The sequence below is a fragment of the Rhodanobacter sp. UC4437_H4 genome, assembly GCF_052978425.1.
In genome coordinates this window covers 2,029,070-2,084,994 of record NZ_CM129673.1, presented here as the reverse complement: position 1 = coordinate 2,084,994, position 55,925 = coordinate 2,029,070, and the positions used below count along the sequence as shown (strand labels likewise).

Here is a 55,925-nt window from a genome sequence, read left to right as displayed (position 1 = left end):
ATTCAGGCCATCGGGCTCACGCCGATCAGCCACAGGTGCAGCCACAGCACGAAGGCGAGCCAGAGCGCGCCGCCGATCACCACGGTGAGCACGTCGCCCTGCACCGTGCCGGCAGCGTAGACGGTGGCTTCGCGGCGATCGCGCCGGCGCGAGACGGCGAACAGCACGACCGCCCACAGCAGGAACGCGCCGAACAGCACCATGTCGTGCAGCATGCCGGTGGCCAGCAGGTGGCCGAATGCCCACACCTTCACCGCCAGCACCTGCGGGTGATGCAGCTTCGCCTTGAAATGGTTGCGCGGCACCCGCGCCGCGATGAACAACACGAAGGCCACCAGGGTGAACAGCGCATTGAGATGGCGCAGCCACAGCGGCGGCACATACAGCAACACCGGTTGCTGGCGCGCCAGTCCGAAGCCCCAGCAGAGCAGTACGAAACCGGCGATCGCCACCGCGGCATACAGCACCTTCCAGCGCATCAGGCCCATCCGCGCGATCTGCCGCCCCCGCCAGTCGTCGGCGAAGATGCGCAGCGAGTGGATGCCGAGGAACAGCACGAGGCCGAGAATCAACACGAGCATGGCGGGATGACTCCGATGGCGGCGACGAAGGTCGAGGATAGGCCAGCGCGGCGCCGCGGCCCAGTGACATCCGTCAGGCGACGGGTTCGACGTGCACGACCAGCGCCACCGCATTTGGGTGCAAGGTCATCGATGCCGCGCCCGACGAAGGTCGCCAGGCATCGCCTGCTTGCAGCGTACCGTCGACGCAGTCGATGGCGCCGCGGGCGCAGTACACCAGCACGGTGGCGGCGCCCGTCGCGTGCGCTCCGGTATCCCGCCACACTTCGATGCCGCCGCGCGCGCGGCCGCGGCGCAGCATCAGGTTGAAGTCGCGGGTGGGGCCGCCGGCCAGTGCCACCTCGACCTTCGCCTCGCCGGGAAACGCGAACGGCACAAACGGAGCGGTCAGCGCGTGGCTGCGGCCGTCATCCAGCGTCATGGTGAAGCCGGCCCCGTCGAGAAGCGCGATCTGCCGGTCGATGCCGGGAAACGCGGAGAACGGCGCGGCGCTGTCGACCTCGGCGAGGCTGACGCGCCACAGGAAATCGTCCATGCCGGCGGCGGATGGCTGGACGGCTATTTCGCGGGTGCGGCCCAGGCCGTTCTTCCACGGCCGCAGCGGGCAGTCGGACAGGCGGACGATCATGCGGTTCTCTCGATGACGCGCTCGAACGGCGGCAATGCGCGCAGCATGCCGCTGCCGTAGCGCTTGGTGACCACGCGGCGGTCCAGCAACACGATGCGGCCGTGGTCGGTTTCGCTGCGGATCAGGCGGCCGCAGTACTGGGTGAGCAGGCGGGTAGCCTCGGGCACGCTGACCTCGATGAACGGGTTGCGGCCGCGCGATTCCAGCCACTCGGCGTAGGTCGCGCCGACCGGGTCGGTGGGCACGGCGAACGGCAACTGGGTGATCACCACCGTCTCGCACAGCTTGCCGGGCAGATCGAGGCCTTCGCCGAACGAGGCGAGGCCGAACAGCGTGCTGCCCTTGCCGGCCTCGATGTCGGCGCAGTGCTCGGCGACCAGTTGCGACTTGCCCAGCGACCCTTGCGCGCGGACCTTGCGCACGTGCGCGATCGGCAATTTCTGCAGCACGCGGTCGAGTTTCGCGCGCGAGGTGAACAGCACCAGGTTGCCGGCGTCCCAGTCGAGGTGGTCCGCCAGCCAGGCGCTGATTTCCTCGGCGTGTGCCTCGCGCGCGTCGGGAAGCGTGTGCATCGCGGGCACTTCCAGGCGTGCCTGCGCGGCGAGGTCGAACGGCGAGGGCAGGCTCAGCGTCACCGCATCGTCGGGCAGGCCCACGGCATCGGCGAAGCCGCGGAAGTTGCCGCCGGCACTGAGCGTGGCCGAGGTCATCACCACGCCGCTGGCGTTGTTCCACAGCACGTTGCGCAGCAGGCCCGCGGCGGAGACGGCCGAGGCATGGCAGACCAGTTGCTGGTCCGCGCCCAGGGTGACCCAGCGCGCCAGCGGCGGGGCGTTGTCCGGATCGTCGCTGGACCACGCGCGCCAGCAGGCGGCCTGCCGGCCGATGCGCTCCAGCGCGATGCCGAGCTCGCGCGACAAGGCCTCCTGGGTCGGTCCGCCGTCGGTCATCTCCACCACGGCGCGCCGCACCGCGGTGAGCCAGCGCTGCACCTCGCCGGTGAGCAGGTCGAGCGCGCGCGCATGCTCCACCCACGGCTCCGGCAGCTGGCCCAGCGAGCCGCGGTACATCGGTTCGGTCTCGGCCGGGTCGGGCAGCCAGGCGAGGCGGATTTCCTTCTCCAGCTCCTCCAGCGTGTTGCTCAGCTCCTGCAGCTTCTCGTCGCCCTGGCCCAGCGCGAGCTTGCCCAGGCGTTCCTTGTCGGTCAGCGAATAGGCCGCATGCACCTGCCGGCCGAGCCGGCTCAACTGGCGCACGGTGGCGGTCATGAAGACTTCGGCCGCGCCGCGTTCGATCGCCTTGCCGGGCACGTGGTGGCCTTCGTCGAAGATGTACAGCGTCTCGTCCGGGCGCGGCAGGATCACGCCGCCCCAGCTGTCGTCCTCGCCCGGCATGGTGAGATCGGCCAGCACCAGATCCTGGTTGGCCACGATGATGTCGGCGTCGTCGACCGCGCGGCGCGCGGCGAAGAACGGGCAGTTCATGAACTGCCCGCACTTGCGCCCGGTGCAGCCGCCGGCGCTGGTGGTGATCATCGGCCGCAGCAGGTCGCTGACCGGCTCCGGCGCGCTGTCCATGTCGCCGTTCCATTCGCCGCGGTCGAACGCGTCGCGCAGCTTGGCCAGCGACTGCTTGTCGCGCGGTTGCGGCGGCTTGTTCCACAGCAGCAGGTCGGCCTCGAAACCGGCCAGGCCAAGCTGCGCGTCGTGGATGCTGTTGGCCGCCATCAGCAGGTTGCGCGGGCACAGGTAGCGGCCGCGGCCCTTGGCCAGCGCCACCTTCGCTTCGATGTCGTTGAGTTTCAGGTACAGCGGAATGTCGCGCTGCACGAGCTGTTCCTGCAGCGCCACGGTGGCGGTGGCGATCAGCAGCTTCTTCTTCTGGAAGCGCGCCACTTCATGGCCGGCGACCAGGTAGGCCATCGACTTGCCGGTGCCGGTGGGCGCCTCGATCACCGCCACGCCGCCGGCGCTGGCCAGCGCCTTGGCGACCTCGGCGATCATGCGCCCCTGCGAGGCGCGCGCGCGAAAGCCCGGCAGGCCCTCCTTGATGCGGGCGTAGGCGGCACGAATGGCGTCCTTGGTGGAGTCGGCGAGCATGCGGGGTGACAGGTCCGTGACACGGTGCGGGGCCGGGGCGCGCCGCGCGTGTGCGCTGCCCTGCCGGCGGGCTGCCCAGTCTATCGGACATGTCAACGCGGCCGCGGCTTGCCGATGCCCCGCGGAATGTCGCACAGTGGCAGGCGCGTATGCTGGGTCGGGCCGCGGCTCGAACCTGATCCGGCGACATCCCGGCGACATCCCGGCGACAGAAAAGGGGGCACGATGGAGTCGATGTCCATCGACGACTCGCTGCAATTGAATTGGCTGACCCATCTGGTCGGCGCCCGCTCGCCAGCGGAAGTGGCTGCGGCAATCGCCGCGCTGGCGCGAGACCGGCCCGGCTGCGAAGCCGCCAGCGTGTTGTGGCGGCTGCACGATCGGGCCGGCGTCTGCAGCATGCCGCCCATGCCGGTCGACGATGCCGATTGGCCGTGGATCGAACTGGCTGCCGGCACCGCCGGGGCACAGTGGCATGCGGACGGTCAACGCGTGGCACTGCGCCTGTGCGAGCTGCCGCAGCCGGCCGTGCTGGTGCTGCGCCTGCAGCCTGCATCGGCGGGTCCCCGCTTTCTCGACGAGATGGCTGCGCTGCTGCGGCCGGCCCGCCTGCATCTGCAACGTGCGCTGGAATGGCTCGAACTGCAGCACTCGCACGAGCAACTGGAGCGCTCGGAGAACCTGCAGCGCGCCTTGTTCGCGATCTCCGACCTCGCCGGTTCCGAGCGCGACATGCCCACCGTGCTGCGCGGCATCCATGCCATCGTCAGCGGGCTGATGTACGCGGACAACTTCTTCATCGTGCTGCACGACGCCGCGCGCGACACGGTCCGTTTCCTGTACTACGTCGACGTGGAAGATCCCGTGGCGCCAGGCGGCGGCCTCGACATGCCGATCAGCGCGATCGAGCACACGCTGACCTGGTATGTGCTGAGCGACGGCAAGGCGCGCATGGGCGACGCCGAGGAGCTGCGCATCCAGGCGCAGGGCCCGGTGAAGGTGATCGGCACCGACAGCCGCGACTGGCTCGGCGTGCCGATGATGCGCGACGGCCGCCCAGGCGGGGCGCTGGTGGTGCAGAGCTACCGGCCCGAGATCGGCTACACCCCGGGCGACCTGGCGCTGCTGGAGTTCGTCGCCAGCCACATCCTGATCGCGCTGGAGCGCAAGCAGGGCAAGGAGGATCTGGAACAGCGCGTGCAGTTGCGTACCGCGCAACTGGCCGAAGCCAATCGCGGCCTGCAGCAGGAGATCGTCGAGCGGCAGCGCGCCGAGCACCTGCAGACCGCGCTGTTCCGCATCGCCGAACTGGCCACCGCGCACATCGACCATGGCGAGTTCTACCGCCGCGTGCACGGCGTGGTGGGCGAATTGCTCAACGCGCAGAACTTCTACATCGCGCTGCTCTCCGACGACCGCCAGCAGTTGCTGTTCCCCTACGCCGTCGACGCCAAGCTGCGTCCGCCGCCGAGCCGCCCGCTCGGCCGCGGGCTGAGCGAATACGTGCTGCGCCGGGGCACCGCATTGCGCGCCGACAACGCCGACATCGAGGAGCTGGAACGCAGCGGCGAGATCGTGGCCGGCCGTTCCGGCTCGCCTTCCACCTGCTGGCTCGGCGTGCCGTTGATCGTCGGCGACGAGGTCATCGGGCTGGTGACGGTGCAGAGCTACGACGCCGACGTCTCCTACGGCCCGTCCGAGCAGGAATTGCTGAGTTTCGTGGCCACCCAGGTCGCCAACAGCCTCACCCGCCGCCGTGCCGCCGAGGCCCTGCATCGCGCCTACGAGCAGCTGGAACACCGGGTGGAAGAGCGCACGCTGGCGCTGCGCAAGGAGATCATCGAGCGCGAACGCGTGCAGGATCAGCTCAAGCACCAGGTGATGCACGATCCGCTGACCGGCCTGCCCAATCGCAGCTATCTGCGCGACCGCATCGACCGCGTGCTGTCGACGCCGGCGTCAGGCACACGCCCGCGCTGCGCGCTGCTGTACATGGACGTGGACCGCTTCAAGATCATCAACGACAGCCTCGGCCACCTGGCCGGCGACGAGGTGCTGAGAGAGGTCGCCACGCGGTTGTCCGGCTGCGTGCGTCATCCGGACCTGGTGGCGCGGCTGTCGGGCGACGAGTTCGCCATCCTGCTGGAATCGGTGGAGCAGCCGGCCGACGCCAACGTCGTGGCGCAAAGGGTGATGGATGCGCTGGCCGAACCGATGCCCGCCGGCGGCAAGGAGTTGCAAGTGGCGGTCAGCGTCGGCATCGCCATCGGCGACGGCCGCTACCTGACCGCCGACGAGGTGCTGCGCGATGCCGACATCGCGCTGTATCGCGCCAAGGAACTCGGCCGCAAGCGCTACCAGCTGTTCGACGAGACGCTGGCGCGCAGCGTGGTCGACGTGCTGACGCTGGAAGGCGAGCTGCGCCAGGCACTGAAGCACGGCCAGTTCGAGCCGCATTTCCAGGCCATTTGCCGCCTGGAGGATCGCGCGGTGGTCGGCTACGAGGCGCTGATCCGCTGGAACCATCCGCAACGCGGCCTGCTGCTGCCGGGCGATTTCCTCAAGATCGCCGAGGACAGCGGGCTGATCGAGGCGATCGACTGGCACATGTTCGAGATCAGCTGCCAGCGCCTGCGCCGGCAGGAGCGCACCGACACCTTCATGACGCTCAACGTGTCGGCGATGCACCTGCGCCACGACAATTTCGACTCACGCCTGATCGAGCTGCTCGAACGCACCGGCCTGCCGCCCACGCGGGTGGTGGTGGAAGTCACCGAGGGCGCCCTGCTCGACGATCCGGAGCGCGTGCGCACCACGCTGGAGCGCCTGCGCGCCGCCGGCGTCGGCGCGGCACTGGACGATTTCGGTACCGGCTATTCGTCGCTGAGCTATCTGCACTCGCTGCCGCTGCGCATCCTGAAGATCGACCGCGCGTTCGTGAACGAGCTGGACAAGGGCGCCAACACCAGCAGTACCACCGTGGTCGCAGCGGTGCTTGCGCTGGCCCGCGCGCTGGACATCGACGTGGTCGCCGAAGGCATCGAGACCGAGATCCAGTACGCCGCGCTGCGCGCGATGGGCTGCGCCATGGGGCAGGGCTACTGGATCGGGCGGCCCGCGCCGTTCGAGTCCTGAATCGCGCGCCCTATCGCGCGGCGGCGATCTGCCGCAACGCCTGCTCGAACGCCTCCGGCGGCTGACCGCCGGAGATCAGGTGCTGGCCGTTGACGATGGTGGCCGGCACCGAGTGGATGCCGCGCGACATGAAAAACTGCTCCTGCGCGCGCACCTCGTCGGCAAATTCGTCGCTTTCGAGCAACTGCCGCGCCCGTTCGCCATCCAGCCCCGCTTCGACAGCCAGCCGCGCCAGCGTGTCGTGCGAACTCACGTCCTCTCCGTCGGTGAAATACGCGCGCAGCAGGATCTGCTTCAGCACCAGCTGCCGCCCTTCCAGCTCGGCCCAGTGCAGCAGCCGGTGCGCGTCGAAGGTGTTGTAGACGCGGCTGCGCCGGTCCATGTTGAAGGTGAAACCGAGTGCCGCGCCGCGCGCACGGATCGCCTCGCGATTGGCGTCGATCTGCTCGGCCGAACTGCCGTACTTGCGCCGCAGGTGCTCGGTGGAATCCTCGCCTTCCGCCGCCATCTGCGGATTCAGCTCGAACGGCTGGAAGTGGATTTCCGCGGACACCTCGCCATCGAGCTTCGCCAGCGCATGCTGCAATGACGCCAGGCCCACGGCGCACCAGGGACAGGACACGTCGGAGACGAAATCGATGCGCAGCGGAACGGGAATCGCTGACGTGGACATGGGATATCTCGCAAATCCGGGGGGAGGCAGCGGCGCTGCGGACCCGACTCAAGATGCGGCCGGGGCGCGGCACAATCAATCGTCTGCGCGAACCCGGCTTTTCGCCATGTCCAGTGCCAGCGCCTCGGCCACCTTGATGCCGTCCACAGCGGCGGAAAGGATGCCGCCGGCGTAGCCGGCGCCTTCGCCGGCGGGATACAGGCCGCGGACGTTGAGGCTCTGCAGGCTGTCGTCGCGCGTGATGCGGACGGGCGAGGAGGTGCGCGTTTCCACGCCGGTGAGGATCGCGTCGTGCATCGCGTAGCCGCGGATCTGGCGCTCGAACGCGGGCAGCGCTTCGCGGATCGCGGCGATGGCGTAGTCGGGCAGCGCGCTGTCGAGGCTGCCCAGGGTGACGCCGGGCTTGTAGGAGGGCTGCACGTCGCCCCATTCGCGTGATGCGCGACCGGCGAGGAAGTCGCCGACCAGCTGCGCGGGCGCGTTGTAGTTCTCGCCGCCGAGGGTGAAGGCGTGGCTTTCCAGTGCACGCTGCAGCGCGATGCCGGCGAGCGGGCCTTCACCGTACGGCGCGAAGTCGGACGGCTCGATGCCGACCACCACCGCCGCGTTCGCGTTGCGCTCGTTGCGCGAGTACTGGCTCATGCCGTTGGTGACCACGCGGCCCGGCTCGCTGGTGGCGGCCACCACGGTGCCGCCGGGGCACATGCAGAAGCTGTACACCGAGCGGCCGCGTCCACCCTGATTTCCCTTGCCGTGATGCACCAGCTTGTAGTCGGCCGCGCCGAGGATCGGATGGCCGGCCTGCGGCCCGAAGCGGGCGCGGTCGATCACCGACTGCGGGTGCTCGATGCGGAAGCCGATCGAGAACGGCTTGGCCTCCACGTATACGCCGCGCGCATGCAGCATCTCGAACGTATCGCGCGCGCTGTGGCCGAGTGCCAGCACCACGTGATCGGCGCGGATCTGTTCGCCGCTGGCCAGGGTGACGCCGCGGATCTGCTGCCGGCCGTCCGCGCGCGGTTCGAACAGCAGATCGTCCACGCGCTGGCTGAAGCGGATCTCGCCGCCCAGCGACTCGATCGTCGCGCGCATGTGCTCCACCATCGACACCAGCCGGAACGTGCCGATGTGCGGCTTGCTGACGTAGAGGATCTCCTCCGGCGCGCCGGCCTTGACGAACTCGGTGAGCACCTTGCGGCCGTGGTGTTGCGGGTCGCGGATCTGGCTGTACAGCTTGCCGTCGGAAAAGGTGCCGGCGCCGCCCTCGCCGAACTGCACGTTCGACTCCGGATGCAGGTTGCGCTTGCGCCACAGGTCCCAGGTGTCCTTCGTGCGCTCGCGCACTTCCTTGCCGCGGTCGAGGATGACCGGGCGGAAACCCATCTGCGCCAGGATCAGGCCGGCGAACAGGCCGCAGGGGCCGAAGCCGATCACCAGCGGGCGGTGTTCGAACCGCGGCGGTGCCTCGGCCACGAAGTGGTAGCGGGTGTCCGGCGTGGGCTGCACGTGCGCGTCGTCGGCGAAGCGTTGCAGCAGTTCGGCTTCGCGCGGGGTGTCGATGTCCAACGCGTAGATCAGCGTGATCGCGCCACGCTTGCGCGCGTCGTAGCCGCGGCGGGCGATGGTGTAGCCGGTCAGCTCGCCGGGTTCGAGCTCAAGCCGCCTGGCGATGGCAGCGGCAAGCGCGGCCTCGCCGTGGTCGAGCGGCAGCTTGAGGTCGGTGAGTCGCAGCATGCGTGGGGTCCGGTGCGCCGATGGCGCGCGCGATTCCCGGCGCCTTCGATGGGCCGGCCATTGTCGACGCCTTGCGTGCGGCCGACAAGGCGGCCGGCGAGCGGAAACTGACGCTGCGGGTCACTCAGGCCGCCAGCAGGGTCAGGAACTGCTCACCGGTTGCCCGCGGGTGCAGCAGGATGAAGCGCGTGTGCGCCGGGTCCGTGTGCTTGCGTGCCGCGGCGACGCAAACCTCGCCATCCTCCGCGATGATGGCGGGGGGCGTGGCACGCTGCTCATCCCAGGGCGCGCGGCACAGTTGGCCGTGTTGCGGGCCGCCGGCGATGATGCATTCAAAAATCCTGTTCATGGAAAGTCACTCGAAGGGGAAGAACCGTGGGGACGAGTGACAGCAAGCAGGGGACGCGCCAGCAGCGGGCAGGCAAAGGTGGTGTGCGTCACAGTTTGGGACATGCGCCGCCAGTCGCGGCTGATCGCCGTGGTTTCAACGAGTGGAGCGGCTGGGGCGACTGCTTGCGGTGGCGAGTCCGGCCTCCGCCCGGACTCGCTTCCGCAGGACGGAGTTCGCCCGCTCAGGCTTCGCCGATGAAGTCTTTCTTGCCGATGTCGGTGCCCGCTTCGCGCAGGATGTTGTAGGCGGTGGTGCAGTGGAAGAACAGGTTGGGGATGGTGAAGCCGAACAGGTACGCCTGACCCTCGAGCGTGACTTCGCCGGCGCGTGTCTTCATCACGACGGTGCGGGTCTCGCTGCCGTCGATCTGTTCGGCGCTGAAGCTCTTGACGTAATCGATCGCCCGCGCGATGCGGTCGTAGGCCTGGGGCAGGGTGGTCTCGTTGTCCTCGAAGGACTTCGGTTCGACGCCGGCGAGGCGCGCCGCGCCGCGCGTGGCCATGTCGCAGGCGATCTGGATCTGCTTGATCAGCGGCAGCATGTCGGGGATCAGGCGCACCTGCAGCAGCACTTCGCCGCTGACGTTCTTCGAAATCGCATGTTGCTCGCCCTTCTGCAGCACATGGGTGAGGTTGCTCAGCGCGCGGACGAAGACGGGGACGGAGGCCTGGTACATGGAAAGTGTCATGGTTTTTCTTCCTGTGGGTGGACCGCCTGCGGCGGATGGGTGGGTGTTGCCGGATGGATGGCGGACAGTGCCGGCGCGTCGCCGGGCAGCGGTTCGGCCGTGACGTGGGCGGCGGGTTGCGGCAGGCGCCGGGTGGCCCGCGCGGCGATCACCAGGCCCGCCAGCATCAGGCCCGCCGACAGCACGAAGGCGGCGCCGGGCAGGTGCAGCGGCGAGCCCGGCGCAATCGACAGCGCAAACACCTGGGCGAACAGGTACGGCCCGAAGATGCCCGCGAAACTGCCCAGGCTGCCGATCGCGCCCTGCAGTCGACCCTGCTCGGAGGGATCGACCTGCTGCGTCATCAGGGACTGGATTGGCGGCATCGCCAGGCCCCACAGGGCCAGCAGGGGGATGCCGAACAGGAAGGCCCAGCCGACATCGGCCACGCCCATCACCAGGAACGCGCCCACGCCGAACAGCATGCCGGCCAGCAGCACGCGGCGTTCGCCGAAGCGCGGCGCCAGCTTGCCGGTGAGCACCGCCTGCACGAAGCCGTCGCAGGCGCCGACCAGCATCAGCACGTAGCCCACCGCCTGCGGGCCCCAGTGGTAGCGGTAATCCGCGTACAGCACGAACACCGTCTGCAGCACGTAGTGGGCGAGGTAGACCAGGAACAGCACGATGGCCAGGTGGAACACCTGCCGCTGGCGGCGCAGCAGCTTCAGCGAGCCGAACGGATGCGCGCTGTGCAGCTCGATGCGCGCGGTGCGGCGTTCGGCCGGCAGCGACTCGGGCAGGATGAAGCAGCCGTACAGGAAGTTGCACAGCGCCAGCCCGGCCGCCACCCAGAACGGCAGCCGCAGCGCGATGCCGCCCAGGAAACCGCCCAGCCCCGGGCCGATGATGAATCCCAGTCCGAACGCGCTGCCGAGGATGCCGAACGCGGCGGCGCGCTTCTCCTTCGGCACGATGTCCGCGATGTACGCGTTGGCGGTGCTGAAGCTGGCCGCCGTCATGCCCAGCAGCACGCGCGCGGCGAACAGCAGCCACAGCGTGGGCGCCAGCGCCAGGATCACGAAATCCACGGCCAGGCCGAGGTTGGAAACCAGGATCACCGGCCGCCGCCCGAAACGGTCCGACAGCGCGCCCTGCACCGGCGAGAACACGAACTGCACGATCGCGAACACCGTGCTGAAGATGCCCACCCACCACGCCGCCCGGGCGATGCCGCCGCCGGCCAGCTGCTCGATCAGGTGCGGCAGCACCGGGATGATGATGCCGAACGCCAGCATGTCGAGCAGCACGGTAACGTAGATGAAGGCCAGCGCGGCGCGATGGCGCGGAGCGACAGGCATCGACGGCTGGTCCATGGACGTGGCGAAGCGAGGGGAAGGCGACGATAACCCACGCCTGCCGCGGCCGCATGTGCAACCGGTCAGGTATCCCCGTGCCGCCGGAGCGATACCATGCAACATTCTCTCGCCAGGACACGATCATGCTGCGACGCCTGCTTCCCGCCTGCCTGCTGCTCGCGCTGTCCGCCTGCTCCTCCCATCCCGACGCCGCGCAGCCGGTGTCGAAGGAAGAGCTGGCGCCCGCGCCGACGACCTCCGTGGTCGCGCCCGCTGCCATCGAGACGGCGGCACAGGTGCAGCGGCATCTGTCCGACTACGCCACGGTGAAACTCACGGCGGACCTGTCGGCGTTCGATGCCGGGCAGAAGCAGATGATCGCCCTGCTGGTGGAGGCCGCCGACAGCATGAACGCGCTGTACTGGAAGCAGAGCTGGGGCGACCGTGACGCGCTGCTGGCGAAGATCGGCGACCCGGCGGTGCGCGAATTCGCCGAGATCAACTACGGCCCGTGGGACCGGCTGGACAACGACAAGCCCTTCGTCGACGGCATCGGCCCGCGCCCGGCCGGCGCGCAGTTCTACCCGGCCGACATGACGAAGGAGCAGTTCGAGCAGTCGCCGCTCAAGGACAAGACCGCGCTGTACACCCTGCTGCGCCGCGACGCGCAGGGCCAGCTGGTCACCGTGCCCTACCACGAGGCGTACAAGGCCGAACTGGAAAAGACTGCCGGCCTGCTGCGCGAAGCCGCGAAACTGGCAAAGGACGCCGGCTTCCGCAAGTACCTGACGATGCGCGCCGACGCGCTGCTGAGCGACGACTACCAGCCCAGCGACTTCGCCTGGATGGACATGAAGAGCAACCCGGTCGACATCGTGATCGGTCCGATCGAGACCTACGAGGACCAGCTCTACGGCTACAAGGCCAGCTACGAATCCTACGTGCTGATCAAGGACCAGGCGTGGAGCGCGAAGCTCGCGCGCTTCGCCAAATACCTGCCCGAACTGCAGCGCGGCTTGCCGGTGGCCGACAAGTACAAGGCCGAGAAGCCCGGCTCCGACGCCGACCTCAACGCCTACTTCGCGATCTACTACGGCGGCGACGCCAACGTCGGCGCCAAGACCATCGCGATCAACCTGCCCAACGACGAGCAGGTGCAGCTGAAGAAGGGCACGCGCCGGCTGCAGCTGGAAAACGTGATGCAGGCGAAGTTCGACAAGATCATGCTGCCGATCGCGCATGAACTGATCGCCGAAGACCAGCAGAAGAACCTCACCTTCGACGCATTCTTCCAGAACACCATGTTCCACGAAGTGGCGCACGGCCTGGGCATCAAGAACACGCTGGACGGCAAAGGCACCGTGCGCAAGGCGCTGAAAGACCAGGCCTCCAGCTTCGAGGAAGGCAAGGCCGACATCCTCGGCCTGTACATGGTCAGCAAGCTGGCCGACAAGGGCGAGCTGGACAAGTCGAAGCTGATGGACAACTACGTCACCTTCCTCGCCGGCATCCTGCGCTCGGTGCGCTTCGGCGCCAGCGACGCGCATGCCAAGGCGAACATGGTGCGCTTCAACTTCTTCAAGCAGCAGGGCGCGTTCAGCCGTGACGAGAACACTGGCCGCTACCGCGTCGACTTCGACAAGATGACCGCGGCGATGAACGCGCTGTCGGCCAAGCTGCTGACCATCCAGGGCGACGGCGACTACGAAGCGGCCAAGCGGCTCACCGACCAGATGGGCGCCGTCGACGCCGAGCTGGCCGGCGACCTGAAACGGCTCGACCAGGCGCATATCCCGGTCGACATCCGCTTCGAGCAGGGTCTGGACGTGCTGGGCCTGAAGAAGCTCTGACGAGTCTCGGACGCGGTAGGGCGGGCACTGCCCGCCGGCTTCTGCTCCTGCCTTGTGTCGTCATGCAGTGCGGCGGGCATTGCCCGCCCTACGGCAGCGGTGACGAGTTTTTGATCCAGTCGGTGACGGCTTGCGGGTGTTCGAGGTGCAGGTGGTGGCCGCCGTCCATGTGACTGACTGCGATGTGCGCCACGCAAGCGGCGCGGGTCTGCATCATCGCGTCGGGCAGGTAAGGCGTCGTCGGCTGCGCCAGCAACAGCGCGGTGGGTGCGGTGATGCCGCGCAGCAGCGCGTGCACTTGCGCCTCAGCCATCCGCACGGCGCTGGAACGGGTCAGCCGCGGGTCGCTGCGCCAGCACCAGCCGCCGTCGGTTTCGAGCAGGCCGCGCTCGACGATCGACCGTGCCTGTTCGGCGGGCAGGCCACTGGCGATGCTGCGTGCGCTGATCGCCTGGGCGACGTCGCGGAACACCCGCAGCGGCTTGCCGTTGCTCTCGCGTGGCGCCAGCGCGTCACGGAAGCGCTGCAGCGTGTGCGAACCGTCGTCGCCGAGCGGGCCGAGGCCTTCGATCAGCAGCAGGCGCTCGATCCGCTCGGGCCGCGCCGCAGCGACCAGGCTGGCGATGCCGGCACCCAACGAGTGGCCGAGCAACGCGTAGCGATCCAGCTGCAGCGCGTCGACGGCTGACAGCACCGCCTGCACGTGGTCGACGTAGTGGTAGCTGGCGCCGGCGGGGAGATGGCCGGAATGGCCATGGCCCGGCAGGTCCAGCGCGATCACCTGCCAGCGCGCGGCCAATCGCGGCGCCAGGCGCGCGAAGCTTCCGGCGTTGTCGAGCCAGCCGTGCAGGGCCAGCAGCGGTGGCAACGTGGCCTCGCCCCAGACTTGCGCTGCCAGCGTCGACGCGGGCAGCGCGATGCGCCGCTCGACCGGTTCGGTCATGCGCCGCCTTCCGGCCAGCCACCGAGGTGTCGGTGTATCAGCGCGGCGAGGCCGGCCACCTGTTCGGCGCTGTCGTTCAGTGCGGGGATGTAGCGCAGCGTCTCGCCGCCGGCTTCGGTGAAGAAGTCGCGGTTCTGCATCGCGATCTCCTCCAGCGTCTCCAGGCAGTCCACCGCGAAGCCGGGGCAGGCCACGTCGAGCCTGCGCACGCCGTCGGCAGCGAGCCGGCGCACGGTGGCATCGGTATACGGTTGCAGCCAGCGCTCGCGCCCCACTCGCGACTGGAAACTGACGACCATGTCCGCTTCGCCCAGCTGCAACCGTTCGCGCAGCAGTTGCGCGGTGCGCCGGCATTGTTCCGCGTAGGGATCGCCGAGCCGCACGTAGCGCTCGGGAATGCCGTGGAACGACAGCAGCAGTTTCTCGCCGCGGCCGTTGGCCGCCCACCAGCGTTCGATGCTGGTGGCCAGCGCTTCGATGTGGCCGTCGTCGTCGTGGTAATCGTTGACCAGGCGCAGCTCCGGCGGCCAGCGCAGCGTCTTGAGCGCGTCGGCGACGGCGTCGATGACGGAACCGGTGGAGGTCGCCGAGTATTGCGGGTACAGCGGCAGCACCAGCAGCCGGCGCACGCCCTCGCGCTGCAGCTGTTCGACGGCGCGTACCACCGACGGCTCGCCATAGCGCATCGCCAGTGCCACCCGCAGCGTGCCGGGTTGCCGGCGATCGAACTCGGCCTGCAGCGCCGCGGCCAGCGCCTCGCTGAGGTAGCGCAAGGGTGAGCCGCGTTCGTCCCAGATCCGCGCATAGGCGTGCGCGGAACGTTTCGGCCGCACGCGCAGGATCACCCCGTGCAGGATCGGCCACCACCGCCAGCGCGGGTAATCGATCACCCGGCGGTCACCGAGGAACTCGGCCAGGTAGGGGCGCACGGCGGCGGCGGTCGGCGCGGTCGGCGTGCCCAGGTTGACCAGCAGCACGCCAGCCTGAACGGTGGCCGGTGCGGCCTCGTGGGAATGGCCGGCAACGCCGGTATAGTGATCGGGCAAGGGCATCGTGACAGTCGTGAAGCGGCGCGGTCGTACCGGCCACAAACCGCAGTCTGCCACAAGCACGCCGGCAGCCGACGCCCGACGAAATCATCTCAAGCCTATGGAGCTCCCATGTCCAAGACCATGCTGCCCCACGTGTTGCTGATCGGCCTTGCCCTGCTGCTGCCGCTGACCGCGGCGCACGCTGAGGACCCGCCGCTGGTGCGCGCGACCAATGCGGTGACGGTGCTCAACGAAATCATGCAGGCGCCCGACAAGGCGATTCCGCGCGACCTGCTGCGCGACGCCAGGGCGATCGCGGTGATTCCCGGCATGCTCAAGGTCGGTTTCGTCTTCGGCGGCCGCCGCGGCGAAGGCCTGGTCTCGGTCAAGGCCGCGGACGGCACCTGGTCCAACCCCAGCTTCATCACCATGACCGGCGGCAGCGTGGGTTTCCAGGCCGGCGTGTCGTCCACCGACGTGGTGCTGGTGTTCCGCACCCAGAAGGGCGTCGATTCGATCGTGAACGGCAAGTTCACCCTGGGCGCCGATGCCGCTGCCGCCGCCGGCCCGGTCGGGCGCACCGCGCACGCCTCGACCGATGCGCAACTGAAGGCGGAGATCTACTCCTACTCGCGCAGCCGCGGCCTGTTCGCCGGTGTCGCACTGGATGGCGCGGCGCTGCGCATCGACTATGATGCGAATGCCGCCGTGTATGGCGCGGGCATCACGCCGCGCCGCATTTTCGAAGGCGGCGTCAGCAACGTCCCTGCGCCGGTCGTGAAGTTCCGCGACCAGCTCGAGGAGTACACTTCACAGTAACTGACGGCGCGATTGGCGCCAGCTTTGTTCGGCTGGAATCGGCCTCGAGGTTGACCATGGGTTTTGACAGCGTCTGGCATTGGCTCATTTTCCTGGTGATCGTGCTGCTGCTCTTCGGCACCAAGAAAATCCGCAACTTGGGTCCGGACCTGGGCGAGGCCATCCGCGGCTTCAAGAAGGGCCTCAGCGGCGACGACGAGGCGAAGAAGAAGGACGACGAGGACGCCCGCCGCAAGGAGGCCGAGCAGTTGCGCGCCGATCCCAAGCCGGCCGATCCCGCCGCGACGCAGAGTCAGCGCGACTCCAGCGAAACCCGCTAGGCCGGCGGCGGCTGGTGCGCGACGATGATCGAGTTCAGCCTCGGCAAACTGGTCCTGCTCGCGTTGATCGCCCTGATCGTGCTCGGCCCGGAGAAGTTGCCCGGTGCGGCGCGCACCGCCGGCGCGCTGATGCGCCGCGTGCGCCGCGGCTGGGACGACGTGCGCGCCGAGGTGGAGCGCGAATTGCAGGTCGAGGAGATCCGCCGCGCCGCGCGCGAGGCGGCGGCGCAGGCCGAAGCCGCGCAGCAGCAGGTCAAGGACGGCGTGGGCCAGGTGCGCGAACCGCTGGCGCAGATCGTCGGTGAAGTCACCGCAGCCGGCGAATCGCTGAACGAGCCGGTCGCCGCTCCCGCGGAGGAGCCCGCCGAACCCGGCCCGCAGGCCGAATTGCCACTGGGCGAGCCGACCACCGACCGACCCGCGGCCCCGACCCGCCAGGTGACCCATGGCGACCGCTGACACGCCCGAATCCGGGCCTGAGGGCGACCTGCAGCAGGGGCTGTTCTCCCATCTGCTCGAACTGCGCACGCGCCTGCTCAAGTCGCTGGCCGCGCTGGTGCTGGTGCTGCTGGCGCTGGTGCCGTTCGCCAACCGGCTCTATTCGCAACTGGCTGCGCCGCTGGTGGCGCGCCTGCCCGAAGGCGCGCACCTGATCGCCACCGGCGTCACCAGCCCGTTCATCACGCCGTTGAAGCTGGCCTTCTACCTGGCGCTGTTCATCAGCATGCCGGTGATCCTGTACCAGTTGTGGGCGTTCGTCAGCCCCGGCCTGTACAAGCACGAGAAACGCCTGGCGCGGCCGCTGCTGGTGGCGGCGATGGCGCTGTTCTATCTCGGCTGCGCGTTTGCCTATTTCCTGGTGCTGCCGGCGGCGTTCCGCTTCCTGGTGGCGGTCACGCCCAATGGCGTGGAGATGATGACCGACATCAGCCAGTACCTGGATTTCGTGATGCTGATGTTCTTCGCCTTCGGCCTGTGTTTCGAGGTGCCGGTGGCGGTGGTGGTGCTGGCGGCGATCGGCGTGGTGGATCTGGACAAGCTGCGCAGCGGCCGCCGCTACGCGATCGTGGGCGCCTTCGGCGTGGCCGCGGTGATCACGCCGCCGGACATCACCTCGATGCTGATGCTGGGCATCCCGATGTGCCTGCTGTACGAGGTGGGCGTGCTGGCGGTGCGCTGGCTGATCCCGCCGCGTTCGCCGGCACCGGACGCCGACTGAAGTCCGTCAGTACAGGTCGATCGGGTCGACGTCCAGCGACCAGCGCACCTTGCGTGCGGTCGGCAGTGCGCCCAGCGCCAGTTGCCACGGCCGCAACACGTTGCGCAAGCCCGCGCGGCTGGCCGATTCGATCAGCAACTGGCCGCGCTGGCGCCCGGCGCGCAGCGCCATCGGCGCCGGCATCGGGCCCGCGATCTGCAGCGCCGCGCCGGCGGGCAGCGCGGCATGGGCGGCGGCAAGGAACGCATCGACCGCCTCGCGCGCGGTCGCCTCGGCACGCAGCAGCACCTGGTGGCTGAAGGGTGGCAGCCCGGTCAGCCGGCGCTCGGCCAGCAGCTCGCGCGCCGTGGCCGCGTAGCCGTGGGCGAGCAGGTTGCGCAGCAGCGGGTGGTCGGGCTGGTGCGTCTGCAGCAGCACCTGCCCGGGCTTGCGCGCGCGGCCGGCGCGGCCGGCGACCTGCACCACCAGTTGCGCCAGCCGTTCCTCGGCGCGGAAATCCACGCTGTGCAGGCCCTCGTCCACGCCGACGATCGCGACCAAGGTGAGGTTGGGCAGGTCGTGGCCCTTGGCCAGCATCTGGGTGCCGACCAGGATCGCCGGCTGGGCGTCGTCCAGCGTCGCCAGCATCGTCTCGAGGGCATCCTTGCGCCGGGTGGTTTCGCGATCCACGCGCAGCACCGGCACTCCGGGGAAGTGCGCCAGCAGCGCTTCTTCCAGTCGTTCGGTGCCGTGGCCCTGGGCGGTCAGTTCAACGGCGCCGCAGGCCGGGCACGCCGTGGGCATGCGCTGGCGGCGGTCGCAGTGATGGCAAATCAGCTGGCGCCGCCCCGCGTGCAGGGTCAGCGGGCGCTGGCAGCTCGGGCATTCGGCGTGCCAGCCGCAGGCGTGGCACAGCAGCACCGGCGCATAGCCGCGGCGGTTGCGGAATACCAGCGCCTGCTCGCCGCGCGCGATCGTCTCGGCCACCGCACTCAGCAGCGCCGGCGACAAGCCGTGCTGCAGCCGCTGGGCGCGGATGTCGATGATCTGCACCTGCGGCGCCCGCACCGCGCCGGGTCGCGCGCGCAGGTGCAGCTGGCGGTAGCGGCCGGCCTCGGCGTTGGCCAACGACTCCAGTGACGGCGTGCCCGAGCCCAGCAGCACCGGGACGCCCAGCGCGCGGGCGCGCACCACGGCCAGGTCGCGGGCGTGGTAGCGAAAGCCTTCCTGCTGCTTGTAGGAGGCGTCGTGCTCCTCGTCGACGATGATCAGGCCGGCCTGCGGCAGCGGCGTGAAGATCGCCGAACGCGTGCCCAGGATCACCCGCGCGGTGCCGGCACGGGCACGCAGCCAGGCGCGCGCGCGGTCGCCTTCGGCGAGATTGGAGTGCAGCACCTCCACCGCCACGCCCAGCCGCTCGCGCAGGCGGCGCACGGTCTGCGGCGCCAGGCCGATCTCCGGCACCAGCAGTAGCGCCTGGCGGCCTTGCGCCAGCACCTGCTCGATCAGCGCCAAGTAGACCTCGGTCTTGCCGCTGCCGGTGACGCCATCGAGCAGGAACGGCTGGTACTGGCCGAGGCTGGCCCCGACGGCGGCCACCGCTTGCTGCTGCTCGTCGCTGAGGACGGGAGCCGTCGATGGGGGGGCACGCGGTTCGGTCGGCGGTCGGTCGCGGCGCTCGACCAGGTTGGCAGCGGCGAGGCGCCGGGCGGCCTCGCGCCAGCCGCTCTGGCGCTCGTTGAGCTCCTGCGCGCCGAGCGCGCCGTCAGCCAGCAGAGCCAGCAGGGCGCGGCTGCCGCCACGGCGACTGCCGGCCGCGAGCGCTTCGCGGCCGGTCGCGGTGAGCGCCCAGTATTCCTCGCCGATTGCCGGCAGCGGCCGGGCTTCGCGCAGCGCCAGCGGCAGCGCATTGGTGCAGACCTCGCCCGGCGCGCCCAGCCAGTAGTCGGTGGCCCAGGCCAGCGTCTGCAGCAGTTCGGCGTCGAGCAGGGGGTCGTCGTCCAGCGCCCGCAGCACCGGTTTGAGCCGGGGGCCGTCCAGCGTCGATTCGACACCGCTCTCCACCACCACGCCGACCAGCTTGTCGCGGCCGAACGGCACCAGCACCCGGCTGCCCGGGCGCGGCACATCCCCGGCGGGCGGCAGGTAGTCGAACAAGGTGGGCAGCGGCAGCGGCAGGGCGACGCGAAGAACGGTCGGCATGGGGACCTCGATGGCGTCCGCCAGTGTAACCGAGGGTGCTTTTCGGCCCGCCCCGCCGGCACCCGCAGCGACCCGTCGAGTTGCGTGCACTTGCTGGCCGAAGGTCGAGAAGTTCCGGGTAAGTCGCTATGGCTACGGTGTTTTCATGCTTATCCACAATCGCTGTGGATAACTCTGTGGATGCGGCGGGGAGCGCAGCCCGCGAAGCCCGTCGTGGCGCCTTCCGTGACGGCTTGGCGAGCTTTTCGTCATGAATAAAACCGGATTTTATTCAACGACTTGCAAAACGGGTTCGGTCACCGTTCACAGAATCGACAAATGCCCGTCACATCCTTGCCGGGCGTTGCGGTGCTGTGCAAAACCTCCCCGGGCGCTCATTCCGCCAAGCCCATCGCGGCGGCGCCGAGGATGGCGAACGCCAACAGCCAGCAGTAGCACCAGCCGACCACCAGATACTTCAGCACCGTCATCGGCCAGCCCTGCCGGTAGACGCGCTTCTGCATCACCAGCAGGTAGATCGGCGCCCAGATCCAGAGTGCGTTGATCAGCCAGCCCAGCGGCGTGGAAAGCCAGGGCGCGTGTGGCTCCAGCGCCACCGCCAGCAACTGGAACAGCACCCCCAGCAGCAGGCACAGGAACAGGAAGGCGTGGCTGTGCAGGGCCACGATGAGATGCTCGACGTACAGGCGGCGGCGGAACAGGTACATCACCTTCAGCAGCAGGGCGAACGCCGGCAGCATGAAGAACATCGTCCCCGGCAGGGCGGCGAGCACCTGGCCCAGCAGGCGTGCCTTGACGGCGGAATGATCGCCCGGACCGCGCATGGCGGCGAGGTTGTCGTGCATGCGCTGCAACGACCGGTTCATCCGCGTGTTGAGGAAATCGGGCAGCCAGCTCACGTGGACCGGGTATTTCTGCGCGTCCCAGGCCATGTCCAGCGGATTGTGCCGGGCCGCTTCGGAGGGCGCGCGCGGGGCAGGCAGCGCGGGCAGGTCGGCAACCGTCTGCGGCACCACCGCGGTGGTGTCGCCCAGCTCGATGCGCCGCTGCATCGCCTCGCGGGTCAGTTGCAGGCGCGCCTTGTCCAGTTGCTGCGCGGCCAGCGAACCGACCACCGGGATCTGCTCGGTCGGCGCGAACTGCTTGAGCTGCTTCTTCAGCAGGCGATCCACCTCGGCCGGGGTTTTCGCATCCTGGAAGCTCGCGCCGGCCACGGTCACCTTCATCGGCGTGTCCGCGGCGCCGCCGGTGTCCAGCGCCATCGGCAGCAGGAAGAATGCGGCCAGGCACAACAGGAACATGGTGCGGAACGGCGCCAGGTAGCGCACGCGGCGGCCGGCGAAGTACTCCAGGGTGAGGAAGCCCGGCCGCAGCAGGAGCGGCGGCAAGGTGTGCACCACGCGGCCGTCCCAGTTGGCCACCAGGTCGAGTGTGTCCTCCAGCATGCCGTGCACCGGCCGCAGCACGCTGCGTACCGATTGTCCGCAGGCGTGGCAGAACTCGCCCTGCAGCACGGCGCCGCAATTGGCGCAGTGGCTTTCGGTGGGCAAGGTGAGGGCTTGCGGCATCGGGGTCCCCGGGCAACGGCGCCGCCGATCTTCGCACAGGCGGGCCGCGTCGTACCCATGACCGATGGCTCGGGTAAAATGCGCGGCCCTGGAGTCAGATCGTGTCATGAATCCGTTTTGTCCCGAGCGTGCGCGCCTGCGGCATGAGGTGCGCGCCACCGTGCGCCTGGCGCTGCCGTTGATCGCCGCGCAGCTGGCGGCGGTCGGCAGCAACGTGATCGACGCGGTGCTGGCCGGCCACGTCAGCGCGCACGTGCTGGGCGCGGTGGCGGTGGGCGCCAGCATCTGGTCGCTGGCGATCGTCTGCGGCATCGGCATGATGATGGCGGTGCCGCCGTCGGTGGCGCAGCTGGACGGTGCCGGTCGGCGCCATGAGGTCGGCGCGGTGTTCCACCAGGCGCTGTGGCTGGCGCTGGGCATGGGCGCGCTGCTGTGGTTCGCGGTGCGCCATGCGGAGCCGCTGATCGAGCTGATCGGGGTGACGGCGAGCCTGCGCCACGACGTGCAGCGCTTCCTGCTGGCGATCAGCTGGGGCGCGCCGGCGCTGACTTGCTATTTCGCCTTGCGCGGCCTGTCCGAAGGCCTGTCGATGACGCGGCCGTCGATGTACTTCAGCCTCGGCGGGCTGGTGCTGCTGGTGCCGCTGGGCTATGTATTGATGTTTGGCAAGCTGGGCATCCCGCCGCAGGGCGCGCACGGCTGCGGCGTGGCCACCGCGATCGTGTTGTGGCTGGAGTTGCTGGCGTTCGGCATCTACGTGATCTTCCGGCGCAACTACCGCGGGCTGGGCCTGTTCGAGCGCTTCGAGTGGCCGGACCTGCACCGGATCGGCCAACTGGTGCATATCGGGGCACCGATGGCGGTGACGCTGCTGGCTGAGGCCGGATTGTTCGTGGCCACCGCGCTGATCATCGCCACCCTGGGCGAGGACGTGATCGCCAGCCACCAGGTGGCCATCAACATCGCCTCGCTGTTCTTCATGATCCCGCTGGGCCTGGCGATGGCAATCACCGTGCGGGTGGGCAACGCGGTGGGTCGCGGCGACGAGCAGGGGGTGCGCTACGCCGGCTTCTGCGGCATCGGCCTGACGCTCGGGACGCAACTGCTGTCGGCGGCGCTGATGCTGAGCCTGCCGCACTTCATCGCGTCGCTGTATACGCACGACAACCGGGTGATCGCGCTGGCCGCGCAGCTGATCATGCTGGCCGGACTGTTCCAGTTCTCCGATGGCGTCCAGGTCGCCGCCAACGGCGCGCTGCGCGGGTTGAAGGACACCCGCGTGCCGATGGCGATCACCTTGTTCTCGTACTGGGTGGTAGGCATGCCGGTGGGCTGGTGGCTGGCCTTCCACCACGGCATGGGCGCGCGCGGCATGTGGGTCGGCCTGATCGCGGGCCTGTCGGTGGCGGCGGTGATGCTGTTCGTGCGGTTCTGGCGCAGCGCGTGGAAGCAGCGCTGGCGGGCGGCTGCCATGACCGCCGTGGCCCGACCGGTTACGCTTGACGCCTGATCCCCGGGACCCTTTCCATGACTCCACCCCTGCCGCCCCCGTCCCGCCGCCGCAGCGCGCTGCAGCAACTGGGGCACGGTCTCAACGTGGTGCGGCTGATCATCATCAACGTGGTGTTCTTCGCGTTCCTGGCGATCGTGCTCATTCTGGTGGTGGCCGTCACCGCCGCCGACGAGCATGGCGTACTGCCGGGCAGCGTGCTGGTGCTCAAGCCGCAGGGGCAACTGGTCGAGCAATACAGCGCCGCGCCGCTGCAGCGGGCGATGTCGCGGCTCTCCGGCGAAGACGTCAGTCAGGTGCAACTGCGCGATCTGGTCGGCGCGATCGACGCCGCGGCGAAGGATGCGCGGATCAGCCGCATCCTGCTCTTGCCAGGCGATCTGGACAGCAGCGGCTTCGCGGCGTTGCGCGAGGTGGGCGCGGCGCTGGACCGTTTCCGTGCCGCCGGCAAGCCGGTGATCGCCTGGGGCGTCAATCTCGACCAGGGCCAGTATTACCTCGCTGCCCACGCCGACCGGGTGCTGCTCGACCCGCAGGGCGGCGTGATGCTCACCGGGCTGGCCAACTACCGCCTGTTCTACAAGGATCTGCTCGACAAGCTCGGCGTCGACGTGCACCTGTTCCGCGTCGGCGAGTTCAAGAGCGCGGCCGAACCGTACATCCTCGACCACGCCTCGGCCGAGGCGAAGCAGGCCGACAGCTACTGGATGGACGGCTTGTGGGACGGCTACCTCGACGAGGTGGCCGGCCTGCGCAAGATCGACCCGGCCGCGCTGCGCGACGACGTCGACAACCTGCCGCAGCACATCGCCAGCACCCAGGGCGATCTGGCCAAACTGGCGCTGGACCAGCATCTGATCGATGGCACCGCCACCCGCGCCGAGCTGATCGCGATGCTGCGCGGGCAAGGCGTGCCGGCCGGGGAGAAGCAGCGGGGCTTCCGCCAGGTCGATCTGGCGCGCTACGTCGACCACCGGCCGCGCGAGGGCAAGCTGCTCGCGCCCGGCGTGACGGTCGTGGTGGCCGAAGGCGAGATCGTCGGCGGCAAGCGCGCGCCGGGCACGATCGGCGGCGAGTCCACCGCCGCGCTGATCCGCGCCGCGCGCGAGGACCACCGCACCAAGGCATTGGTGCTGCGCGTGAATTCGCCCGGCGGCGAGGTCTACGCCGCCGAGGAAATTCGCCGCGAAGTGGCGCAGACCCGCGCGGCCGGCATCCCGGTGGTGGTGTCGATGGGCAACGTGGCGGCCAGCGGCGGCTACTGGATCTCGATGAACGCCAATCGCATCCTGGCCGAGCCGAACACCATCACCGGCTCGATCGGCATCTTCGGCATGTATTACACGGTGCCCGGCACGCTGGCCAAGCTCGGCATCCACAGCGACGGCGTCGCAACCGGCCCGATGGCCGGAGCCTTCGACATCACCCGCCCGCTCGATCCGAAGGTCGGCACGGTGATCCAGGCCGTCATCGACAAGGGCTACCGCGATTTCGTCGGCAAGGTCGCCGCGGCTCGGGGCAAGACGTACCAGGCCATCGACGCGATCGCGCAGGGCCGCGTGTGGACCGGCCGTCAGGCACTCGAGCGCGGCCTCGTCGACCGGCTCGGCGGGCTGCGCGACGCCGTGATCGAGGCCGCGACGCTGGCCAAGCTCGGCAAGGATTATCCGGTGCGCTACGAGGAGGCCCCGCTGGGCGGTTTCGAGCGCTTCCTGGTCAACCTCAACCACGAGGCCGCCACGCGCGTGTTGCAATCGTGGGGCGTGCGCCTGCCGCGCTGGTTCGCGCAATTGCCCGAGCTGGCGCCGGAGCTTGAGCTGCTGCGCCACGCCAAGGCCGGCACGCCGAACATCTACGCCGACTGCCTGTGCAGTCCGCGCTGAGGCGCGGCGTTACTGCTGTTGCGCCTCGATCTGCTTGCGCTGCTCCTCGGCGTGCTTGTCGACCAGTTTCTGCACGTCCTTCGCCCGCTGCTCGTCCGCCTTCAGCGCATCGAAGGGCGTGCTGGCGGCAGCGGCGGGCTTGGCCTCCGGCTCGGGCGGCTTGTTCGAACAGGCGGCCAGGGCCAGCACGCAAAGCAGGATCGGCAGCGGCTTCATTGAGCGGTTCTCGGCGAGATGACGCTGCGAGTGTCCCGCCGCGCGACGCGGCAGGCAAGCTGTTGCCGGCAGCCGCGCGCGAGCACGGACACGTTGCTAAGCTGGCGTCATGAACAGCCTCCCGTACAACCGCGCGGACGCGTGGCAACTGCGCGGGCATACCGCCCTGGTGACCGGCGCGAGCAAGGGCATCGGCCTGGCCACGGCGCGCGAACTGGCCGGCCACGGCGCCGACCTGCTGCTGGTGGCCCGCGACGAAGACTACCTGGAGCAGGTACGCGTCGAGCTGGCCGAGGACTTCCCCGCAGTGCAGGTGCTCGCCTGTGGCGCCGACCTGGCCGAGGCAGAGGAGCGCCTGGCGGTGTTCGACTGGATTGCCGACCTGGGCGTGCCGCTGTCGCTGCTGGTCAACAATGCCGGCGGCAACCAGAGCGCTGCCACCCTCGATTACAGCGACGAGGCCTGCCACGCGATCTTCGAGCAGAACCTGTTTTCCGCCTTCGCGATGTGCCGGCTGGCCCATCCGCACCTGGTCCAGCACGCCAATGCGGCGATCGTCAACGTCGGCTCGGTCTCGGCGGTCACCCATGTGCGCACCGGCTCGCCCTACGGCATGAGCAAGGCGGCGCTGCACCAGCTCACCCGCAACCTGGCGGCGGAGTGGGCGGTGGACGGCATCCGCGTCAACGCGGTCGCACCCTGGTACATCCGCACCCAGCGCTCGGAGCCCGCGCTGGCCGACCCGGATTACCTGGACGAGGTACTCGACCGCACGCCGCTGCGACGCATCGGCGAGCCCGAGGAGGTCGCCGCCGCGATCGCCTTCCTGTGCCTGCCGGCCGCCGGCTACGTCACCGGCCAGGTGCTGGCGGTGGATGGCGGGTTTCTCTCGTACGGGTTCTGAGCCGCGGAGCGCGGCGGCGGCCTCAGAACTCCGCTTCGTGCTCCTCGGCCACCAGGCCCAGGGTGACCGCGCCTTCGCCGACATTCACCATGCCGGTGATGCTCATCGGGGCTTCCATCAGTTCGACGCCGCTTTCTTCGCACGCCGCGCGCAGCTCGGCGTACCCGGGAAACTGGTCCAGCACGGCCAGGTCCCCGCCGTAGCTGACGCAGACCAACGGCACCAGCAGGCCGGCCCTGACCCGCTTGGCGGCGTAGCCGAACAGGGCTTCGGCGCCCTGCTCGAAGCCGCGCACCTTGCCTACCGGGCCGGTCTCGCCGCGGAAGCAGCGCAGGATCGGCTTGATGTCCAGTGCCGAACCCAGCATCGCGGTGAACAGGCTGACGCTGCGATCGTTCTTCTTCTTGGCACGCGCGCGAATGTAATAAAGGTCGCGCGGCAGCATGTAGCCGTAGGTGTGGTTGGCGAGATCCAGCAACCGCTCGCGGATCGCCGCGGGTGCGGCGCCGGCGGCGATCATGCGGGTGGCCGCGTACACCACCGGTGCGGCGCCGGCGAAGATGTTGCGGGTGTCGATCACGCGCATCATGAACGGTCCGGCCACCCCGGCCTGCTCGCGGACCTGGCGGTAGTTTTTCAGGATGGCGAAGCTCGCCTTGTTGACGTTGTCGTTGATCGGGCTGCGCGTGGCGGTGATGGTCAGGCAGAACACGCAATCCTGTTCCAGCACCAGCTTGCCCAGGAACAACTGCTGCACGTCCTCCACCGGGCAAGGCTCGGTCTCTGCCGAATGGCTGCGGCTGCCCAGCCGGCGAGCGATGAATCGCTGCAGTTCGCCGGGCTTGCGATCGTCCATGAACGTTTCGCCGTCGATCTTCACCGTGATCGGCATGACGGCGATGTTGTTCCGTTCCAGGAAGGACTGCGACAGGTCGCAGGCCGCGTCGATTGCCAAGCCCATCCGCATCATGTCGCCCCCGCCATGAGTGACCATCAGAACATAGCACGTAGCCTGCCACACCAAGGCCGTCAGCGGAGCACGTGCGACCTTTTTGCGGTACGGCTGGTCGGGCGGTGGCGCGTCCTGCCCCTGCTTCTCGCGGCGGCCCGATGCTGTATTGCAGCATCGGGCCGCCGCGCCGCTTTTCACGGCCGAAATGCCGAAGCGGCCGCGCCAGACGGTTCAACAAAGGCTGAATGACGACGCTTCGCCAAGTGTATGATGTCGGTTCACATAGCGTTATTTGCCTGTTAGTATCGGCGCGGATCGGGAGCTCATGGGTCCGAAATCCATCGGTCTGAGAACAGGTCGGGTTGTACTTCTGGGCTGAGCGGTGCAGGCCCATGACAAAAATCAATTCGGAGGGTGTCGTAATGAAACTTGGGGTCAAGAAACTTTCTTCGGCAGTTCGCCTGGCGCTTTCGCTGGGTGCTGTCATTGCGGTCGGTGCTTCCGGCACGGCCTTCGCCCAGGACACGGGCAACCAGGATGCGGCCAACCAGCCCAGCACCCAGAAGGCACAGACGCTGCAGACGGTGGTGGTCACCGGCTCCAACATCCGCCGTGTCGACCTGGAGACCTCGAATCCGGTCGTGATCATGGACGCGCAGCAGATCAAGGCCACTGGCGCCCTGACCGTGGGCGATCTGGTGCAGGAACTGCCCTCCGTCACCGGCGGCGTGGTCAATCCGCAGGTCAACAACGCCGGCGGCACCGGCGGCTCCTCGATCGGCCTGCGCGGCCTGGGTTCGCAGCGCACCCTGATCCTTGTCGACGGCCGTCGCGTCGTCAACACCGACCCCAACACGATTCCGGTCGACATGATCGAGCGCGTTGAAGTGCTGACCGACGGCGCGTCCGCCATCTACGGCTCCGACGCAATCGCCGGCGTGGTCAACTTCGTGCTCAAGAAGGACTACCAGGGCGCGCAGTTCTCGGCGACCTACGGTGAATCCGATCGCAACGACGGCAAGTCCACCGGCTACTCCTTCACGTTCGGTCAGACCGGCGACAAGGGCAGCATCATGGGTGGCATCGACTACAACAAGACCGATGGCGTGGAGGCTTCGAACCGCGACTTCTCGAAGAACTCGGTCTCGATCACCGGCAGCCCGAACAGCGCGATCTACTCGTACATCGGCGGTTCCAGCTTCCCGGCCTACGGCAACATCCAGTTGCCGGCCGCGCTGCAGGCCCAGTACGGCTGCAAGAACGTGGCGCTGAATCCGGGTGCCAGCGGTCAGAACGTCAATACCGACTATCACTGCTTCGGCAACGACGACAAGTACAACTACGCGACCGTCAACCTGATCCAGACCCCGCAGGAGCGCACCAGCGGCTTCATCAAGGGCACCTACAACCTGGGCGACCACGTCCAGGCCTACCTCTCCGCGTACCACAACAAGACGACTTCCGGCTTCCAGCTGGCGCCGTCGCTGTTCGGTGTCATCTACGGTGGCTACATCTCCAAGGACAGCTACTACAACCCGTTCGGCGTGGACTTCAACCCGGATGGCAATGACTTCCGCCTGCGCCTGGTATCGGCCGGCAACCGCTCGGCCAACTTCGGTCTGACCACCGACCAGGTGGCGACGGGCCTGCAGGGCGATTTCGACGTCTTCGGCCAGAACTGGACCTGGAATGCCGGCTACAACTACGGCCACCTGTCCTCGAACACGATCACCCGCGGCCTGCCCAACGTGGACCTGATGAACAAGGACCTCGGTCCGTCGTTCATGGACACCGACGGCGTGGTGAAGTGCGGTACGCCGGGCAACATCATCGCCGGCTGCACCCCGTTCAACCCGTTCAACCAGTTCGATCCGAACTCGGTCGCCGTGCTGCAGAAGATCGCCTCGCCGGCCATCAACAACCAGATCGACATCCAGAAGACCTACTCGGCCAACCTCACCGGCGGTCTGTTCGACCTGCCGGCCGGCACCGTGCAGCTCGCCTTCGGTGCGTCGTATCGCAAGGAGTACACCCACAGCACGGTCGACCCGGTGCTGCTGCTCGACCCGGAGACCGGCAACTGCACCTTGGGCAGCCAGTGCAGCTCGCCCCTCCAGGGTGGCTACAACGTGAAGGAAGGCTACGGCGAGCTGTTCATCCCGGTGCTCAGCAACCTGCCGGGCATCCAGGCGCTGAACGTCACCATCGGTGACCGCTACTCCAAGTACAGCACCTTCGGCAGCACCAACAACTTCAAGTTCGCGCTGGAATACAAGCCGATCCAGGACCTGCTGCTGCGTGGCACCGTGTCCGACGTCTTCCGTGCCCCGACCACGTCGGATGTGTTCGGAGCTCCGCTCAGCGACGCACCGAAGCTCAGCAACGATCCCTGCGACGGCATCACCACCGCCGGCAACCCGGCTTGCGTGGGCGTGCCGACCGACGGCACCTTCGTCGACCGCGACGTCGCCCTGGGCCAGCAGAGCAAGGGCATTGCCGCCGGTTCGCAGTACTTCAACTTCCCGCTCGGTCCGGAGCAGGGTCGCTCGTTCGACTTCGGCGCGGTCTACTCGCCGAGCTGGGCTCCGGGCCTGTCGATGAGCGCGGACTACTGGCGCCTGTACCTGACCGACACGATCACCTCGATCGGTGCCCAGACGGTGCTTGACCAGTGCTATGCCGGCAACACCAAGTTCTGCCCGCTGATCACGCGCAAGCCGCTGAACTCCAACGACCCGGGCCAGATCATCCAGATCGGCGAGCCGACCGGTAACCTGGGCCGTACCGACGCCAGCGGCGTGGACTTCTCGGTGCGCTACAAGCTGCCGCAGTTCAGCTTCGGCAACTTCGTGGTGGGCGTGGACGGCACCTACCTGACCCGTTACGACCAGCAGACGGCGCCGGGTTCGGACGCCAACGTCGTCTATCATGACGCCGGCTACTTCGGCTTCTACGGTTCGCCCGAGTCGGCTTCGTGCCCGAGCGGCGGTGGCGTTTGCCTGTTCCCGCGCTGGCGCGGCAAGGGCTTCGTGAACTGGAACCTGGGCAACTGGGATGCGTCCTGGCGCATGCGCTACATCGGCGGGTTCCAGATGGGCCGGGCGGCTCCGAGCTACACCGCGTCGCCGATCCCGAGCTATCCCAACTACGTGATGAAGTTCGGTTCGACGATCTACAGCGACGTGTCGATCGGCTACAACATCGAGCCGCTCAACACCCGCGTGTCGTTCGGCGTGAACAACGTCGCCGACAAGCAGCCGCCGTTCCTGTACGCGAACAACACGCTCAACGCCAACACCGATCCCAGCGACTTCGACCTGCAGGGTCGCTACTTCTGGGGCCGCGTGGAAGTGAAGTTCTGATCGTTCGCGTCGGCTTCGGCTGACATGTTGCAACGAGCCGCGCAGGGGTTCCTGCGCGGCTCTTTTTTTGGTGCCATCGTGACCAACCAAGACATCATCGCTGCTCTGCAAACCGGCCGTCCGGACGTCGCCGAAGCGTTGTGCCGCCAGGCGCTGGCGCAAGGCGGAGACGACCCTGACACCTTGTTCCTGCTGGCTCTCGCGCTATCGCATCAGAACAGGCGGGCCGACGCCCTGCCGGTCTACGCCCGGCTGGTGGAGCTGTGCCCCGGGGACGCGGTCCACTGGGGCAACTACGCCACCGTGCTGCGCCAGGACGGACAGCTGGCCGAGGCGGCGCGTGCCGTCGACATGGCGCTGCGGCTGGCGCCGGACAATGCGGAGCAATGGATCAACCGCGGTCTGCTGCAGTTCCACGACCGGGACTTCCTGGCGGCGCGGGACTCCCTGCTCAAGGCCACGGTGCTGGCGCCGGACTCGGTCGCGGCACGCATCCATGCCGCGCGCGCCTGCGCGGTCTGCCGCGATTACCGGGCCGACCAGCTCACCGAGCACTGGCGTGAGTGGATGCCCCTGGACGACGAGCTGCAGGCCCAACTGGCGGATCTCAAACTGGTCATGGGCGATGCCAACGCGTCGCGGGTGCTGCTGGAAGACCTTTGCGCCCGCTCCACGCCCTCACTGGGCGCGCGGTTGCTGCTGGCGGCGGTCTACGAGCGGGTCAACCAGCTCGACCGCTCGCGCGCCGTGATGCAGGAGATCAGCGCTCAGGCCGGGAAGCTCGACGACGCCCAGCGACGCGACCTTGCCCATCTGTCCGCCGCACTGGAGGCGCGCAGCGGCAATCATGCCGGCGCGCGCGAGCTGCTGGAGCAGACCGGTCCGCGCCACGACTACGATTTCGCGCACTATTTCGCGCTCGCCGAGGCTTGCGACAAGCTCGGTGACGTCGAGGCCACCCTGGCTGCGCTGGCCGAGGCGCATGCCCTTCAGGTAGAGGAGCTGAAGCAGGCGGTGCCGGCGCGATTCGAACCCGGCGCACCACTTCTGCCGGCTGCCGTCGCCCGCGTGACGCGGGAGGATTACGAGCGCTGGCCACACCTGTCCGCCCCGGAATCGAAGGACTCGCCCGTATTCATCGTCGGCTTCCCGCGCTCCGGCACCACCCTGCTCGAGCAGATGCTGGATGCCCATCCGACCTTGCAGTCGATGGACGAGCGGCCGTTCTTCAACCTGCTCGCCGACCAACTCGCGGACCATGGCCTGCACATGCCCGCCGATATCGCCCGGCTCGACCAGCATGCCTGCGACGAACTGCGCAAGGGCTACGTCTCCATGGTGTGCTCGAAGATCGCCCGGCGCTGGGACAGTCGCCTGGTCGACAAGAACCCGTTGAACATGCTGTGGCTGCCGATGATCCACCGCCTGTTCCCGCAAGCACGGTTCATCCTGGCCCTGCGCCATCCCTGCGACGTGCTGATCAGCAACTACATGCAGAACTATCGTGCCAGCGTGCTGGCGGCGGCCGGTGCCTCACTTGAGCGCCTGGCACAGGCCTACGTCGAGGCGATGCAGTCGTGGCTCCACCACGTCGAGGTTTTCCAGCCTTCGGTGCTGGTCTCGCGCTACGAGGACCTGGTGACCGATCCGGCGGCGCAGACGCAACGCATCGGTGATTTCCTTGGCCTGGACGATGCCTCGCCGCTGCTCGATTTCGACAGGCACGCGCGGCAGAAGGGCTACATCGCCACGCCCAGCTATACGCAGGTGATCCAGCCGGTCAACCGCAAGGGTCTGGGCCGCTGGCTGCGCTACGGCGAGGCGCTGGCGCCGGCCCAGGCGATCCTGCGGCCCATGCTCGACCACTGGGGCTACACGACGGAAGGCGGTCACTGAGCCGCATCCGCGGTCCGCGAAAAGAAGCACGCCCGTGGCTTTCGATCGCAGGTCCGGCGCGTGCACGCTCTTGCCCGCCCGAATCAGGCGCGCTGGCCTCGCGGCGGATGCCGTGCCGTTTCGGTGCAGGCTCAGTCCTCGGCGATCTGCATGAGCTCGGGCAGGAACGGCGCGTAACAGCGCCACCGATCGACCGAGTGCGTGTGGACCGGCTGGCGCGCCTGCCACAGGCTGGCGGTGCTGATCGCGTGATCGTCGTCGGTGCGTGCGACCCGGGATGGCGGCAAGCCGAGCCATTGCGTCAGCCCGTCCAGGCATGTCGTCGGGTCCGCCGTCAGCTCCTCGTAGCGGATCGTTCGCACGGCGTGCGGGTAGCGTGCCTGCCAGCCGGCCATCAATTGACGCGCGCCGCGGATGTAGGCCGCGATGTCGGCGAAGTCGCAGGAGAAATCCAGGCTGCGGTCGTGGAATGACTGCATCCACAGCGACAGCGCGATGTCGCGCGCGCGACGCTGGCACTGGATGATCCTCGCGTTCGGGAACAAGGAAAGAATCAGGTCGACATGCAGGAAGTTGCGCGGCTGCTTGTCGATGAACCAGCGCGCCGCGGGCGCATCGTCCTGGCGCAGCTGTGCGGCGTATGTCGCTGCGGCGTCAGCCAGTCGTTGCCGATAATCCCCGCCCTCCGTGCCGTCGATCCGTTCGGCCAGCGCGGGCAGCCACGGCGATTCGCCGCGATGGCAGACCAGCGCATGCTCCGCCAGCTGTCGCGCCACCAGGGTGGTACCCGAACGCGGTACTCCGACGATGAACACGGGCGTCCAGCCCGGCTCGGGCTCAAGGGTGACCGCGGGCAGCCGACGCTTGCGCCGAACTTCGATGCTCCGCGCCCACCGCTTGCGCGACCAGTGCGCCTTGGCCGCGGCGCGGGCGTTGGCATCGCGCAGGAAGTGCGCTGCCTGGGCGTACTCGCCGATGTCGTCATGGGCCTTGCCCAGCGCAAACAGCAGCGACGTGCGGGCGTCGTCGTTCAACGGCGCGGCCAGGTAGCGGCGAAACAGGGCAAAGTCAGGATGACCGGCATCGGCATAGCGTTGCAGCCCCGCCAGCCCCTGCGGCACGTGCCAGTCGGGAGCCTGCGGGCTGTTGGCCGCCACGAAGGCATAGCGCTCGCGCGCCACGTCGAAGCGGCCCAGTTGCGCCTGCAGCATGCCGGCGTAGGCATGCAGCCGCGGATCGGCATTACCGGCCGCGATCTCCACCTCGGCAAGGTCCGCCGCATCGTGCTTGCGCCCGCAGTCGTCCAGCAACTCGATGGCCTGGATGCGCTGTTCGAGGTCGCCCCCGGACGCAGGGAACGCACCGCGCATCACGTCGGCGACTGCGCGCATGCGGCCCTGGCCCTTCAGCAGCCGCGCCAGCATGAAACTGCTGGCCAACTGCGCCGAGGGTTCCGCCAGCAGCGCCCGCAGCAGCTCTTCGGCGGCGCGGGCGTCGCCACGCTGGAGCAGCAGGCCCGCCTGCGCCTGACGCAATGCAGTGGAGCGGGGATGGGCCTGCAGTGCATGCTGCAGCATGTTCCACGTGCAGTGGTCGCGTTCCAGCATCAGGCGCTGGATCAGCGCCAGCCACTCGGCGTCGGTGGCGTCAGTCCAGGCCTGGAGCAGCAGCTTGCCGTCGTCCGGCGTCGATGCGGCCCGCCGCAGATGTTCGGTCAAGGCCTGTTCGCGCCGGGCGGCGACTGAACCGGGCTTGTCGGTCGCGCTCATCCCGGCTCAGTGGACCGCGGACTTCCACGGCGCCAATCCGAGCGCCCGGCGCAGCGGATCGAGCAGCTCGGCGTAAGCCGCGGTGTGCGCGGTGTCGCGCCGCAGCGGCTGACGCACCTGGCTGGCGCTGGGCGAGCGCACCTCGCGGCTGCTTTCGTGGAAGCGTTCGCAAGCCTCCTCGTAGGGCAGGTCGCAGAAATCCAGCAGCGCGCGGATATGCTGCGGCGGATCGGCCTGCAGATCCTCGTGGCGGAACTCCAGCACGTGCTGCGGATGCAGCCGCTGCCAATGCGTGAGGCTGCGATCGAAATCGCCCCAGAAGCTGGCCAGATCGTCGAAGTCGCGGGTGTACTCGTTGTTCTCCAGGCGTTGCCGGTAGCACGAGAAGCAGGTCTCGAGCGGATCGCGCCGACAGCCGATGATGCGTGCCTGCGGCAGCATGGCGCGGATCGCGCCGGCATAGATCCAGTTGCTGGGGAGCTTGTCGGTGAACATCGGACGATGGCGCCGCCAGTGTGCGGTCCGCTCGAGGTAACGCTGGCCCAGTCGCTGCCAGTCGGCCGGCTGCATGGCTTTCACCCACTGCGGGAAAGGTTGTCCGCGCCGACGCGATTCCTCGGCCAGCACCTGCGGGAGGTCGGACAGCTCGCCGGCGCCCTCCACCCGGGAATGCGAGGCGAGGATCTGCTCGACCAGGGTGGAGCCGGAGCGCGGCAGGCCGACGATGAAGATCACCTCCCTTCCCAGCTCGCCGGGCGCGCCTTCGGGTGGCGGGTCGAACGCCTGGTTGAGCGCCGTCACGCTGGCGGAGAACGCGCCGCGATCCCAGTGCCGGCGGCGTCGCGCCAGGTTGTTGGCCTGCTCGATGGCCCGCAGGGCGGCTGCCGGGTGACCATGATCGTGCAGCGCGGCGGCCAGCGCGAAGCCGGTCGCGATCAGGTCGTCGTCGCTGTTGCGCCGGTCCTGCAGCGTCGCCTGCATGCTGGCGATGTCTTCCTCGCTGAACTGGCCGCTGCGCAGGTCGGCCAGGCCCCACCATGCCATGCCCGCGCCGGGGTTCTCGGCCAGCACGCGCCGATACTCGGCCGCGGCCTCGTCAGCACGACCCTGCATGCGCAGGATGTCGGCAAGCAGCGCACGTGCCTGCATGTGGCGTGGTTCCAGCTCTACGGCGCGTTGCAGCGCCGCGGTGGCCTCGTCGTTGCGCACCGAGCGCGTCAGCATCACGCCCAGGTTGTACCAGGCCATGCCCAGCGTCGGCTGCAGCTCGCAGCTGCGCCGCAGCGATTCGATTGCCGCGTCGTAATCGCCCGCCTGGCCTTGCAGGCTGCCCAGCGTGTTGTGGTAGACCGGGTCGTCGGGCCGCATCGCCATGGCGTCGCGCATGACGGCGATGGCGTCGCGGTGCTGACCGCGCATGCCGAGGATGCCGGCGTGCATGCGCAGGATTTCCGGATGGTGCGCCTCGCTGCGCTCGATGCCCGCCAATTGCTGCATCGCCTCCTCCACGCGTCCCGCGTCGAGCGACTCGCCCGCCGCGACGACGCGGCGGGCGGTGGTCGGGGTAAGTCCATCCAGCCGTGTTGCCATGCTTTCTCCACGATCCGGTTTGGGTGAGCCGTGGCCGAAGGCGCGTCCGGCGCAGTCCGGCTGCCACCATCGAGCGGCAATGAACGCGTATTATGCCCGTTTGGCTCCCGCCCGTGCTGGCGCACGGCAGCACTCCAAGGCACTGTTCCATGGACATGACCCACCCGCTGACTCCCGAAGCCTGCCGCCGCGCCGCCCACGAGCGGTTGCAACGGCGTGACCCGGAAACGGCCGAGCAGTTCTTCCGTCACCTGCTGGAACTGCTGCCGCACGATGTCGAGGCGCTCAGTTTCCTGGCCAGCCGCCATTACGCGCGCGGCGAGCTGGTTCCGGCGAGGGATCTGTCATTGCACGCTGTCGCGCGGGAACCGGAGCGGGTCGACCTGTTGCAGCTGCTGGGGGCAGTGCAACTGGCCAATGGCGATTTCGGCGACGCCGCCGGCACGCTGCAGCGCAGCCTGCAACTGGCGCCGCAGGCATTTGTCGCGCGGCTGCAGCTCGGCGTGGCGCAGGAACAGCTCGGGCGCGCACACGATGCGCTGGTGACCTGGTACACCGCCATCCGCACGGCGCAGAACCAGGGCCGCTGGACGAACGACCAGACCACCGCACCGGCCGTGCGCGAGCTGGTGAAGTACGCCATCAACTACGTGAACCGCGAACGTCGCCGCTTGTTCAGCGAGGTGCTGGAGCCTCTGCGCGATCGTTACGGCGCGTCGGAGCTGACCCGCGTCGAGCAAAGCCTTTCGATCTATCTTGGCGAGCAGCCGGCGAACATCCCCGACGCCCGCCAGCAGCCGAAATTCCTCTACTTCGCCGGCGTGCCGAGCCAGCCCTACTACGAGCGCTCGCGTTTCCCTTGGCTGGAAGCGCTCGAGCAGGCAACCGACGATATCCGGGGCGAACTGGAAGAGCAGCTGGGCGCAGCGCGCGATCTCGAACCCTTCCTGGGCACGTCCGCCGGGGCGGCGACGGGCGAGATGCTGAAGTCGTGGGGCAAGGACGAGGCGGCGTGGGACGCGTACTTCTTCTATCGCCACGGCAAGCGCTACGACGACCATTGCGCGGCCTGCCCGATCACCGCCGGCATCCTCGACCGGTTGCCGCTGGTCCGCATCCGCGACCACGCGCCGGAGACGCTGTTCTCGGTGCTGCGGCCTGGCACGCACATCCTGCCGCATCGCGGGGTCACCAACACCCGGCTGGTCACCCATCTGCCGCTGATCGTGCCGGACCATTGCGCCATCAACGTCGGTGGCCAGGAGCATGTCTGGCAGCCCGGCAAGTGCGTGACGTTCGACGACACCTTCCTCCACGAGGCGTGGAACCGCAGCGGCGAAACCCGCGTGGTGCTGATCCTGGACAGCTGGAACCCCGACCTGAGCGAGGCCGAGCGGGCCGCGGTGACCGACCTGGTCGAGGCGATCAGCGATTTCAACGACGCCACCGCCCCGCCCGCGCAAGCCTGATGGGGTCCGGCCGCCCGGGCCGGCGCAGAGCCGGCCGGGTGGGCGAAGGCGTGCTTACTTCGCGCCGGGGAAGGTCAGGCTGAGTCCCTCGCCCTGCACGGTGGAAACCCAGTCGATGACGATGCCGCGCGCGCGCTGGGCGCTGGCGGGGTCGAAATGCACTTCCAGTCCGTTGGACTGCGTCACCACGTCATGTTCGCCGGCCGGTGCCAGCTGGAAGCCGGCGCCGTGATCCGGGCCGATTTCCAGGTGCAGGACCATGCCTTGCGCATTGGCCGTGCCCTGGCGGATCGCCTCGGCGGCGGCATCGGTGATGGTGATTTCCGGCGGAGTGCGATCCGGTGCCGGCATGCCGAACACCGCATGCAGTTCGCCGCTGCGGTACATCTGGCTGATGATGTCGGCGCCGCCGATCAGCTCGCCGCCGACGTACAGCTGCGGGATCGTGGGCCACTCGCCGTAGAGCTTGATGCCCTCGCGGATCTCCGGGTCGTCCAGCACATTGACCGTGTGGTACTCCGGCAGCAGCTCGTTGAGCGTGTTGGTCGCGGCGGCGGAGAAACCGCACATCGGCTGGTGGCGGTCGCCTTTCATGAACAGCACCACGCGGTGCTCCTTGAGCAGGCCTTCGATGCGTTCGCGGGTGGTGTTGTCCAGTGACATGCAGGGCTCCTAGGAAAGGGGCAAATGATACGCCGTGGAGATGACGGCGGGCAGCGAAGCTTTCAAGGTTGCCGCGACAACGCCGCACGCGCGGCTGGCGCGATCGCGTCTGCCCACAGCGCATATTGCTCCGCCGACGGATGCAGGCCGTCCGCGGCGACCAGCTCGGGATGCCGGCGCGAGATCGGGGTGATGTCGACGAAGCGGACGCCGCGGCTTGCCGCCAGGCCGCGGGCACACGCGTTGAAATCGTCCAGTTCGCGGGCGGTCCGCGCCGCATCGCGGCCTTGTTCGCGGGCAAAGGGGGTGACGCCCCAGTCGGGAATGGAGACCACCAGCACCCGCGCGGCGCGCCCGCCGGCCAGCGCGATGGCGCGTTCGAGCAAGGCGGCGAACTGCGCCGCGTATTCATCGAGGCTGCGGCCGCGATACTGGTTGTTGACGCCGATCTGCAGGGTGACCAGATCGTAGGGCGGCGCCAGCGCGGCCTGATCCATGCCTCGTGCCAGCTCGTCGGTGGTCCAGCCGGTGACGGCCACGAGGCATGGCTCGTCGACCGCCACGCCGCCGCGGCGCAGCTGCTGCGCCAGCACCGCGGGCCAGCACGCGTTCGCGGCCACGGCTTCGCCGACGGTGTAGGAATCGCCGAGCGCGAGGTGACGCAGCGGCGAGCGGGATGCGGGCACCGGCAAGCCTCAGGCCGCGACGACGGCGTTGTCCGCCTGTTCGCGCGCCATCCGCTGCAGCACCTGCTCGATCCGCACGAACACCTCGTGCAGCTGCGCGGGCGGCGGCAGCAGGGTCAGCCGGAAGTGGCGGCTGCGCGACACGTTGAAGCTGCTGCCGGGCACCACCAGCACCGACTCCTCTTCGAGCAGGCGCAGGGCGAAGGATTCGTCGTCGAACTGCGGGATGCGTTCGGCGCGCACCGCGGGGAACGCATACAACGCGCCGGCCGGCGCCACCAGGTCGAGGTGTTCGCTGGCGACGACTCCCTGCAGCACCGCCGCGCGCGCCTCGTGCAGGCGCCCGCCCGGCGCGGTCAGGGCGCCGATCGTCGGCGCGTCCTGCAAGGCGGGCGGCACCGCCCACTGCGCGGTCACGTTGGCGCACAGGCGCAATGCGGCCAGCAGTTGCAGCGCGTCGCGATACACCGACGTTCCCGCGGGCGCGCCGGACAGGCTCATCCAGCCGACCCGATAGCCGCAGGCGCGATGCACCTTGCTGAGCCCGCCGAAGCTCAGGCAGGGCAGTTCGCCGGCGACTTCCGCCAGTGGCTGGAAGTGCGCGCCGTCGTAGAGGATCTCGTCGTAGATTTCATCGGCGAGCAGCAACAGGCCGTGCCGCGCTGCGACTTCGGCCAGCCGCTGCAGCAGCTCGCGCGGATAGACCGCGCCGGTCGGGTTGTTGGGGTTGATGAGTACCAGCGCGCGGGTGCGCGGGGTGACCAGCGCCTCCACCTCGTCCGGGTCGGGCAGGTGGCCGCGGCTGGCCGGGCAGCGGTAGTACTGCGGCCGTCCGCCGTTGAGGATGGTGGCCGCGCTCCACAGCGGGTAGTCCGGGCTCGGCAGCAGCACCTCGTCGCCGGGCTGCAGCAGAGCCCGCAAAGCCAGGTCGATCAGTTCGCTGACCCCATTGCCGATGAAGATGCGCTCGGGCTGCACGTGCCGCGCTCCGCGGCTGCGTTGCTGCGCGGCGATCGCCTCGCGCGCCGCTTCCAGTCCCTGCTCGTGGCCGTAGGCGTCGCTCTCGTGCAGGTGGCTGGCGATCGCCTCGCGCAGGTGCGCCGGCGCCTCGAAGCCGTAGCGGCCGGGGTTGCCGATATTCAGCTTGATGATGTCGCGTCCGGCGGATTCCAGCTCGCGGGCACGGCGGGTCAGCGCACCGCGGATCTCGTAGCGCACGTCTGCCAGGTGCGCACTGGGGATGATCGGAGCCAACGCCTGGGTTCCTTTGCGGGTGGGAAACGGCGCGAACGCCGGCGACGTGGATGCTAGCAGCGTGATGCAGTGCAGCGCGAGCCGATCGGCGGGCGCGACGCTGGCCATCGTCGGGCCGTGGCCGGGCAGGGCATAATCGCCCCACCATGCCAGGCAAGCCTCGCCATGAGTGATGTCGAAACGATCGAGCGGCTGCGGCATATCGGCTGGCGCGGCGACCGCCTGCCGGCCGGCGGCCTGCGCCTGGCGCGGGTGGTGGCGCAGCATCGCGCCGGTTATGAACTGCACGATGGCCACGCACTGTTCGGCGCGCAGCCGGACGGCCGCTTCCTCAAGCGCGGCATCGACCCCGCCGAGCGACCGGTGGTGGGCGATTTCGTGGAGGTGGCCGACGGCACGCCGCCGCACATCGTCAGCGTGGGAGCGCGCCGCAGCATGTTGTCGCGCGCCGCCGCGGGCGAGCGCTACGAGCGCCAGCTGATCGCCACCAATGTCGACTACGTGCTGGTGCTGACCGGGCTGGACGGCGACTTCAACCCCGCCCGCATCGAGCGCTACCTGTCGCTGACCGAAGGCTCCGGCGCGCAGCCGGTGGTGCTGCTGAGCAAGCTGGACAAGCACGAGGATGCGGCGGCGAAGGTCGCCGCGCTGCGCGCGCGCCTGCCGCAGGACACGCCGATCCATGCGCTCAACTGCAAGGACCCCGCCAGCGCGCAGGAGCTGGCGCGCTACCTGCAGCCGGGTGACAGCGCGGTGCTGGTGGGCTCCTCCGGCGCCGGCAAATCGACGTTGACGAATACCTTGTTCGGCACCGCGACCATGGCCACCGCCGCCGTGCGCAGCCACGACAGCCGCGGTCGCCACACCACCACCCACCGCGCGCTGCTGCAGTTGCCCTCGGGCGGTTGCCTGATCGACACCCCCGGCATGCGCGAGCTGAAACTGACCGGCGAGGAGCAGCTCGACCTGTTCGCCGACATCGAGGCGCTCGCCGAGCAGTGCCGCTTCGCCGATTGCGGCCACGGCAGCGAGCCCGGTTGCGCGGTGCAGGTGGCGCTGGACACCGGCGAGCTGAGCGCCGAGCGCTGGCGCAGTTATCTCAAGCTGCACGACGAGCGGGAGGAACAGGCTGCCACCCTCGAAGCGCGATTGCGCCGTCAGCGCGGCGGCCGCCCGCTGGAGCCGCCGCGCGGCCACCGCGTCAAGCGCGAGCGGGAGTAGTTCGATGGCGCGCGGGGGCAGCCCGGGAAGAATTCGCGCCGACGGTGCGCGGCGTGCCGGGGTCTCGCGATGAACGCGGCCATTGCACCGGAGCTGCAACGCTACGCGGCGCTGGACCAGCGCTTGCTGGCGGCGGTGCGCGGCATCCACATATTGCCCACGGTGGCGTGGCCCGCGTCGCTGGAAAACCGCATGATCGAGGCCTACGGCCAGGGCCGCTTCAGCCTGCCGGCGGTGTCCTACCAGGTGCCCGGGCTGGCGGCGGCGCGCACCGAACTGGCGGCGATCGAGACGGCGGCGGTGGAGGTCGGCGCGGGCGATCCGCTGGGCGAGTACCTGCGCCGCACCGCCGAGTCCTGGCAGGTCGCCGCGCAGATGCTCGAGGCGGTGGGTACGGCCGGCGTGACCGCGCCGTCGATCGCGCTGTACGGCAAGCCGGACGACCGCATCCCCGGCAGCCAGCGCAGCAACCTGGATGCCGCGCGCTATTTCGTCGAGCTGTCCGACGAACTGGGCGCCGACCTGCTCGCCGACGACGGCGGCGACATCGACGCGGAGGTGCTGCGCGCGGCGCTGGCCGAGACGCTGGATGTCTTCTTCGGCGACGGCACGATCCGCGTCGAGGTCGATCCCGAGCTCACCGCCAAGGCCGCCGCCGGCGCCACCCGCATCCGCCTGCGCGGCGGCGCCAGCTTCAGCCAGTACGACCACCACCAGTTGCTGGCGCACGAGGCCTTCGTGCATTCGCTGACCGCGCTGAACGGCCGGCGCCAGCCGTTGCTGGCGTCGCTGGGGCGCACCTCGCCGCGGGTCACCGCCACCCAGGAAGGGCTGGCGGTATTCGCCGAGCTGATGTCGGGGGCGATCGACATCGCCCGGCTGAAACGCATCAGCCTGCGCATCGTGGCGATCGACATGGCCCTGGGCGGCGCCGATTTCGTCGAGGTCTATCGCTACTTCCATGCGCGCGGGCAGAGCGTGGCCGACAGCTTCCATTCGGCGCAGCGGGTGTTCCGCGGCGTGCCGCCGGGCGGCGGCGCGGTGTTCGCCAAGGACAACGTCTACCTGTCCGGCCTGCTCACCGTGCACACGTTCTTCCGCTGGGCCCTGCGCCAGCGCCGGCTGGATCTGCTGCGCTATCTGTTCGCCGGCAAGCTGGCGCTGCACGACGTGATCAGCCTGCAGCCGCATTTCGCCTCCGGCGCGATCGTGCCGCCGCGCTGGCTGCCGCCGTGGATGCAGCACGTGCACGGGCTGGCCGGAAAGCTGGCGTTCTCGGTGTTCATCAACGGCATCCACATGGATCGGGTGCGCGAGGACGACCTGCTGCCGGGCGCATGAGGGCGCCGGGCGTGGGCCAGCGACGCAGGCCCAGGTGCTAACATTCTCGCCAGCCATCCGAGCTCGCGCGATGGCGCCCACTCACTGGAAAAAAGCCCCTCCCATGGCCCTCCCCGAAGAACTGCGCCTCGCCGCGCTGGAGTATCACCGTCATCCGCGGCCGGGCAAGATCAAGATCACCCCGACCACCGCCCTGCTGACCCAGCGCGACCTGTCGCTGGCGTATTCGCCGGGCGTGGCGGCGGCGTGCGACGCGATCGTCGAGGACCCCGCGACGGCGGCGGAGTACACCGTACGCTCCAACCTGGTGGCGGTGATCACCAACGGCACCGCGGTGCTTGGTCTGGGCGACATCGGGCCGCTGGCGGCCAAGCCGGTGATGGAAGGCAAGGGCATCCTGTTCCAGAAGTTCGCCGGCATCGACGTGTTCGACATCGAGATCGACGAGAACGACCCGGACAAGCTGGTCGAGATCATCGCCAGCCTGGAGCCCACCTTCGGCGGCATCAACCTGGAGGACATCAAGGCGCCGGAGTGCTTCATCGTCGAGCGCAAGCTGCGCGAGCGGATGAAGATCCCGGTGTTCCACGATGACCAGCACGGCACCGCGATCATCGTCGGCGCCGCCCTGGTCAATGCGCTGGAGGTGGTCGGCAAGAACATCGCGGACATCAAGCTCGCCACCACCGGCGCCGGTGCAGCCGGCATCGCCTGCCTCGACATGCTGGTGGCGCTGGGCGTGCGGCCGGAGAACATCCTCGCGTTCGACCGCGAGGGCGTGATCCACACCGGCCGCGGCAACCTCGATCCGGACAAGGCCCGCTACGCACGCGACACGCCCAAGCGCAGCCTGGCCGAGATCGTGGCCGGCGCGGACGTGTTCCTGGGCCTCTCCGCCGGCGGCATCCTCAAGCCGGAGATGGTCGCGACGATGGCCGAGCGGCCGGTGATCCTGGCGCTGGCCAACCCCAACCCGGAGATCACCCCGGAAGACGCCAAGGCGGTGCGGCCGGACTGCATCATCGCCACCGGTCGCTCGGACTATCCGAACCAGGTCAACAACGCGCTGTGCTTCCCGTACATCTTCCGCGGTGCGCTGGACGTGGGCGCCACCGTGATCAACGAGGCGATGAAGACCGCCTGCGTGCGGGCGATCGCCGCGCTGGCGCGCATGGAAGCCTCCGACCTGGGCAGTGCCTACGGCGGCGAGATCCCCTGTTTCGGCCCCGAGTACCTGATCCCGCGCCCGTTCGACCGGCGCCTGCTGGTGATGCTGGCGCCCGCGGTGGCGCAGGCGGCGATGGACTCGGGCGTGGCCACGCGGCCGATCGAGGACATGGACGCGTACAAGGAGAAGCTCGGCCAGTTCATCTACCGCACCGGACTGCTGATGAAGCCGGTGTACGAGCGCGCGCGCGCCGACCTCAAGCGGGTGGTGTACGCCGAGGGCGAGGAGGAGATCGTGCTGCGCGCGGTGCAGACGGTGATCGACGAGCGCATCGCGCGGCCGATCCTGATCGGCCGTCCGGACGTGATCGACACGCGCATCCAGCGGCTCGGCCTGCGCATGCGCGCCGGCGTGGATTTCGAGCTGACCAACATCCACGACGACCCGCGCTTCAACGACTACTGGCAGCAGTACCACGCCATGACCGAACGGCGCGGGGTGAGCCCCGCGGCGGCGAAGAACCTGCTGCGCTCGCGGCCGACCCTGATCGCCGCGATGATGGTCGAACGCGGCGAGGCGGACGCCATGATCTGCGGCATCGTGGGTCGCTACCACAAGAAACTCGGCTACCTGCGCAGCGTGTTCGGGCTCGACCCGGGCGTGTCGTGCACCTCGGCGATGAGCGGCGTGATCAACGACAAGGGCGCGTGGTTCTTCCTCGACACCCACGTGCAGGTCGATCCCACCGCCGAGCAGATCGCCGAGGCGACGCTGCAGGCCTGCTACCGGCTGAAGAACTTCGGCATCGAGCCCAAGGTGGCACTGCTCTCGCACTCCAACTACGGCAGCCACGACAACCCCAGCGCGGCGAAGATACGCAAGGCCTGGCAGATCCTCAAGGCGCGCGCGCCCAAGCTGGACATGGACGGCGAGATGCAGGCCGACACCGCCTGGGACGAGGCGCTGCGCCTGCGCATGTTCCCGCACACCACGCTCAGCGGCCGCGCCAACCTCTACGTGATGCCGAACCTGGACGCGGCCAACATCGCCTACAACATCGTGCGGGTGATGACCGACGGCGTCTCGATCGGGCCGATCCTGATGGGCGTGAACCGCTCGGCGCACATCCTGACGCCGGCCTCCACCGTGCGCCGCATCGTCAACATGACGGCGGTGGCGGCGGTCGATGCACAGATCCGCGCCGCGCAGGGCAGCCGGCGCGGTTGATGGGCTGATCGTGTGGCGGTGATGTGCCGACTCTTCGCGCCGGGGCGGCGGCAGCCGCGCCGTCCCACTCATGTGGCCATGATGCAATGACACCTGTTCGCACGTTCATGTGGCAGGTTTCGACAGGAAACACGATGGCAAAATTTCACTTCGTTGAAGACTACGAACGTCTGGTCAGGCGATTGCGTTGGAAATATTCGCTGGACGAGGCGATGAGCCGTGCCGTAGGAGGTGGGGGTTACGAGCAAATCGGCCAGATCGAGGCGGACATTGTCGCCCATGCCGGTCTGCGCGATGGTCAATCTCTGGTGGACCTGGGCTGCGGCAGTGGTCGCCTTGCCGCGGCGCTTGGGCGAAAAATGTCCATCGAGTATTGCGGCATCGACGTCGTCAAAGCGTTGCTGAGATATGCAAAGAAGAAATCGCCGAAGAATTACCGTTTCATCCTGAACCGTTCACTTGCGGTACCTCTGCCGGACGCATCTTGCGACATGGCAACGGCATTCAGCGTGTTTACTCATCTGTTGCATCACGAAAGTTACATCTACCTGGAGGAACTGCACCGCGTGGTTCGCCCGGATGGAGTGGTGATATTTTCGTTCCTGGAGTTTTCCGAGCCGGATCACTGGGCGCAGTTCAAGGCCACGGTCGATGTGCAACGCTCGGCAACGCTGCCGCACCTCAACCAGTTTCTGGAACGTTCGCAGATCGAGTTGTGGGCGGACAAACTCGGTTATCACGGCCTGAGGTTTGTCGGCAGCACCGAGGCACCTTGGAGAACCTCTTCGGCGCTGGGTCAGAGCATAGCGATTCTGCAGAGATAGCCGGATGTTCGGCTTTCGTGGCTTGTGCCGGCGCTCATACGCTGACGCATGGACCATTATTTGGCTGGCACCCGCCCAGACCGCTAAACTAAGCCGTTGTCGCGCCGCGGCCCCGGCGGCGCGAACCTTTTGCAGGCACACCCCACGGTGCCGTGGAGAACCCCGATGGACCAGCTCGACGAAATCCTGGACCAGGATCTTGACCCCACCGAAACCCGCGAGTGGATCGATTCGCTCGATGCGGTGATCCAGCACGACGGTACCGAGCGCGCGCATTACCTGCTGGAGAAGATGGTCGACACCACCCGTCGCTCGGGTGGCTACCTGCCGTTCAACCCGACCACCGAATACGTCAACACGATCCCGCCCGGGATGGAGGCCAAGAGCCCCGGCGATGCGGCGATGGAGTGGCGTATCCGCTGCCTGATCCGCTGGAACGCGATGGCGATGGTGGTGCGCGCCAACCGCCGGCCCGGTTCGCTGGGCGGCCACATCGCCAGCTTCGCCTCCTCGGCCACGCTGTACGACGTGGGCTTCAACCATTTCTGGCGCGCCCCCAGCGCCGACCACCCCGGCGACCTGATCGGCTACCAGGGCCACATCAGCCCCGGCATCTATGCGCGCTCCTTCCTCGAAGGCCGCATCAGCGAGGAGCGGCTCGACCTGTTCCGCGCCGACGTGGTCGGCGGCGAGCAGTCGCTCACCTCCTATCCACACCCGTGGCTGATGCCGGACTACTGGCAGGTGCCCACCGTGTCGATGGGGCTGGGTCCGATCCAGGCGATCTACCAGGCGCAGTTCTTCCGCTACCTGGAGAACCGCGGCCTGATACCCAAGACCGACCGCAAGATATGGTGCTTCCTCGGCGACGGCGAAGTGGACGAGCCGGAATCGCTGGGCGCGATCTCGCTGGCCGGCCGCGAAGGCCTGGACAACCTGATCTTCGTGATCAACTGCAACCTGCAGCGGCTGGACGGCCCGGTGCGCGGCAACGGCAAGATCATCCAGGAGCTGGAGGGCGTGTTCCGCGGCGCCGGCTGGAACGCCATCAAGGTGATCTGGGGCAGCTACTGGGATGCGCTGCTGGCGCGTGACAAGGACGGCACGCTGCGCAAGCTGATGATGGAAACCGTGGACGGCGAATACCAGGCCTGCAAGGCCTTCGGCGGCGCCTACACGCGCGAGCATTTCTTCGGCAAGTACCCGCAGACCCGCGAGATGGTGGCCAACTTCAGCGATGACGACGTCTGGCGCCTGAATCGCGGCGGCCACGATCCGCACAAGGTCTACGCCGCCTACCACGCGGCGGTGAACACCAAGGGCATGCCCACGGTGATCCTGGCCAAGACGGTGAAGGGTTACGGCATGGGCATCGGCTCGGGCGAGGCGGAGAACCCCACCCATCAGCAGAAGAAGATGACCGGCGATGCCGTGCGCACGTTCCGCGATCGTTTCCAGATTCCGGTGCCCGACGACAAGCTGGACAGCGTGCCGTACTACCACCCCGGCCCGAACTCGCCGGAGGTGGAATACATGCTGGAACGCCGTCGCGCGCTGGGCGGCTTCCTGCCGCAGCGCCGCCGCCGCACCGACGTGCCGTGCAAGGCGCCGGAGTTGTCCGCGTTCGAGCAGATCACCAAGGGCAGCGGCGAGCGCGAGATCTCCAACACCATGGCGCTGGTGCGCGGCATGAACCTGTTGCTGCGCGACAAGCAGCTCGGCCCGCGCGTGGTGCCTATCGTGGCCGACGAGGCGCGCACCTTCGGCATGGAGGGCATGTTCCGGCAGATCGGCATCTACGCGCCGTTCGGACAGAAGTATCGTCCGCAGGATGCCGACCAGCTGCTGTACTACCGCGAGGCGCAGGACGGCCAGGTGCTGCAGGAAGGCATCTCCGAGGCTGGCGGCGTGTCGGCGTGGATCGCGGCGGGCACCAGCTATTCGCTGTCCAACCAGCCGATGCTGCCGTTCTTCATCTACTACTCGTTCTTCGGCTTCCGGCGCATCGGCGACCTGATCTGGGCCGCTGGCGACCAGCGCGCGCGCGGCTTCCTGGTCGGCGCCACCGCCGGCGCCAGTTTCCCCGGCGAAGGCCTGCAGCATTCGGACTGTGCCTCGCACCTGATGGCAGGCACCTTCCCCAACTGCCGCGCCTACGACCCGACCTGGTCGTACGAGGTGGCGGTGTTGCTGCACCACGGCGTCAAGGAGATGTACGAAGAGCAGCAGGACGTCTTCTATTACATCACCACCACCAACGAGAACTATGTCCACCCGGACATGCCCGAGGGCTGCTACGACGGCATCGTCAAGGGCATGTATCTGTTCCGGGACTCGGGATTGGGGAATCGGGATTCAGGCAAGGGCAAGAGCAAGGGCAAGAACGGCGCGCCGTGCGTGCAGCTGATGGCGGCGGGCGGTTCGCTGATCGAGGCGATTGCGGCGGCCGAGCTGCTGGATGCCGACTTCGGCGTGAAGGCCGACATCTGGTCCTGCCCCAGCTTCAGCGAACTGTCGCGCGACGGCTTCGACTGCGAGCGCTGGAACCGCCTGCATCCGGAAGCGAAGCAGCGCGTGCCGCACGTCACCGCCAACCTGGCCGGGCGCGACGGCCCGGTGATCGCCGCCAGCGAATACGTGCGCGGCGTGGTCGACCAGGTGCGCGCTTTCGTGCCCGAGGGTCGCTCGTTCACCGCCCTGGGCGCCGACGGCTATGGTCGCTCCGATACCCGCGAGCACCTGCGCGAGTTCTTCGAGATCAGCCGCTACTGGATCGCCCACGCCGCGCTGGCCGCGCTGGCAAAGGAAGGCAAGGTCAACGCCAAGGACGTCAGCCGCGCGATCAAGGAGTACAAGCTCGATCCGGACAAGCCCAATCCGCTGACCGTGTGATCACCCGCGATACGGGCCGGGGAAGCCGCCTTTCGGGGCGGCTTTTTCTTGCGCGCTATTTCGCCAGCGCCTGCTGGATCGCTTCCAGTGCGTGGCCGCGGGTCTCGATGCCGCGCCGGGCGAGCATCGCCGCGGCGACTGCCATCGGCAGCGCGATCAGCAGCGCCGACAGCGCGAAATGCTCGAACAACCCGGCCACGCCGACCACCGCGCCGAGGATGCCGCCGAACTTCGAGCCGCCGGCGATCAGCCCGGCACCGCTGCTGCGCAGGTGCGCGGGATAGATCTCCGCCGCGTACGGGATCAGCGTGGCGATCACCCCGCTGATGCTCAGCAGCAACAGCACCGTGGCGGTGGTGGTCAGCACCGGCGAGCGCAACTGCATGGCACCAATCATGCAGAACAGCAGCAGCGCCGCGGCGGTCAGCGCGATGAACAGCACCAGCGTGCGGATGCTGCTCCAGCGCTGGTAGCCCCACACCACCAGGCCGATGCCGGGCAGGGCGAGGATCGCCGAGCGCGCCAGCAGCGCCGCGCTGGCCTGGGCGTCGACGCCCAGCGTGACCAGGTTCGCCGGCAGCCACAGCAGGAAGCCGAAGTTGGCCAGGCCCCAGGCGACGGCGCAGGTCAGCAGGCCCCAGGTGATCGCCGCGTGGCGGCCACGCAGCAACTGGCGCATGCCGACGCGCGCCGCGATCGTCGGCGCGACGACCACGCCGGCACTCAAGGCGTCGGTCGATGCCGCCTGGCCCGAGAAGCGGCGCAGCACCGCGCGCGCCTGGTCCTCCAGGCCACTCAGCGCGAGAAAGCGCGGCGACTCGGGAATGTAGCGGTTGAGCAGCACGATCAGCGTACCGGTGGGCAGGTTCAGCAGCCACAGCGAGCGCCAGCTGTAGGTCGGCTCGAACAGCGTCGCCGCGCCGGAAGCGAGCAGGTAGCCGGCCGAGGTGCCGACGCCGCCGAGCGCCACCAACAGCCAGCCGCGATGGCGGGTGGGGATGGTCTCGGCCATCAGGGTGAAGGTGATCGGCAACATGCCGCCGGCGGCGGCGCCCATCATGAAGCACATCACCAGGTTGCCGCCGAACGCCGGCATCGCGCCGCAGATGGCCGTGCCCATGAACATCAGCGCCGACAGCAGGATCGCCGCGCGGCGGCCGAACAGATCGCCCAGCCGGCCCCACACCACCGAGCCGACCACGGTGCCGGTCAGCGCCGACAAGGCCAGGAAGCCCGCGGTGGAACCGCTGATGCCGTACTCGGCCGCCATGCCCGGCATCGCGAAGCCGATCGTGGCCGGCTTCATCACGTCCACCGCCAGCGCGACGGTGAGCACGCCGACCAGCTTCCAGTGCTCGCGGTTGAGCGGCACGTTGTCGGCGACGTGGAACGACACCGCGCCGCGATCCGGATGGGCGGTGCGGCGCATCTGCTCCATCCGCGGCATCAGCCCGTAGGCCGCCAGCAGCACGCCCAGCGGCACCAGCGCCATGCCGGCGAGCATCAGGCCGTCCATCGGCATGCCGGCGAGCCGGTAGTGCATCGGCGCGGCCATCGCCAGCATCGGCAGATGCGCCAGCACGCCGGCGATCACCGCGGCACAGCCAAGCCAGAATGCGACCGGGTGATGGAAAGTGAGATCGGTGCGAGCCATGCGACGACCGCCGGAAGGGCAAGTCGCAGCTTAGCAGCGACTCGGCGGCATGCCGCCACGACGCCGGCCATTACCGGTGCCGGGGCGGCTTGCGCGTGGTTCAGTGGTTCATTCGTCGTCGCTGCGGAATGCGCGACGCAACAGCAGGAACGCGCCGATGGTGCCGGCGATGATCGCGACCGTGGCCACCGGATGCCGCTGCACCTGGCGGCGTGCGCGGCGATAGCGGTAGTTCGCCTCGTCGGCGAGATCGCCGGCGACGCGCGTCAATTGCCGCCGGTAGTCGCTGCCGCGGTCGGAGAAGCGGTCGCGGATGCGCTGGCCGTGCCGGAACAGGCCACGCATCGCGCTGCCGGCGCCGTCGGCGTATTCGTGCGCACGGTCGCCGGCACGCTCGGCGGCGACCTCCGCGGCATCGCGAAGATGCTGCTCGATTTCCCGGTGATGCATGGCGGTCTCCTTCAGGTACAGCGGGAACGCCAATCTGCCTGTGGCGCCGTGACCACCGCGTAAAACCAGGTCGCCGTGACCATCGCGCCGTTCAGCCGCCGAGCCGATACTCGCCGCCGCGCTGCAGCGCGCGCTGGTAGGCGGGCCGCGCATGGATGCGCTGCAGGAAGGCGGACAGCCGCGGATGACGTGCATCCAGCCCGCCGCGCGCAGCGAAGGCTTCCAGCGGAAAACTCAGCTGGATGTCCGCCACGCTGAAGCGGTCGCTGACGAACCAGTCGCGCTGGCCCAGCTCGCCTTCCATGTAGTCGAGATGGAGTTTCAGTTGCGGATCGACGAAACCGCGCTGCGCCGTGCGCGCGATGCGCTTCGCCACCGGCCTGGCGTAGAACGGCATCGGCGCCGCCTCGACGCGCCGGAACACCAGCTTGAGCAGCAGCGGCGGCATCGCCGACCCTTCGGCGTAATGCAGCCAGTAGTTGCAGCGCAGCCGTTCGGGCGTGCCGTGCGCGGGAATCAGCGTGCCGGCGCCGTGGCGATCGGCCAGGTACTCGACGATCGCGCCGGATTCGGCCAGCGTGAGTTCGCCGTCCGTGATGACGGGCGACTTGCCCAGCGGGTGCACCGCGCGCAGCTCCGCCGGGGCCAGCATGGTCCCGGGATCGCGCAGGTAACGCTTGATCTCGTATGGCAGGCCGAGCTCTTCCAGCAGCCACAGGATGCGCTGCGAGCGCGAGTTGTCGAGATGATGGACGGTGATCACCCGTGCATCAGAACGTACCGCACCGCCAGCTGCAAGCTCGGGGTTCCGGCACCGCGATCCGCGACAGCCCCGACACCCCGCGTTCGTCGGATGCCTCCACCGTCACCACGTACGTCGCGCCCTTGTTCAGTGCGTGCAGTTTCAGCCGCGTCGGCGGGCCCGCGAAGCGCTGATTCGTCTGGTGCTGGCGATCCGCGGAGATCTCCCGGCTCGCGATCAGTAGATCTCGCCCACGCAGCAGCGCAGGCTGCCGCCGGCCTTCTCGATCTCGCCCAGTTCCACTGCGCCGATGGTGAAGCCGTAACCGGCCAGCGCCGCGCGCTGTGCGCCGGTGAGCGAGGCGGCGGCGCGGGCGCTCATCCACACGCGCTCGTCGGAGAGCGTGATGGCGTTGCCGGCGAACGCCTGCTTCTGTGCCGGCGTCAGCCAGATCGCGCGATCGCCATACGCCGTGGCGATCGCCTGTGCCGCGGCCGGATCGCGGAAGCCATCGGCCGCGATGATCGCCGCGCGGCTGGCGAGCAGAGTCAGCAACACGTTGGTGTGGTATTCGGCGTCGGCCAGCTCGAAACAGTAGCTCAGGCGCAAGTCGAAAGCCTTGTGCATGGCTTGCGCGCCAGCCATGTCGCAGCGTTCGCTGAGGCCGCAGTAGCCGACGCCGCGGGCGCGGTCGATGACCAGCGAGCCGGTCAGTTCGGCGACCAGGTCCTCGCAGCCGGACAGGTCGATCTCGTCATAGCCCAGCACCTCGCCGAAGAAGGCGCGGATGTCGTGGCGTTCGGCCTCGCGCTGGCGCACCGGATGGCGCATGCGGCCGACGATCAGCCGCCCCGGCGCGGTGGCGAACACATTGTTGGGGAACACCGCGTCAGGGGTTGCCGGATCGCCGGGGAAGGTGATCACCGGCAGATCCGCGCGCAGTGCCTGCGCCAGCGCTCCGTGCTGGGCCAGCGCCTTGAGCGGGTCGACCGCCAGGTTCATGTCCATGTAGCGGTTGTCGCGTGCCGATTCCGCCGCCAGGGCGAACTCTGCCGGGGCCACCAGATAGGCGGCGCGCGCCGTGGCGGCGGCGCCGTCCCGTGGCGCGAGTGTGGCGAAGGCGTGCAGGAATTCGCTGGGCGACGTGGTGATCAACGGGACGGCTCCATGGGTTCTCGCGGGCTGGCAGCATATCCGTTCCCGTCCCCGGGCGCGCTTCGTTGACGCGCCCTTGCCGCGGACGCGGATAGGGTCGGGCCTCCACTGGTCAGTGAGGGCTGTCGCATGGGCCAAAACGCACCCAGCGTCCTCGTCCGCGAGGACGACATCGATCGACTGGAGGCACTGGTGCACCAGCTGCCTGCCAATGGCCACGTGGTGCTGTTGCTGAGCGATGGCAGCAGTTGCGACGGCGTGGTCAGCATGCGGCCCAGCGTGCAGGTGTTTCGCGACCCGCAGGGCCGCGAAGGCATCAACGCCGAGGTGCAGCTGGAGCGCCCGGATGTTCCGACGTGGCACCAGCGGGTATGGCTGGATCGGATCAGGCGGGTGGAGCACGTCGATTCGATCATGGCCAGTGAGAGCTGAAAGCATCCCGCGTGGTTGCACCGCGACCGCGGATCGTTCCAAGCTAGCCGCTGCCCTTCGCCTGGTATGCCGTCGATGAATCGCGTCCTGCTCCGTTGTGCCCCGCTGGCTTTCTGCGCCGTGCTGCTCGCCGGCTGTTCGCAAGGCCCGGGCACGCCCGAGCTCACCGCGCAGCAGCAGAAAGCCGCAGCCGACGCCGCCACCGCGGCGCGCAACCTCGACACCTATCGCCAATTGCTGAAACTGCACAACGACGAGATGGTGGTGACGATGGGCAAGGACATCGTGCAACGCTTCCCGCACAGCGATGCGGCGAAGGAAGTGATGCAGACGTTGCCCGCGATCGAGAAGCGCTACAAGGAAAACAGCGAAAAGAACCGGCTGGCCGCGCTGTGGACCTACCAGGTCGCGCCGATGGCCGGCGGCACGCAATCGACCGCCAGCATCTACAGCCAGGGCGACGACGGCGAGCCGGTGCGGCTGGTGCTGCGCCGGCATACCAGCTGGGGCCAGAGTGCCTTCCTCTATGGCAGCAAGCCCGGCTTCGTGTGCCGCGGCAACTGCACCATCACCGGCCAGGCCGACGGCAAGCCGGTGCGGATCAAGGCATTCGCCCCCGACGGCGGCGAACCGGCGCTGATGATCCGCGACGACAAGGCCTTCATCGCGCTGCTGGAGAAGACCCGCAAGCTGCAGCTGGACGTCACCCAGGTGGAGGGCACCAGGGATCGTCACCTGGTCTACGAAGTCAGCGGTTTCGACCCTGCCAGGTGGCAGCCGGTGCGCAAGGCGGGCAAGCGCTGAGCGTCGCGCGGTACACGTCACCGCGGGTTGGCGCGTTGTCCGTGATGTCTTTCCGTGGAGGATTCGCCATGTCCACTGTTCGTTCCTGCCTCGTTTTCGCGCTGGTTGCCGTGCTGGCCGCCTGCTCCAGCGTGCCCTTGGCGCAGCGCGAACGGCAGCGCGAGGCGGCATACGCCAGCGCGGCCGGTGCGCCGGTGCGCAGTTTCCATTTCTTCACCCTGTGGTCGTGGGAGCCGCTCGGCGACCACCGGGTGGTGGTCTACACCCGGCCGAGTCAGGCCTGGCTGCTCGACCTCGACGGCCCCTGCCAGAACCTGCCGTTCACGCAGGCGATCGGCCTTACCTCCAGTTCCGGCACCGTGTTCAGCCGCTTCGACAAGGTGCTGACCGGCGGGCCGTACGCGCCCTGCGTGATCTCGCAGATCCGGCCGATCGACGTCAGGCAACTGCACATCGCGCAGGAGGCGCAGCGCCAGATCGACGCCAAACCGCGCGAGACGCCGGCGGCCGACCACTGAGAAAACCGCTGCCGTCAGCGCACGATCGTCACCGGCACGTGCGCGCGCGCCAGCACGTTGCCCGAAACCGAGCCCAGCAGCCAGCGCGCCAGTGCACCGCGTTCGGTGTGGCCGATCACGATGTGATCCACGCCGTGCTCGTCGACCTGGCTGAGCAGCACGTCGCCGGGGCTGCCGTGGGTCAGCTCGATGTCCACCAGCTGGGCCGAGTCCGGCACGATCGTGGCCAGTTCGGCCAGCAGTTCCTGCGCACGCTGGGTGCCGGAGTCGGCCATCATCAGCGCGCAGGCGTCGGCGCCGCCTTCGCTGACCTGCAGCACCCACACCACGCGCACGCGGCCGCCGGTGCAGCGGGCCAGCTCGACCGCGAACCGGAATGCCCGTTGCGACGCATCCGAGCCGTCGTAACCCACCAGGGAATACTTGATCATCTCGATCTCCTTGCGCTGCGAGGCCCACCCTACGGCGAGCGCACGCCGCGAGGCAACCGTCACGCCGCGGTGCGCCTGCAGATGAACGATGGTTCATGAGCCTGCACGCGATTGTCACGCCGCGATGCACACGATTCGCACGTCGTTGCCGCAGCGCAACGAGCGGGCGGCCGCCGTGGCCAGAGTTCGGTGCCGCCTTCCATCCCTGCATTACAAGGAGCAAAGTCCATGATCAAGTCCACCTTTGGAATGGCCGCCCTGGTGCTGGCCTGCGCCGGCGCGATGACCGTGCTGCCGGCCGGCAACGCCCATGCCGCCGACGCCAGCGTGAAATGCGACATGGTCTACAACCTGTCCGGCTGGTCGTTGCTGTACAAGCACGCCGAAGGCACCGGCAGCGTCACCTGTGACAACGGCCAGCACGCCAACGTCAAGATCACCGTGGTCGGCGGCGGTCTCACCGCGGGCAAGTACCGCATCAACAACGGCAAGGGCGAGATCAGCAACGTGCACGGCATCGCCGATGTCTTTGGCGACTACGCCCAGGCCGGCGCCGAGGCCGGCGTGGTGAAGAGCTCGCAGGCGCAGGTGCTGACCAAGGGCACCGTCTCGCTGGCGCTGGCCGGTACCGGCGAGGGCGTCAACCTGGGCGTCTCGGTGGGCAAGTTCACCATCAGTCGTCCCTGATCGTTTCCGCCAGGAAAGCCGCGAGGGCGCCCGTCGGGCGCCTTCGTCTTTTCAGCGGCGCTACACTGCGCAGGTCGCCCCGTTTTTCGTCGTGGAGAAACCGCCATGCGCCGCCTCGCCCGCCTCGTCATCCTGTCGCTGTTGTGCGCATTCGCGGCTCCGGTGTTTGCCGCCGGCCCGCAGGTCGGCCAGGCCGCCCCGGCGTTTCGCCTGCAGGACCAGGCCGGCCATTGGCGCAGCCCGGCCGACTACCACGGCCACTGGCTGGTGCTGTACTTCTATCCCAAGGATTTCACCCCCGGCTGCACCACCGAGGTATGCACTTTCCGCGACGACATCGCCAAGCTGCGCCAGGCCGGTGCCGACGTGGTCGGCGTGAGCCTGGATGACGTCAAGTCCCACGCCGAGTTCGCCGAGAAATACCACGTGCCATTCCCGCTGCTGTCCGACGCCGAGCGCACGGTCGCCACCGCCTATGGCGTGCTGACCTCGCGCATGGGCATGCACTACGCCAGGCGCACCACCTTCCTGATCGATCCGCAGGGCCACATCGCCAAGGTCTACACCGACGTCGATCCGGAGAAGAACTCCGCCCAGGTGCTGGCCGACCTGGCCACGCTGAAGGCGGCATCCTGATGCCGGTGGCGATGCGCGCGGAGCCGCTGTCGCGCGGTCGCCGGTTCATGCTGTGGCGTGTGCTGGTGTGGCTGTTGCTGCTGCTGGCGGCGTTCGGTTGCGTGCAGTATCTCAGCCACGCGCAACTGCTGTGGAGCCAGCGCCACGCCTACGCCGCCGACAGCGCCGCCCTGCGCACGCTGCACCGGCTGCTGGCCTGGGATATCGCCTACCTGCTGGCCGCTTTCACGCTTATCGTGCTGTGCGCCGGCTGCATCCTGCGCCAGGCCTGGGCGCGCCCGGCGATGCGCGTGGCCGCCGCGGTGCTGGCGCTGTGGATGCTGGCCAGCGGCGGCGCCATGCTGGCGCAATGGCCGCAGCTGCTGCAGGCCAGCCGCGACGCCCTGGGCCAACTG

Annotated in this window: 46 protein-coding genes and 1 pseudogene (1 of these 47 cut by a window edge); 23 read left to right on the top strand and 24 right to left on the bottom strand. The window is 68.7% G+C overall.

All coding sequences use genetic code 11. From position 1 onward, the window contains the following. Positions 1-2 precede the first annotated feature (2 nt). From ACVCL3_RS09685 to dinG, 3 genes are all read right to left on the bottom strand, one after another. Positions 3-581 carry an NnrU family protein gene (locus tag ACVCL3_RS09685; RefSeq protein WP_447101119.1) on the bottom strand — a complete coding sequence of 193 codons (579 nt, stop codon included), beginning with the start codon at positions 579-581 and terminating at the stop codon, positions 3-5. A gap of 73 nt (positions 582-654) precedes the next feature. Continuing rightward, positions 655-1,209, bottom strand: coding sequence for a HutD/Ves family protein (locus ACVCL3_RS09680; RefSeq protein ID WP_447097480.1), 555 nt, complete (start codon positions 1,207-1,209; stop codon positions 655-657). Then, on the bottom strand, positions 1,206-3,308 hold the full coding sequence (gene dinG / locus ACVCL3_RS09675; RefSeq protein WP_447101118.1) for an ATP-dependent DNA helicase DinG: 2,103 nt from the start codon (positions 3,306-3,308) through the stop codon (positions 1,206-1,208). The genes ACVCL3_RS09680 and dinG overlap by 4 nt, the downstream gene beginning before the upstream one ends. A gap of 234 nt (positions 3,309-3,542) precedes the next feature. Here dinG and ACVCL3_RS09670 point away from each other — a divergent pair, with 234 nt between their 5' ends. Continuing rightward, positions 3,543-6,443, top strand: coding sequence for a bifunctional diguanylate cyclase/phosphodiesterase (locus ACVCL3_RS09670; protein WP_447101117.1), 2,901 nt, complete (start codon positions 3,543-3,545; stop codon positions 6,441-6,443). Between the two features lie 10 nt (positions 6,444-6,453). On the opposite strand, the gene ACVCL3_RS09665 is transcribed toward ACVCL3_RS09670, so the two are convergent. The 5 genes from ACVCL3_RS09665 to ACVCL3_RS09645 form a co-directional block, all read right to left on the bottom strand. After that, positions 6,454-7,116 carry a DsbA family oxidoreductase gene (locus tag ACVCL3_RS09665; RefSeq protein WP_395121061.1) on the bottom strand — a complete coding sequence of 221 codons (663 nt, stop codon included), beginning with the start codon at positions 7,114-7,116 and terminating at the stop codon, positions 6,454-6,456. Between the two features lie 75 nt (positions 7,117-7,191). Next, a complete protein-coding gene (locus tag ACVCL3_RS09660) occupies positions 7,192-8,850 on the bottom strand; it encodes an NAD(P)/FAD-dependent oxidoreductase (protein WP_447101116.1) in 1,659 nt (552 codons plus the stop codon). Between the two features lie 124 nt (positions 8,851-8,974). Further along, positions 8,975-9,199: a hypothetical protein gene (locus ACVCL3_RS09655; RefSeq protein WP_395121063.1), complete on the bottom strand. Its 225-nt coding sequence runs from the start codon at positions 9,197-9,199 to the stop codon at positions 8,975-8,977. A 223-nt stretch (positions 9,200-9,422) separates the two neighbouring features. Continuing rightward, on the bottom strand, positions 9,423-9,929 hold the full coding sequence (locus ACVCL3_RS09650; RefSeq protein ID WP_447101115.1) for a DUF1993 domain-containing protein: 507 nt from the start codon (positions 9,927-9,929) through the stop codon (positions 9,423-9,425). Next, positions 9,926-11,281 (bottom strand): TCR/Tet family MFS transporter, encoded by a 1,356-nt coding sequence (locus tag ACVCL3_RS09645; protein ID WP_447101114.1) that lies wholly within the window; start codon positions 11,279-11,281, stop codon positions 9,926-9,928. Before ACVCL3_RS09645 ends, ACVCL3_RS09650 begins: the two co-directional genes overlap by 4 nt. A 125-nt stretch (positions 11,282-11,406) precedes the next feature. Here ACVCL3_RS09645 and ACVCL3_RS09640 point away from each other — a divergent pair, with 125 nt between their 5' ends. After that, on the top strand, positions 11,407-13,113 hold the full coding sequence (locus ACVCL3_RS09640) for a dipeptidyl-peptidase 3 family protein (RefSeq protein ID WP_447101113.1): 1,707 nt from the start codon (positions 11,407-11,409) through the stop codon (positions 13,111-13,113). Between the two features lie 88 nt (positions 13,114-13,201). Here ACVCL3_RS09640 and ACVCL3_RS09635 read toward each other — a convergent pair whose 3' ends face one another. After that, on the bottom strand, positions 13,202-14,056 hold the full coding sequence (locus ACVCL3_RS09635) for an alpha/beta fold hydrolase (RefSeq protein WP_447101112.1): 855 nt from the start codon (positions 14,054-14,056) through the stop codon (positions 13,202-13,204). Continuing rightward, entirely contained in the window at positions 14,053-15,108 is a 1,056-nt protein-coding gene (gene hemH / locus ACVCL3_RS09630; protein ID WP_447101111.1) for a ferrochelatase, read from the bottom strand. The genes ACVCL3_RS09635 and hemH overlap by 4 nt, the downstream gene beginning before the upstream one ends. A 108-nt stretch (positions 15,109-15,216) precedes the next feature. Between hemH and ACVCL3_RS09625 the strand changes: the two genes are divergently transcribed. From ACVCL3_RS09625 to tatC, 4 genes are read left to right on the top strand one after another with little or no spacing between them, the layout of a single operon-like run. Continuing rightward, on the top strand, positions 15,217-15,906 hold the full coding sequence (locus ACVCL3_RS09625) for a lipid-binding SYLF domain-containing protein (RefSeq protein ID WP_395121069.1): 690 nt from the start codon (positions 15,217-15,219) through the stop codon (positions 15,904-15,906). Between the two features lie 56 nt (positions 15,907-15,962). Further along, the gene (tatA, locus tag ACVCL3_RS09620; RefSeq protein WP_395121070.1) at positions 15,963-16,226 is read left to right on the top strand and encodes a Sec-independent protein translocase subunit TatA; all 264 of its coding nucleotides are present in this window, start codon (positions 15,963-15,965) and stop codon (positions 16,224-16,226) included. Positions 16,227-16,250: 24 nt separating this feature from the next. Next, positions 16,251-16,685, top strand: coding sequence for a Sec-independent protein translocase protein TatB (gene tatB, locus ACVCL3_RS09615; protein WP_447101110.1), 435 nt, complete (start codon positions 16,251-16,253; stop codon positions 16,683-16,685). Further along, on the top strand, positions 16,672-17,445 hold the full coding sequence (tatC, locus tag ACVCL3_RS09610; protein WP_395121072.1) for a twin-arginine translocase subunit TatC: 774 nt from the start codon (positions 16,672-16,674) through the stop codon (positions 17,443-17,445). The genes tatB and tatC overlap by 14 nt, the downstream gene beginning before the upstream one ends. Before the next feature lie 6 nt (positions 17,446-17,451). On the opposite strand, the gene ACVCL3_RS09605 is transcribed toward tatC, so the two are convergent. Together ACVCL3_RS09605 and ACVCL3_RS09600 are read right to left on the bottom strand one after the other, a co-directional pair. Next, the gene (locus ACVCL3_RS09605; protein ID WP_447097467.1) at positions 17,452-19,626 is read right to left on the bottom strand and encodes a primosomal protein N'; all 2,175 of its coding nucleotides are present in this window, start codon (positions 19,624-19,626) and stop codon (positions 17,452-17,454) included. 374 nt (positions 19,627-20,000) lie between these two features. After that, positions 20,001-21,194 carry a DUF3667 domain-containing protein gene (locus ACVCL3_RS09600; RefSeq protein ID WP_447097466.1) on the bottom strand — a complete coding sequence of 398 codons (1,194 nt, stop codon included), beginning with the start codon at positions 21,192-21,194 and terminating at the stop codon, positions 20,001-20,003. A gap of 106 nt (positions 21,195-21,300) precedes the next feature. On the opposite strand from ACVCL3_RS09600, the gene ACVCL3_RS09595 reads away from it, so the two are divergent. Further along, on the top strand, positions 21,301-22,704 hold the full coding sequence (locus ACVCL3_RS09595) for an MATE family efflux transporter (RefSeq protein ID WP_447101109.1): 1,404 nt from the start codon (positions 21,301-21,303) through the stop codon (positions 22,702-22,704). 17 nt (positions 22,705-22,721) lie between these two features. After that, positions 22,722-24,587, top strand: coding sequence for a signal peptide peptidase SppA (gene sppA, locus ACVCL3_RS09590; protein ID WP_447101108.1), 1,866 nt, complete (start codon positions 22,722-22,724; stop codon positions 24,585-24,587). Between the two features lie 9 nt (positions 24,588-24,596). On the opposite strand, the gene ACVCL3_RS09585 is transcribed toward sppA, so the two are convergent. Then, on the bottom strand, positions 24,597-24,803 hold the full coding sequence (locus ACVCL3_RS09585) for a hypothetical protein (protein WP_395121077.1): 207 nt from the start codon (positions 24,801-24,803) through the stop codon (positions 24,597-24,599). A gap of 109 nt (positions 24,804-24,912) precedes the next feature. Between ACVCL3_RS09585 and ACVCL3_RS09580 the strand changes: the two genes are divergently transcribed. Beyond that, complete coding sequence (locus ACVCL3_RS09580) at positions 24,913-25,707, top strand: SDR family oxidoreductase (RefSeq protein WP_447101107.1); 795 nt, start codon at positions 24,913-24,915, stop codon at positions 25,705-25,707. Positions 25,708-25,729: 22 nt separating this feature from the next. Here the strand turns inward: ACVCL3_RS09580 and ACVCL3_RS09575 are convergent, their stop codons facing one another. Next, a complete protein-coding gene (locus ACVCL3_RS09575) occupies positions 25,730-26,674 on the bottom strand; it encodes a DegV family protein (protein WP_447101515.1) in 945 nt (314 codons plus the stop codon). A gap of 407 nt (positions 26,675-27,081) precedes the next feature. Here ACVCL3_RS09575 and ACVCL3_RS09570 point away from each other — a divergent pair, with 407 nt between their 5' ends. Then, positions 27,082-30,021, top strand: a complete 2,940-nt coding sequence (locus tag ACVCL3_RS09570; RefSeq protein ID WP_447101106.1) for a TonB-dependent receptor plug domain-containing protein — start codon at positions 27,082-27,084, stop codon at positions 30,019-30,021. 24 nt (positions 30,022-30,045) lie between these two features. Continuing rightward, a complete protein-coding gene (locus ACVCL3_RS09565; RefSeq protein WP_447101105.1) occupies positions 30,046-31,917 on the top strand; it encodes a sulfotransferase in 1,872 nt (623 codons plus the stop codon). A gap of 131 nt (positions 31,918-32,048) precedes the next feature. Here the strand turns inward: ACVCL3_RS09565 and ACVCL3_RS09560 are convergent, their stop codons facing one another. Together ACVCL3_RS09560 and ACVCL3_RS09555 are read right to left on the bottom strand one after the other, a co-directional pair. Further along, a complete protein-coding gene (locus ACVCL3_RS09560; RefSeq protein ID WP_447101104.1) occupies positions 32,049-33,686 on the bottom strand; it encodes a tetratricopeptide repeat-containing sulfotransferase family protein in 1,638 nt (545 codons plus the stop codon). Between the two features lie 6 nt (positions 33,687-33,692). After that, complete coding sequence (locus tag ACVCL3_RS09555; RefSeq protein WP_447101103.1) at positions 33,693-35,276, bottom strand: tetratricopeptide repeat-containing sulfotransferase family protein; 1,584 nt, start codon at positions 35,274-35,276, stop codon at positions 33,693-33,695. A gap of 149 nt (positions 35,277-35,425) precedes the next feature. Between ACVCL3_RS09555 and ACVCL3_RS09550 the strand changes: the two genes are divergently transcribed. After that, positions 35,426-36,745: an aspartyl/asparaginyl beta-hydroxylase domain-containing protein gene (locus ACVCL3_RS09550; protein WP_447101102.1), complete on the top strand. Its 1,320-nt coding sequence runs from the start codon at positions 35,426-35,428 to the stop codon at positions 36,743-36,745. A 60-nt stretch (positions 36,746-36,805) separates the two neighbouring features. Here the strand turns inward: ACVCL3_RS09550 and grxD are convergent. The 3 genes and pseudogenes from grxD to ACVCL3_RS09535 form a co-directional block, all read right to left on the bottom strand. Then, positions 36,806-37,408: pseudogene (gene grxD / locus ACVCL3_RS09545) on the bottom strand (Grx4 family monothiol glutaredoxin); the annotation flags it as partial. Between the two features lie 62 nt (positions 37,409-37,470). Continuing rightward, positions 37,471-38,094, bottom strand: coding sequence for an SGNH/GDSL hydrolase family protein (locus tag ACVCL3_RS09540; RefSeq protein WP_447101101.1), 624 nt, complete (start codon positions 38,092-38,094; stop codon positions 37,471-37,473). A gap of 9 nt (positions 38,095-38,103) precedes the next feature. Further along, a complete protein-coding gene (locus tag ACVCL3_RS09535; protein ID WP_447097457.1) occupies positions 38,104-39,348 on the bottom strand; it encodes an aminotransferase class I/II-fold pyridoxal phosphate-dependent enzyme in 1,245 nt (414 codons plus the stop codon). Positions 39,349-39,513: 165 nt separating this feature from the next. On the opposite strand from ACVCL3_RS09535, the gene rsgA reads away from it, so the two are divergent. From rsgA to aceE, 5 genes are all read left to right on the top strand, one after another. Beyond that, positions 39,514-40,569 (top strand): ribosome small subunit-dependent GTPase A, encoded by a 1,056-nt coding sequence (rsgA, locus tag ACVCL3_RS09530; protein WP_447097456.1) that lies wholly within the window; start codon positions 39,514-39,516, stop codon positions 40,567-40,569. Between the two features lie 69 nt (positions 40,570-40,638). After that, entirely contained in the window at positions 40,639-41,910 is a 1,272-nt protein-coding gene (locus ACVCL3_RS09525) for a flavohemoglobin expression-modulating QEGLA motif protein (RefSeq protein ID WP_447097455.1), read from the top strand. A gap of 103 nt (positions 41,911-42,013) precedes the next feature. Next, positions 42,014-44,305, top strand: a complete 2,292-nt coding sequence (locus tag ACVCL3_RS09520) for an NADP-dependent malic enzyme (RefSeq protein ID WP_447101100.1) — start codon at positions 42,014-42,016, stop codon at positions 44,303-44,305. 134 nt (positions 44,306-44,439) lie between these two features. Further along, on the top strand, positions 44,440-45,129 hold the full coding sequence (locus tag ACVCL3_RS09515; protein WP_447101099.1) for a class I SAM-dependent methyltransferase: 690 nt from the start codon (positions 44,440-44,442) through the stop codon (positions 45,127-45,129). 165 nt (positions 45,130-45,294) lie between these two features. After that, entirely contained in the window at positions 45,295-48,021 is a 2,727-nt protein-coding gene (gene aceE / locus ACVCL3_RS09510; RefSeq protein WP_447101098.1) for a pyruvate dehydrogenase (acetyl-transferring), homodimeric type, read from the top strand. 55 nt (positions 48,022-48,076) lie between these two features. Here aceE and ACVCL3_RS09505 read toward each other — a convergent pair whose 3' ends face one another. From ACVCL3_RS09505 to ACVCL3_RS09490, 4 genes are all read right to left on the bottom strand, one after another. Beyond that, positions 48,077-49,675, bottom strand: a complete 1,599-nt coding sequence (locus ACVCL3_RS09505; RefSeq protein ID WP_447101097.1) for an MFS transporter — start codon at positions 49,673-49,675, stop codon at positions 48,077-48,079. Positions 49,676-49,783: 108 nt separating this feature from the next. Then, entirely contained in the window at positions 49,784-50,125 is a 342-nt protein-coding gene (locus tag ACVCL3_RS09500; RefSeq protein WP_395121091.1) for a hypothetical protein, read from the bottom strand. A 91-nt stretch (positions 50,126-50,216) separates the two neighbouring features. Beyond that, a complete protein-coding gene (locus ACVCL3_RS09495; RefSeq protein ID WP_447101096.1) occupies positions 50,217-50,888 on the bottom strand; it encodes a glutathione S-transferase family protein in 672 nt (223 codons plus the stop codon). Between the two features lie 216 nt (positions 50,889-51,104). Then, the gene (locus ACVCL3_RS09490) at positions 51,105-52,022 is read right to left on the bottom strand and encodes an arginine deiminase-related protein (protein ID WP_447101095.1); all 918 of its coding nucleotides are present in this window, start codon (positions 52,020-52,022) and stop codon (positions 51,105-51,107) included. A 129-nt stretch (positions 52,023-52,151) separates the two neighbouring features. On the opposite strand from ACVCL3_RS09490, the gene ACVCL3_RS09485 reads away from it, so the two are divergent. The 3 genes from ACVCL3_RS09485 to ACVCL3_RS09475 all read left to right on the top strand — a co-directional run bounded on the left by ACVCL3_RS09485 (position 52,152) and on the right by ACVCL3_RS09475 (position 53,776). Beyond that, entirely contained in the window at positions 52,152-52,454 is a 303-nt protein-coding gene (locus ACVCL3_RS09485) for a DUF3247 family protein (protein ID WP_395121096.1), read from the top strand. 75 nt (positions 52,455-52,529) lie between these two features. After that, a complete protein-coding gene (locus ACVCL3_RS09480; RefSeq protein ID WP_447101094.1) occupies positions 52,530-53,258 on the top strand; it encodes a hypothetical protein in 729 nt (242 codons plus the stop codon). A gap of 68 nt (positions 53,259-53,326) precedes the next feature. Further along, on the top strand, positions 53,327-53,776 hold the full coding sequence (locus ACVCL3_RS09475) for a DUF6491 family protein (protein WP_447101093.1): 450 nt from the start codon (positions 53,327-53,329) through the stop codon (positions 53,774-53,776). Positions 53,777-53,790: 14 nt separating this feature from the next. Here the strand turns inward: ACVCL3_RS09475 and ACVCL3_RS09470 are convergent, their stop codons facing one another. After that, complete coding sequence (locus tag ACVCL3_RS09470) at positions 53,791-54,207, bottom strand: universal stress protein (RefSeq protein WP_395121100.1); 417 nt, start codon at positions 54,205-54,207, stop codon at positions 53,791-53,793. Between the two features lie 228 nt (positions 54,208-54,435). Between ACVCL3_RS09470 and ACVCL3_RS09465 the strand changes: the two genes are divergently transcribed. The 3 genes from ACVCL3_RS09465 to ACVCL3_RS09455 form a co-directional block, all read left to right on the top strand. Further along, entirely contained in the window at positions 54,436-54,894 is a 459-nt protein-coding gene (locus ACVCL3_RS09465; RefSeq protein WP_395121102.1) for a hypothetical protein, read from the top strand. A gap of 105 nt (positions 54,895-54,999) precedes the next feature. Then, positions 55,000-55,530 carry a peroxiredoxin gene (locus ACVCL3_RS09460; protein ID WP_395121104.1) on the top strand — a complete coding sequence of 177 codons (531 nt, stop codon included), beginning with the start codon at positions 55,000-55,002 and terminating at the stop codon, positions 55,528-55,530. Beyond that, positions 55,530-55,925, top strand: partial view of a hypothetical protein gene (locus tag ACVCL3_RS09455; RefSeq protein ID WP_447101092.1) — the 5' portion only. It continues 156 nt past the right edge of the window; 396 of the gene's 552 nt are visible here — the first part of the coding sequence; it begins with the start codon at positions 55,530-55,532; the stop codon falls past the right edge of the window. Before ACVCL3_RS09460 ends, ACVCL3_RS09455 begins: the two co-directional genes overlap by 1 nt.

What these genes read in the sequence shown, in the direction of transcription:
- ACVCL3_RS09635 (WP_447101112.1), bottom strand. Translation starts at nt 14,056, where the DNA reads ATGACCGAACCGGTCGAGCGGCGCATCGCGCTGCCCGCGTCGACGCTG.
- tatA (WP_395121070.1), top strand. Translation starts at nt 15,963, where the DNA reads ATGGGTTTTGACAGCGTCTGGCATTGGCTCATTTTCCTGGTGATCGTG.
- ACVCL3_RS09605 (WP_447097467.1), bottom strand. Translation starts at nt 19,626, where the DNA reads ATGCCGACCGTTCTTCGCGTCGCCCTGCCGCTGCCGCTGCCCACCTTG.
- sppA (WP_447101108.1), top strand. Translation starts at nt 22,722, where the DNA reads ATGACTCCACCCCTGCCGCCCCCGTCCCGCCGCCGCAGCGCGCTGCAG.
- ACVCL3_RS09625 (WP_395121069.1), top strand. Translation starts at nt 15,217, where the DNA reads ATGTCCAAGACCATGCTGCCCCACGTGTTGCTGATCGGCCTTGCCCTG.
- ACVCL3_RS09565 (WP_447101105.1), top strand. Translation starts at nt 30,046, where the DNA reads ATGTTGCAACGAGCCGCGCAGGGGTTCCTGCGCGGCTCTTTTTTTGGT.
- ACVCL3_RS09640 (WP_447101113.1), top strand. Translation starts at nt 11,407, where the DNA reads ATGCTGCGACGCCTGCTTCCCGCCTGCCTGCTGCTCGCGCTGTCCGCC.
- rsgA (WP_447097456.1), top strand. Translation starts at nt 39,514, where the DNA reads ATGAGTGATGTCGAAACGATCGAGCGGCTGCGGCATATCGGCTGGCGC.
- ACVCL3_RS09480 (WP_447101094.1), top strand. Translation starts at nt 52,530, where the DNA reads ATGAATCGCGTCCTGCTCCGTTGTGCCCCGCTGGCTTTCTGCGCCGTG.
- ACVCL3_RS09680 (WP_447097480.1), bottom strand. Translation starts at nt 1,209, where the DNA reads ATGATCGTCCGCCTGTCCGACTGCCCGCTGCGGCCGTGGAAGAACGGC.
- ACVCL3_RS09570 (WP_447101106.1), top strand. Translation starts at nt 27,082, where the DNA reads ATGAAACTTGGGGTCAAGAAACTTTCTTCGGCAGTTCGCCTGGCGCTT.
- ACVCL3_RS09475 (WP_447101093.1), top strand. Translation starts at nt 53,327, where the DNA reads ATGTCCACTGTTCGTTCCTGCCTCGTTTTCGCGCTGGTTGCCGTGCTG.
- ACVCL3_RS09645 (WP_447101114.1), bottom strand. Translation starts at nt 11,281, where the DNA reads ATGGACCAGCCGTCGATGCCTGTCGCTCCGCGCCATCGCGCCGCGCTG.
- ACVCL3_RS09585 (WP_395121077.1), bottom strand. Translation starts at nt 24,803, where the DNA reads ATGAAGCCGCTGCCGATCCTGCTTTGCGTGCTGGCCCTGGCCGCCTGT.
- ACVCL3_RS09525 (WP_447097455.1), top strand. Translation starts at nt 40,639, where the DNA reads ATGAACGCGGCCATTGCACCGGAGCTGCAACGCTACGCGGCGCTGGAC.
- ACVCL3_RS09665 (WP_395121061.1), bottom strand. Translation starts at nt 7,116, where the DNA reads ATGTCCACGTCAGCGATTCCCGTTCCGCTGCGCATCGATTTCGTCTCC.
- ACVCL3_RS09660 (WP_447101116.1), bottom strand. Translation starts at nt 8,850, where the DNA reads ATGCTGCGACTCACCGACCTCAAGCTGCCGCTCGACCACGGCGAGGCC.
- ACVCL3_RS09555 (WP_447101103.1), bottom strand. Translation starts at nt 35,276, where the DNA reads ATGGCAACACGGCTGGATGGACTTACCCCGACCACCGCCCGCCGCGTC.
- ACVCL3_RS09670 (WP_447101117.1), top strand. Translation starts at nt 3,543, where the DNA reads ATGTCCATCGACGACTCGCTGCAATTGAATTGGCTGACCCATCTGGTC.
- ACVCL3_RS09685 (WP_447101119.1), bottom strand. Translation starts at nt 581, where the DNA reads ATGCTCGTGTTGATTCTCGGCCTCGTGCTGTTCCTCGGCATCCACTCG.
- tatC (WP_395121072.1), top strand. Translation starts at nt 16,672, where the DNA reads ATGGCGACCGCTGACACGCCCGAATCCGGGCCTGAGGGCGACCTGCAG.
- ACVCL3_RS09600 (WP_447097466.1), bottom strand. Translation starts at nt 21,194, where the DNA reads ATGCCGCAAGCCCTCACCTTGCCCACCGAAAGCCACTGCGCCAATTGC.
- ACVCL3_RS09505 (WP_447101097.1), bottom strand. Translation starts at nt 49,675, where the DNA reads ATGGCTCGCACCGATCTCACTTTCCATCACCCGGTCGCATTCTGGCTT.
- hemH (WP_447101111.1), bottom strand. Translation starts at nt 15,108, where the DNA reads ATGCCCTTGCCCGATCACTATACCGGCGTTGCCGGCCATTCCCACGAG.
- ACVCL3_RS09460 (WP_395121104.1), top strand. Translation starts at nt 55,000, where the DNA reads ATGCGCCGCCTCGCCCGCCTCGTCATCCTGTCGCTGTTGTGCGCATTC.
- aceE (WP_447101098.1), top strand. Translation starts at nt 45,295, where the DNA reads ATGGACCAGCTCGACGAAATCCTGGACCAGGATCTTGACCCCACCGAA.
- ACVCL3_RS09550 (WP_447101102.1), top strand. Translation starts at nt 35,426, where the DNA reads ATGGACATGACCCACCCGCTGACTCCCGAAGCCTGCCGCCGCGCCGCC.
- ACVCL3_RS09515 (WP_447101099.1), top strand. Translation starts at nt 44,440, where the DNA reads ATGGCAAAATTTCACTTCGTTGAAGACTACGAACGTCTGGTCAGGCGA.
- dinG (WP_447101118.1), bottom strand. Translation starts at nt 3,308, where the DNA reads ATGCTCGCCGACTCCACCAAGGACGCCATTCGTGCCGCCTACGCCCGC.
- ACVCL3_RS09655 (WP_395121063.1), bottom strand. Translation starts at nt 9,199, where the DNA reads ATGAACAGGATTTTTGAATGCATCATCGCCGGCGGCCCGCAACACGGC.
- tatB (WP_447101110.1), top strand. Translation starts at nt 16,251, where the DNA reads ATGATCGAGTTCAGCCTCGGCAAACTGGTCCTGCTCGCGTTGATCGCC.
- ACVCL3_RS09575 (WP_447101515.1), bottom strand. Translation starts at nt 26,674, where the DNA reads ATGCGGATGGGCTTGGCAATCGACGCGGCCTGCGACCTGTCGCAGTCC.
- ACVCL3_RS09520 (WP_447101100.1), top strand. Translation starts at nt 42,014, where the DNA reads ATGGCCCTCCCCGAAGAACTGCGCCTCGCCGCGCTGGAGTATCACCGT.
- ACVCL3_RS09560 (WP_447101104.1), bottom strand. Translation starts at nt 33,686, where the DNA reads ATGAGCGCGACCGACAAGCCCGGTTCAGTCGCCGCCCGGCGCGAACAG.
- ACVCL3_RS09650 (WP_447101115.1), bottom strand. Translation starts at nt 9,929, where the DNA reads ATGACACTTTCCATGTACCAGGCCTCCGTCCCCGTCTTCGTCCGCGCG.
- ACVCL3_RS09465 (WP_395121102.1), top strand. Translation starts at nt 54,436, where the DNA reads ATGATCAAGTCCACCTTTGGAATGGCCGCCCTGGTGCTGGCCTGCGCC.
- ACVCL3_RS09485 (WP_395121096.1), top strand. Translation starts at nt 52,152, where the DNA reads ATGGGCCAAAACGCACCCAGCGTCCTCGTCCGCGAGGACGACATCGAT.
- ACVCL3_RS09470 (WP_395121100.1), bottom strand. Translation starts at nt 54,207, where the DNA reads ATGATCAAGTATTCCCTGGTGGGTTACGACGGCTCGGATGCGTCGCAA.
- ACVCL3_RS09595 (WP_447101109.1), top strand. Translation starts at nt 21,301, where the DNA reads ATGAATCCGTTTTGTCCCGAGCGTGCGCGCCTGCGGCATGAGGTGCGC.
- ACVCL3_RS09500 (WP_395121091.1), bottom strand. Translation starts at nt 50,125, where the DNA reads ATGCATCACCGGGAAATCGAGCAGCATCTTCGCGATGCCGCGGAGGTC.
- ACVCL3_RS09580 (WP_447101107.1), top strand. Translation starts at nt 24,913, where the DNA reads ATGAACAGCCTCCCGTACAACCGCGCGGACGCGTGGCAACTGCGCGGG.